The following is a 57671-nucleotide window of genomic DNA, read 5'->3' on the forward strand; positions in this document are numbered from 1 at the left end:
TCCTAAGAAACACCCTCGATTGCCTGTAGGGTAAAACCAAATTCGGCGGCCCGACGGTGCAATCCCTTGACCACCCGATCGCGGTACTGCTGCTCGTAGTGATCGGCGCCAGGATCCTGATATTCCATACCAAAACGCATGGCGTTATAGAACAAGACCGCAATCTTGCGGGCCGTGGCGGTGACCGCCTTCGCTTTGCTGATGCGCGCTGACAACCGTCGGTAGAATGCCCCCAGCGCTGTATTTGTTCTGCCGATGGTCACCGCTGCCAGTCGTAGGTGGGCGGTGACTCGATTCTTGGTCTTGCGAGTATGAGCTGACAGTACCTTGCCACCACTGATCCGGCAGCCCGGAGCCAGTGTCAGCCATGAGGTGAAGTGTTGGGCCGTTCGCCAGCGACTCAGATCCGTTCCACACTCGGCCACCAGACGCAGTGCCAGGTAAGGGCCAATGCCATGGATCTGGGTCAGATCGATACCGACCAGTTGATAGAGCAAGGTGCGGACATCAAAGTTGAGTGCGTTCGGCTGCCGGGTACGGTGGCGAGGCTTGGGTAGCGCTTCGCTGGGACGGGGCTTACCACGAGAGAGTTGTTGCAAGCTTTGGGCAATCTGCTCATCACAGAGAGAAATCTGGGCCTGGTAGGCGTCATACATGGCCAGTGCCTGACTCAAGGCAAACACATGCTCGGGCTGGTAATTGCCAACCAGCGCACGTTGGATGGTTTCGACGCTCGACTGACAGCGCAAGTCGCGCATGGCGGCGAGCATCGTGGCATTTCGCTCTCCTGCGACAATGGCACGGATGATCCGCATACCGGTGGCGCCGGTGATGTCACTCACCACATGCTGCAATTGCAGGTTCATGTGAGTTAGCGCCTTCTGCATGTGCTGGATATGGGCCGCAGCGTAATCGAGGTGACGTTCACGTAGCCGCAGATAACTGCGCAGCGCGGCGATCTCCCGCTCAGGATGGAAGCTGGCGCGCAGTAGACCGCAAGCATGCAGGCGCTGGATCCATTGCGCATCGTTGACGTCAGTTTTGCGCCCAGGTACGGCCCGGGCATCCCGGGCGTTAGCCAAGATGACCTGTAAGCCATGGGTCTCCAGGATCTCGTACACGGGTATCCAATACACACCCGTTGATTCCATTGCCACGGTAGTGATCCCAAGCTCGACCAACCAAGCAGCCATACGCTCCAGGTCTGCCGTGAAAGCCTGAAAGGTTTGCACTGGTTCTTCGGCGAGCGCGGTGGGCACCGCAACCACATGGAACCGTGAACCGATATCAATGCCCGCGGCGCGGGCATGGATGATCGGCAAACCGTGTTCTGTGTTGTGCTTTTTCATGAATACCCCTCCATCACAAATAGTGCCGGACGGGGACTCGGATTCGATCACATTCCTAAACGGGGTCACCAAGGTGCCACCACTCACGGGTCCGCAGCTTCCCCTGGGTCAGGTTTTTTGACGGGGACTAAGCCTCCAAAAAGCAAACGACCACTGTCCGGTGAGATCAGTGTAGTGGACGTGTTTCTAATTCCATGGGCCACGGAGTGCCGGGGAGGCGGTTTTTTAGAATGTCCTTTTCACGTTCGAGCCGGTTGATACGGGCTTCCAGCTCCTGAATTTTTTGCTGCTCCGGAGTCAGTGCTTTGCCGATTGGGGTTGTGCCAGTTCGTTCGGATTGCAGTTGCTGAACCCAGCGGTGAAGTACGGTTTCACCGACATCCAGTGAACGGCTGGCTTCAGGGACAGAATATCCCTGGTCGAGCACCAGGGATGCGGCTTCGAGTTTGAATTCGGCAGTAAATGAGCGACGTAATCTTGTCATTGAACACCTCAGGTCATGGTGGCGACTGTACCACCTAAAAAGGTGTCCGGGATGATTAGACCACTACACAGCCTTCAAGGCTACGGTTGGAGCTCTGTCACACCATTAGATCCGAGCATTAGTAAAATAGGGGGCGAATCAAGTGCAGAATTTGACATTGTTAGTAATGGCGATCAACTGCTCTTCTCTGGCTTTTATTCATTACGGTTGAGTGCTGCTTGTATATAGCGATATTAGCGGTGTAGTTGCCCAAATAAGCCATCAAAGAATTTATTTCCCAGCCTCTAGTAATTGCTTAACTTGGGGCTTTATGATAGGTATGTCAAGAGTATTCAGCTTGTTTATAGCGCTTATATACGCCATAATTTCTCCCACTTGGTCGTTGTAGCTACGCAGACTGATATCCCGCTAGCAGTTTCATGAACCGATACATCGCCATTTCAGCCAGCGAGTGACTGTGATATACGATATCTTTTTCTAGGCTGTGTTCTAAATATGCTGGTTTTCAGTCCGCCAATAGCTACCGTAAGTAACGAGGGCAGAAAGCCAGCTTGATAAAAGCAGCAAAACTTCCCGCCAGCTTTTCATATTTCGTTGAGAGTCGGCCAAACTTCTTCAACCATCCGAAGCACCGTTCGACCACATTTCTACTACGATAACGAGCTTTGTCTAACACCAGTGGACGTCCCTTATGCAGCCGTTGCTGGCCGCAGAGCCGGAGAAAAGGTACGACACGTATAGTGCTTTATCTTGCTTTCATTATAAGCCAAAAAGAAAAGCTCAAATTAAAATATCTCAACTATGCTTCTTCTTTTAAATTAACCCTATTTTTATAGTTACTTACTGGTGCTTATTGGTTGATGGTATGCTCCAAGGTTATTTATTTATTTATTTATTTATTTATTTATTTATTTATTTATTTATTTATCGCGTTTTGGTGTTTTCCTTTTGGCTGGGCTGGGGTACCTTGTTGGAGTTCTTGTGTGTTTCCTTTTTGCGTGTTCCCCCCCCCCCGCACAAAATGCGTTTGTGGGGTGTGGGGGGGGCTTTCTTTAAATAATTTTATGTGGTCCCTTATATGGGGCTCCCGTTCTTAATTACCTGATAAATTCAGGTCTTTCTTTCATGTAAAGTTATTTTCCTGTGGTGACTGTGTAGCAAATATCTCTCATTGCCATGTTGACTTCATGGTGTTGCATCTTTCATTCTGATTGTTAAATTTTCCGGTTCCTAGGGAAAGCGAGTGGGGCAATAATTATCATGATATAGCTAGTGTAAAGAAAAGTAATAGGTTTAATATAGCAAATTTGATTTTCTGTTTTCCGCTTGCAGTTTGTTGTGTTGTGTTGTGTTGTGTTGTGTTGATTTCAATGCTATCTTTTCACCATACACTTACGCATTAACAATAACAATGTGCACGTATTTAGGCTCACTGAGATAGCATTTTTGGGGTGGCATTGTCCTAAAGTAGGTGCGTAGCGTAGAACGTATATTGAAAGAGTCAGTTGTAGTTTTTTCTATTACTGCTTTGGGGTGAAAGGGGGGGGGGGCTGTTAATTTGTACATACTGAATTTAAATGTCATTTGTGTGTCAGGGGTTTTGCTTGGCTAAAATTCTTTTAGTAAGCCCGCTGTAATGTGTCATCGGTGGTTCCCAAGTTTGTCAGACTAAACGGTTCATTTCATGATGCAATAAGCATCACAATCCCGCAGTTTTAGTATTATTTTGATGTATGTAGTATAATATTAATAGGTTGGGTTTTAGTTTTCCGTTTGATTGGTGAGTCAGATTTATGAGAAAAATAAAATTAGACATTAGGACAGGTATATTATTTGATGATGGCGCAAAGTATGGCTCCTTAAACTCCAGCGAGCGAAACATACTTAATGAGTTAATATCTGCTCAAGGCGACGTATGTGCTAAAGATAAGTTGTTGGAGGTCGGCTGGCCGGGGCGAGTTGTTGTTCCGGCCGCACTAAACATATCGATAAAGAATATTAGAAGTGCTTTGAAAAATGCTGACTTAGATAGAGCATTGGTCACCATACCTCGCAAGGGATATATGCTTGAGCCGGACATTATTTCTATTTATGAAGATAGATATAATCTGTCTACTTCATCTTTATCTTTAGATAGCGAGTCGGTCACGCATGAAGAAAATATTGAATTAGCGAAGACCTTATCGGGTGACATGCCAAACGATAATGTAGAGACAGAACTGATAAATAGTACGCCACCAGTATTTAATTTTAGATTTTTGTGTTTTATTGTGAGGAGGCTATCATTTTATATTTTATTGCTGTGGGCTTGCGGATCAGTCTTTTTGAGTATTTACATGTATGTTTTGACTCCTAAATTTGAGTGTTTTACCGTTGAAAAAGCTCTGTTTTGTGGTCGAGAACGCCTATCTATCGATGATATAACTGTACCAGTTTCTGGTGATAGTATCTATTGGTTTACTAGTGAGGTTGACGAAGATGAAATCGTTTTCCATAAAATTCGCTAAAATAGCTATTGTTTTTTGTTTGTTTTTTTCATCTTTAATGCCATTTTTAAATGGCTTGGGGTGTGATTTTTCATTTTACTATGAAGATGGGAAAATAATTAATCACGGGGTTTGTAGAGCTGGTGTTTTGGATGTGGTAATAAGTAATAAAGAATCCGGCTCTGTGGTTACTCAGAGAATGTTGTGGGGCGTGTTAGGTGAAGCCTTTTTTGGCTATATAATAAGTCGTGAAGTAGTTAAGCCACCGATAATTCCGGATAGCAGGACTGTACTTTTTGATGGTACTGGATTCATTGCAGGTAGGTATTATCTGGTTGGCGGTAATTTATTGGCTACATATATAAAGCACCCCGTTGAAATGGTAAGGTTAAATTATTTAAACGGTAATTTAGCCTTTAAAGTGGCTAAGTAATAACTTTTGGAAAATATTTTAAATTGTGTGTAAGATTTAGTGGCGACATTTCTATTTACTAAGTCAAAAATCCAATTTTTAATTTGGCACTTGAATTCGTTCTTTTCTGGGAGCAAGGACTATCCGTACTGGCGGCATGGTAATGGGGGGACAAAATCAATACCAGCCTAATTTACACAATTAGTTATCAGTAGGTCGACTCGTAGTAATTCTGAAGAGGTGTCATCCACCGGCACGTCATTTTCGAAATGTTTGTGTTTCAGAAACCATTCGTGATGCCCCATTACATATTCACGGATGTCAGCCAAGCCGCGACCTCCGGCCATGATGGCGATGGCGCACAAACTGCCGAACAAGATATCAAATAGCGGATAGACTACTTTGGCGCTTTGCTTATGATCGTGGATCTCGATGAAATGTTCTTTGATGCTGTCGATATCCATGCTTATGCCCTCAAAAAGAGAGCATAATAAAACACCACGATCTTCGGGGTCAACAACTTGATAAATTAGGAAAATGTTCATATTATTGCCCTGAGGTTAGGGTATAATTCAAATTTACATTGAATTGAAAGGAAATCATTTTGAAACCAAAGGCTGAACATATAAAAGGCTTCTGCGTGGCAGGGCTTCGTGTACGAACGAAAAACCTTGATGAGTTAAATTCTGAAAGTGCAAAAATCCCTGGGCTATGGACACGGTTCTATTCAGAGAAGGTGACAGAGCAGATCTCAACACGGTTACCAGATACTCCAATTTTTGGCGTTTACTCAGGTTATGAAACTGACTCTGCCGGCTTCTATAATTTAACCGTTGGTGTATCTGTTGATAAGTCAAACAGTGATTTTGAAAATATTTTTATTGAAGCTGGGGAATATCTCGTTTTTGAAGCAAGAGGGGCTATGCCCGATGCGATGATTCAAACCTGGTCTTATATCTGGTCTTATTTTGATCAGCATTCTGAGATATGTCGAAATTTTCTTACTGATTTTGAAGAGTATAGAGGACCAGAAGGAGCTCATATCTATATAGGAATTAGCGCTACATAATTTTTCCAAATTCCATTCCCATTAGTCTACGTTGTGGTTCAGCCCCAACATATACAAGGAATATGTCCAAAATTCATCAATATGCATATAACATATGTGCATATTAAGCTGTTCTAAAAATGTACTTAACGTGCATTTCAGCACGGTTGGGCTTCAGACCCCACATACGGTGAAATGTTGCGCCTCGGTCAGGGGGCAAAGAAGATTACGCGCTGGCTCTCAAGCTGTATCACCTGGCCGCTCAGTAAGGAGACCGCCAAGCTCAATACGGCATGGGGACACTGCTTGAGGAAGGCCTGTGGGCCCCGCGCAATCGAGTACATGCCTATGCCTGGTTCTCACTGGCGGCAACAGAGGAGATACCTGAGGCTGTTAAGGCCCGTGACTAGTTCGAAGCCACGATGACCAAGCCGGAAGCCAAACAAGCGTTAAAACTCTCTGAGCACTGGTTTGGCAAGATGTCCTCGCCCGCCAAGAAAAGCTAAAATAAGAACATTGAAAGAAGCGGCCCAACAAGGCAGCTTCTTTCCTATTTAGTTGGTGAATTACCGGATACAAACTCAGCCCAGGCATCCATCATGGGCCGACGTTGGTCCAGCAAGTCCGTGCGGTGGTAAGCTGCTTCCACTTTGTTCTGCACTGTATGGGCTAGCGCCCGTTCAGCCAGGTCCCTGGGGTAGCCCTGCTCACTGCACCAGTCTCGAAAGCTGGAACGAAAGCCATGAGCAGTAGCCATTCGGCCAGGAGTACAACTCTCAGCTTTGGCTCTTCTCAGAAACATCGTCAACACTGTGTCTGAGAGCGGCACCTGGTCTCTGGGAGAAGGGAATACCAACTCGTCATGTAATCCCCTTAACCCCAGCAGGATCTCGACGGAACGAAGAGATAACGGAACACGATGCTGTTGCTTGGCCTTCATACGCTCGGCAGGCAAGGTCCAGACCCTTGCCTCCAGATCCACCTCGGACCATTTCATTGAGCGGATTTCACCAGAACGGCAAGCGGTTAGGATCAAGAACTCCAGCATTGAGCGGGTTACATCGTCCTGTTGCGCAATTCTCAGGTGTTTGTGCACAAATGCTGGGATATCACGCCAAGGCATTGCAGGCTGGTGTTCTACTCTCATGGATTTTCTGGGTTGGGCCGGTAGTAAGTGGCCCACCACATCCACCGGGTTTGCGGAGGTATAGCCGTGAGCCCATGCCCAAGCCATGACGGCATGTAGTCGTTGCTTAACACGACTTGCCGTTTCCGGGATCGTCAGCCAGATAGGCTGTAATACGCTAGCGATATGAGCTGGAGTGATAGAATTAATGGATATAGTGCCAATAGTAGGAAAAGCATACTGCTCCAAGGTAGTGATCCATTGTTTACCGTGTTTGGTGTTCTTCCAACCTGGTAGCAAGCTTTTGTAGACTAATCTGGCTGATGCTTCCAACGTCGGGATCTTCGGCTTGTTCTGCTCTAGCAGCCGGGTCTCTAGCGGATCCAGATTTTTCGCCAGCTGTTCCCGCATTACCTGTGCGTTTCGAGCTGCATCAGCGATGGTGATCTCGGGGTAAGTCCCGAGGCCAGCATTACGCCGTTTCTTTGTCAGTGGGCTGACATAGCGAAATACCCACTTGCCTCTGCCCTTGGCGGTAGAAGGGTGTAGCGTCAAGCCTGTAACGCCACCGTGAGCAAGGGGTTTATCTTCCGGCTTGATGTTACGAGCTTTAGTATCGGTGAGGATTGCCATCAGGGAACCTCCTTGAGAATTGAATATGCCACGCAGTATGCCACCAAGCATGCGCAGTGGTAATATGTGATTGGGATGGATTGGACAATGCTTGGCTCTAACTTACTGATAGTAAATGGTGTGTTGGGTTTGTGTGGAGTTGATTGGACTTGATTGCGGCGGGCACCTCCTCCGCCATATTCAAAGAGAAAGCCCAAGCGGTCACCCGCTTGGGCTTTTTTGTATCTGGCATTTCAACTGACACGTCACATGGACGATGAAAATGGCTCGGGTTGTCCCTGAGCCATTTTCACCTTGAATGATGGCTTAGATCCGCCCCTGATAGCGAAGGGGGAAGCGGCCCTGACTGTCGGGCTGGCCGAGGAGGGGGAGCCCTTGCTGCATCTGCGGTGGCAGTGCCGGGCCCGGTTTCAGGGTGCCCTGGAACAGGTATTGGCCGTTGGGTTGCAGCTCGAGGCGACCCATGGTCTGCACCGCATCGGAGCCCTGCTTGAGTTCGGCCACCAGTTTGGAGTCGAGGCAGGTGAGTTTCAGCTCGGGGTCAGCCAGATCCAGCTTGCCCGCCGGGGTATCGGCGCTGGCGTTGTACCAGTCGAGGTTGCCGTAGAGGTTGTCACACCAGGGGTTGCCCTGGGCAAATTGCTCCACTTTGAGCTGCAGCTGGCCGGTGACGGAGATCGGGATTGGCAGGCGCATCGGCACCCGGCTCAGCAACCAGGGGGCGGGGGCGTTGAGGGTCAGATCCCGGCCGAAGGCGGCGCCATTCCAGCCGGCAACGCCCTGACCGTTCAGCCCGTTGCGATCGCCAAAGCGTATGGCTACTTCGGGGGCGAAGCGCAGCAGCGACCAGCCGTTGAGATCCCAGCGCAGCTGGTTCACCGATTCGCTGGCATATTGCAGTCGGGCAATCTGGCCACTCCAGAGGGTGCCGCTCACCCCTTCAAGTTTCAGCAGGTTGGCAACATTGGCAGGCAGCGGCAGATGGCGAGCCACCAGTGCCGCGGGCAGGGTGGCCAGCAGGAAGAGCAGATAGGCGGCCAGAAACAGGCTGGCAATCAGGATGCGTTTTTTCATTGTGGACGACTCAACTGCAAACGTCTGACCTTGACCAGACCCGGGGCCAGATCCTCGCGGGCGATCTCGATGATTTGAACCTGAATGCCGTGCTGCTCCACCAGCGTGGAGAGCCAGAGCAGCAAGTCATCGAACTGGACAGTGTCGATCCACACTTGCAGCTCCTGCGCCTGGGGTTGCAGCCGGGCAATCTTGATCTTGTGGTTGAAGGCGGTGCGGTTGACCACCCCTTCTAGGGTGCCGCTGGTGTCGATCTGGCGCCCCTGACCCCCCTGCATGGCCAGCACCTCTTCACCTTTCTCCTTGAGCCAGGCGAGGGTCTGCTGCTGGTTCTGCACCTGCCGCTCCCGCTCTGCGATGCGGTTGGCGATGGGCTGCCAGATGCTCCAGTAGAAGAGACCGACCAGCAGCAGAACGCCGCCTGCGACCACCAGCCGCTGTTCCCGTGCTGTGATGCCGTGCCACCAGCTCTGCAATTTTTCCATCATGATGATTTACCCTTGAGCACCAGTGCGCCCTCTACCTTGCCCTCGGTGCTGCGCACCTCGCCTTGCTGTACCTCGAATTGCTTGCCAGCCAGCTCACGGAACCGCTCGATCTCGGCGAAGCCGGGAGCGGTCACCTGCAGCCGCAGCTCGCGGCGACTGGCATCAAAGCGCATCACCTGTGGTTTCAGGCCGGGGACTTCGGCAAAGGTGGGGGCCAGCTCGGTGAGCATCAGCAGCACGCCGTTTTGCGGGGCCTGTCCCATCTGTTGCAGATGCTGGTTCATCTGGCTGCGCACGTTCACGATGCGGCTCTCCCCCGGGAAGATGCGGGTATAGACGGCACGGATCTCCGCTTTCAGCGCCTTGTCCTGCTCGGTGAGCTGATAGAGCTGTACCCCGCGCTGGCCGAGGGCCACCAGCAGCAACAGACCCGCGGTGATGGCTACCTTGCGCCACTGCAACCAGTAGCGGGCATATTCGGTCTGCGGCCGGTAGGAGCCGGTCAGCAGGTTGGCGCGGCAGGTGAGGGCCCCTTTGGCCAGCAGCAGCATGGGCAGCTCGGGCTCCGCCGCCTGCCAGTTGGCGGCGGCAATGGCGGGCACCGGTGTGTGGCTGTGGATGGTGACCGGCTCCGCTTCGGTGGCCAGCAACATGGCCAGCAGCGGCTCGTCGGCGACGATCCCCTGACAGGGGCCCTGGCGTACCAGCCACTCATTGCCGAGTTGCAGCGCAGACCAGCCATCCGCGGCCTGTGGTAGCGCCAGCACATCGGGCAGCAGTTGCAGGCTCTTGAGGCCAGCGGCATCGAGCCAGCCGAGCCACTCGCCCATCTTCTGCCGATCCACCGCCATCAGGTCGACCTGTTGCCCTTCGTGGGCCAGCACCACCAGATGGAGCTCGTCCACGTCGGAGGCGATCTGCTCCTCCAGCAGGTAGGGGAGGGCCGCCGCCGACTGGCGGTTGTAGCGACCCGGCAGGGTGACGCGCCGGAAGATCAGATCGCTGCCCGGCACCAGGGTGACCACGGGGCGGCCACCGGCCCGCTCCTGCAGCTCGCCCAGGGCATCGGCCGAAGGCAGGGTGCCGGAGGCGATGATCTCCTGCTCCTGACCGGACCAGACCAGCCAGGCCACGGGTTGTTGTTTATTGGTCCCCAGTCGGATGACCAGACTTTCGCTCACGCATCTCTCTCCTGCGATACCGGTTTGCAAAGGGCGTTGTGCGCCCTTGCAACCGGTGCGCAGCCCGCAGGCTGCATCCAACATCTCTCGTACCCGCAGGCGAGGGCCCGCAGGTGCGCTGTTTATTCGGCGCCGCTACTGAGGCGGCGCAGCATCACCAGTTTATTGTCCTTGCCCCGCTGGAACAGGGTTTCGAGCCAGGCCCGGTTGTCGCCGACCTCGGCCACGACTCGGGCTTCGAAGAAGTCGCTTTTCACCACCAGCGCATCTTTCAGCCCTTTCACCGAATCGACCGGAGCGAGCATGTCCGTCATCAGCTTGCTCTCTTTCCACCCCTTCTGTGGCCGCTCGTTCAGCACCCGCTTGGCGTCATCCAGCCCGATAGTGCCCAGATAGAGGGCAACCAGCAGCTCGGGGCGCTGGGGGGCAAGGGTATTGATATTGATCTTCAACTTGTCGTTGGGCAGGGTGCAGACATAGGGAGCCAGTTTGGCATAGACCCTTGCCGTCACCCCGCGCACCGCCCGCAGCTCATCCTTGCCCAGCATCCACTGGTTGGCGGTGAGGTAGGGTGGCTTGAGCCCCTCGTAATAGGCGTCCTCTGCACCAAGGCTGGAGACCAGCACAGTATCCTTGTCGGTCCAGTCACGGATGGCATCGGTGAGCTGGGCCGCCTCGTAATCATCCATCGCCAGCTGTTTGAGCAGTTCGCGAAACACTTGCACCGGATAGGGCTGCTGCGCCAGCTCCTCGCCGCTCCCCGCCTTGGAGGCCACGCTCAGGCTGTTGAGGTTGAAGCAGGATTGCAGGTCGGTCACCTCGCCCTTGAGCTTGCCATCGTCCACCGGAAATACAGTGTTCTTGCGGGCCCAGTTCTGGCTGAGGTTGACCACCTCGGGATTGTCCTTGAAATCCTGCGTCAGCACCTTTCTCACCAGCGCCTCTGCCGAGAGGGCATACCACCACGCCTGTTTGCCTGTGGTGATGTTGGCGGTGCGGCGCAGCTCAAGCTGCAGGCGGCCGCTCATATTGCTGGCGATGATCACCATCACCGAGAGGATCAGCAGCACCACCAGCAGCGCCATGCCGCGCTGGCGACCGGGAGCGGCGAGATTAGCCCGCATTGGCGCCCCCTCCGTTCTGGCTGTCACCATTACCGCCATTGGTATTGCCGTTGCCGCCGTTGTTCCCGTTGTTCCCGTTGTTGTTGCCACCTTGGTCGGGGTTGCTGCTCTGGCTGTTCTCTGCGGCGCGCTGGCCACCGGCACCAATCAGGAACTGGCGGCGAATGGTGCCGTAATCTTCCAGATCCAGCTCCACTGCCAGCCCGTGTGGCAGCACGCTGCGCTGGCTCCACTCCTCTTTCCAGTTGCCCTTGTCGAAGAAGTAGAGGCGAAACGCCGTGACTCCCGCCAGCACCGGCTGGATGCGTGGCTCGGTGCCGATCACCGGATCCGGATAGAGGTAGCTCAGGCGCTCCAGCTTCTGATCCTTGAGTCGCCAGCCGACCCGTTGCAGATGGGAGCGGGGCAGCATGCCGTCCGGGTTGAGCCAGCCGCTGCGCATAAAGGCCATGCCCCAGTCATCGCTCTGCTGGCCGAAGCGGGAGGCCGCCAGCAGCACCTTGTTGTTCTCCCCCTCGATGCGACCGCTGCGCGGCACCATCTGGGTGATGTCTCGCTCCAGCAGGGTGAAGGCGAGCTGCAATTCGTTGAGGCGGACCTCCTTGCGCTTGGCTACCTCGTCGCTGGTGAGCACCCCTTGCAGCACCTGATAGGCGCCCATGCTGAGAGTGGCGAAGATGGCGATCGCCACTAGCATTTCGAGCAGGGTGAAACCGGCGTGACGGACGGTACGAGGCGTGCGGGCGGATAGCTGAGTCATCGGCTGATATAGGTCCGCATCATGGCGACCGGGTTCTCGGCCTTGGCCTCGGTGCGCACTTCCATATCGAGCGCCCGGAAGTTGTTGTCGGCGGTGGCGACGCCGCGATAGCGCCAGTACCAAGTCTGCCCGGCCATCTGCTCATCCCCTTCCACCCAGCTGTCGCCGGGCCACTTGTTTTCGAGCTTCTGTTGCACCAGCTGGTTCTCTACCACCCAGGTGGCGAGTGTCTTCTGCTCCAGATAGTTGAGGGCCGAGAGGTGTTCGCTGGCGGTTTTCATTACCGCGAGACCCGCGATGGCAAAGACTGCCAGCGCCACCATCACTTCGAGTAAGGTCATGCCCCGGGCGTTCATCGTGCCACCTGTTGAGGGTGTGGTTGGCACAGCAGTAGCGCCACCATGACTCCTTTCTCAAACAACGTCATGCCGCGAGCGTTCATTCGCTCACCTCTTCATCTTCATCGCCGGTGAGCAGGGTGAGGCGGCCGAACTCGTCCCCCTTGACGATGCGGGTGTAGCGGGCATCGTCATCCTGCTGGGTGAAGGTGAGCACGAACGGGCTCAGCTCGCCGCCCGGGAAGATGAGCAACTGCGGCGTGCGCTCCTTCTCGTCGCGCTTCTGTTCGGTTTTCTCATCGGGATCCGGCTGCCAGCCAAAGCCTTCCAGCTCAAGTGCCAGCGTCATGTTCTCGGCCAGTTGCACCGGCCCCAGCTGCTTGTCGCCAGTCAGGGCCAGCCACTTGCGATCCTTGGCCTGACGCTGCATAAACTGCCAGCCGTTATCCTCGATGCGAATGCCTACCAGCCGACCATCCATCACCGCATACTCCTGCGCCAGCTGCAGCGTCGCCATCAGGCGACGCGCCTGCTTGTCCAGCTCCCGATCCCCTCTGGCGCCTCCCATGCTGAGGGTGACAGCGGTGGCCACCAGTCCCATCAGCATGGCGACCAGCAACACTTCCAGCAGAGTAAAGCCGGATTGGCGATAAAAGGAGAGAGATCGCTTCATGCAGTCAGCTCACAAGGAGTGCGGTGGCGACATATCACTTATTGGAAATCCTTCAGGTTCCAGTTGCCGATGTCATCATCGGTACCGGCTTCACCATCCAGACCCATGGAGAAGATGTCGATCTTGCCGAACTGGCCCGGGCTCAGCAGCTGGTACGGGTTGCCCCAGGGATCTTGCGGCAGGCGCTTGATGTAGCCGCCATCGCGGTAGCTGCGCGGCGCCGGATCGATGGAAGGCTTGGTCACCAGTGCATCCAGCCCCTGTTCGGTGGTCGGGTAGCGGTTGTTGTCCAGCTTGTACATGTCGAGGGCGTTTTCCAGCGCCACGATATCGGAGACCGCTTTCTGCTGGTCAGCCTTCTCCTTGTTGCCCATCAGGTTGGGCACCACCAGACTGGCCAGAATGCCGAGGATCACGATGACCACCATGACTTCCAGCAGGGTAAAACCGGATTGACGACGTTTGTTCATGAGTTGCTCCGTAACGAATGAGATGGGATGGCCCATCAGAGAGTGATCACTGGGTGGGTTCGACGGGCCGCCAGCGGCGCCACCGAACACCGGAAACTTACATATTCACCATATTGTTGAGCTCGAGGATCGGCTGCAGGATCGACATCACGATAAACAGCACCACCCCGGCCATGGAGACCACCAGCATGGGTTCGAACACCCCGAGGGCGATATTGACCTGGGATTCAAACTCCCGATCCTGGTTGTCTGCTGCCCGCTCTAGCATGCTGTCGAGCTCGCCGCTCTGCTCGCCGGAGGCGATCATGTGCAGCATCATGGGCGGGAAAATCTTGGTCTCGGTCAGCGACTTGCGCAGACTGGTCCCCTCGCGTACCCGTTCGGCGGCCTCTAGAATGCGCATTCTGGCAAAGTCGTTGGAGAGCACTTCGCCGGAGATTTTCATCCCCTCCAGCAGCGGCACCGCACTGGCGTTGAGGATGCTTAACGTGCGAGCGAAGCGGGCGGTGTTGAGACCGCGACTGACCCGGCCAATCACCGGCAGACCGAGCAGCACCTGATGCCAGCGTCGGCGGCGCTTTTCATCGGTGAGCCACCAGCGCCAGACAAAGCTGCCAAGGAAGATCAGCAGCAGGAACCAGAGGCCGTAGGCCTGCATCAGTTCGCTGGTGCCGATGAGAAAACGGGTGGTGCCCGGCAACTGCTGACCCATGTGTTCAAACTGGGCCACCACCTTGGGCACCACGGCGGTAAGCAGGATCGAGATAACCCCGATGGCGACGCAGGTGAGCACGATGGGGTAGATCATCGCCTGCAGCAGCTTGGTGCGCATATGCTGGCGTTGTTCGGTGTAGTCGGCAAGGCGGTTGAGCACCTTCTCCAGATGACCCGACTTTTCACCGGCCGCCACCATGGAGCGAAACAGCTGGTCGAACACATGTGGAAAGGCCCCCAGCGAGTCGGCCAGCGAATAACCTTCCACCACCTTGCTGCGCACGGTCGCCACCAGAGAGCGCAAGTGGGCTTTTTCGCACTGCTCGGCCACCGCTTTGAGCGCCTCTTCGATGGTGAGACCGGCCCCGACCAGGGTCGCCAGCTGGCGAGTGATGAGGGCCAGCTCAGCGGTGCTGGCACCGCGCCGAAACAGGGCGAAGCGGGTCGCCTCCCGTTTCGCCTTCTCGGTAGTCTCGTTCACCTCGAGGGGGGTGAGCCCCTGTTCGCGCAGCAGCTGCCGCACTTGGCGGGCCGAGTCGCCCTCCATCACGCCGCTCTTGCTGCGCCCCTTGTTGTCGAGGGCCTTGTATTCGAATGCCGCCATCTCAATCTTCCCGGGTCACGCGCAGTACCTCTTCGAGGCTGGTCTGCCCCTTGAGGACCTTGTCGATGCCGTCACGGCGGATGCTGGGGGTGTGGCCGCGGATCAGCCGCTCGATAGCGAGCTCGCCGCTGGCGCTGTGAATGGCTTCACGCACCGCTTCGTCGATCACCACCAGCTCGTGGATGCCGGTCCGGCCACGGTAGCCGGTGTGGTTGCACAGCTCGCAGCCGACCGGGCGCCACACCTGCTGATCGGGAGCCAGCTCGATGCCCATGGCGAGGCGCTCCTGCTCGGTGATGGGACGCGGGGCGCGGCAATCGGGGCAGAGGGTGCGCACCAGCCGTTGGGCCAGCACCGCCAAGAGCGACGAGGAGAGCAGGAAGGGCTCGATCCCCATGTCACGCATACGGGTGATGGCGCCGATGGCGGTGTTGGTGTGCAGGGTCGACATCACCAGGTGACCGGTCAGCGACGCCTGTACCGCGATCTGGGCGGTCTCGAGGTCACGAATTTCCCCCACCATCACCACATCCGGATCCTGACGCAGGATGGCGCGCAGGCCGCGGGCGAAGGTCATGTCCACCTTGGTGTTGACCTGGGTCTGGCCCACCCCTTCGAGGTCATATTCGATGGGATCTTCGACGGTCAGAATGTTGCGATCCCGCGAGTTGATTTCAGACAGCGCCGCATAGAGGGTGGTGGATTTACCGGAACCGGTCGGACCGGTGACCAGAATAATGCCGTGGGGCTTGCGAATAAGCTCGCTGATGATGGTGCGGTTGGCCGCGGTCATCCCCAGCTGCTTGAGCTCGAGGCGCACGTTGTTCTTGTCGAGCAGACGCAATACCACCCGCTCGCCGTAGCTGGACGGCATGGTGGAGACCCGCACGTCGACGGCGCGGCCGCCGATACGCAACGAGATACGGCCATCCTGCGGCACTCGCTTCTCGGCGATATCCATCCGCGACATCACCTTGATCCGGGAGACCAGGAGTGAGGCTAGCTTGCGATGGGGGCGCAGGATCTCCCGCAGTACCCCATCGATGCGAAAACGGATCACCAGTGCCCGCTCGAAGGTCTCGATATGGATATCGGAGGCCTCCTCCTTGATCGCCTCGCTCAACATGGCGTTGATGAGGCGAATGATGGGGGCGTCGTCATCGGCATCCAGCAGATCTTCGCTCTGGGGCAGCTCTTCGGCCAGGGCGAAGAAGTCCATCTCGTTGCCGAGATCTTCCATCAGCTGGCGCGCTTCGGAGGAGTCTCGCTGGTAGTGAGCCATCAGCAGCTCTTCGAAGGCCTCGTTGTCGAGTTGCTCCACCGCGAAGCTGCAACCCGCTACCCGCCGCACTTCCAGCAGGGCTTGCGGGGTGACGCCGGGGCGGCACTGCAGCACGGGGGCGCCGTCCCGCTCAATCAGGATCACCCCGAAATTGCGGGCAAAGACAAAGGGGAGCTCGGGCAGTGGCGCAGGCCCGACGCTTCCATCCAGATGGTAGGCACTCATCAGGGCTTACTCTGCACAAACGGGGTGGTGGTCTCGACAGTGTTCTGCTGTCTGCTCCGCATCTCGTTGATCTGCTTCTGGATCTCTTTTTGCAGCTCGGGCGACACCATCACATCCTGGCCATAGGCAGGCAATACCTGACGGGCGGGGGAGGTGAGATACCCCTCCTGCGAGGCGGCATTGAGCTGCTCGGCGCGGAACAGGCTGTATTTGTTGCTGGAGACACCGGTATAGACGTCCGCATCACGCAAGATGGTTGGCCGGATAAAGACCATCAGGTTGCGCTTGGAGGTGGTGTTGGAGGTGGAGCGGAACAGATAGCCCAGCACCGGGATATCGCCAAGCAAGGGCACCTTGGAGACCTGCTCCTTGGTCTGTTCGTCCATCAAACCGCCCAGCACCACAGTTTCGCCGCTTTTGACCAGCACCGCGTTCTTGACGGTACGGGTATCGAAAGTGGGGCCAAGGTTGGCAGTACCGGTCGCCTGGGTCTGGGCGACGCTGGAGACCTCCTGCTCGATATTGAGCAGCACCGAATCCCCTTCGTTGATCTGCGGGGTTACCACCAGCTTGGTGCCCACCGTCTTGCGCTCGATGGTGTTGAACACCTGATCGCTGGTGGTAGAGCTTTGCGAACCGCTCTGGACCGGGACCTCCTGACCGACGTTGAAGGAGGCCTCCTTGTTGTCCATGGTGACGATACTCGGGGTGGAGAGAATATCGTTCTTGGTATTGGAGGCCAGCGCCGTGGCCAGCATGGCCCAGTCGCCGTGATAGAAACCGGCGGCCATGCCGTTGAACTCTTTCAGCAGACCGGCAGCGGTGTCGGTCTTGCCATTCTGGTAATCCTTGCCCGCCGCAATGGCACTGCCGAGGGGCAGACCGGAGTTGGTGAACTGGGTGCCACCGCCGTTGGCATTGCCCCACTGGACGCCGAGGGTGAGGCCGTCGCCATCCTGCATCTCGACGATGATCGCCTCCACCAGCACCTGGGCGCGGCGGATATCGAGCTTGGCCACCACCTGCTCCAGTTCGGACATCACGTCCGGCTGGGCGGTGATGACCAGCGCATTGGTGGTCTCGTCAGCGGAGATGGCCAGCTTGCCACCGCCGATGCTGGCGCCACCTGTGGTTGCGCCGCCGCCCTTCTTATCGGCCTCGATGCTGGAGCTGACCCCCTTGAGCACCTCGACCATATCTTTGGCCTTGCCATATTTGAGGTAGAAGACCCGGGTGTTGCCCTGGCTTTGCAGGTCGCGGTCGAGCTGGCGCACCATCTGGATGATGCGGGCGCGCGCTTTCGGCTCACCACTCACCACCACAGAGTTGGTGCGCTCGTCGGCCACCACCTTGGGGGAGAGCAGCAGGGAGGCGGTGCCGCCCTGGGGGTTGCCATCCTTGTTGAGGTTGGTTACCAGCCGCACCATTTCACCCGCCGAGGCAAACTTGAGCTTGATGATGTCCACATCCTGATCGCCTGCGCGGTCGACCCGGTTCACCACCTCCACCAGACGGTTGACCACGGCGGCGCGGCCGGTGATCAGCAGCACGTTGGAGGGCTCGTAGTGCACCACGTTGCCACCACCGGCGTTGTCGTTGAGCTGGCGCAGCAGCGGTGCCAGTTCGCGGACCGAGACGTTGCGCACCGGCACGACTCTGGTCACCATCTCGTCGCCCATGCCCGGGTTGCTGCCATCCACCACCGGAATGGCGGAGGTCTTGGCATCCCGCGAGCGCAGCACCTTGAGCACCCCGTTGTCCATCGGCACCACGGCAAAGCCGTAGACGTCGAGCACGCTCAGGAAGAACTGGTAGTACTGCTCCTCATTGAGCAGGTCGTAGCTGCGCACGTTGATCTTGCCGCGCACCGAGGGCTCTATGATGATGGTTTTATTGAGGTTCTTGCCCACCGTATTGATGAACTCTTCAATGTCGGCGTTCTTGAAACTGGCAGAGTATTCGGTGGCCCAAGCTGAGCCCGCCATCATCAGTGCCGCTGCGATAGTGGCCAGACGCCAGCTTTTCCCTTTAGTGGTCATTATTGGTACGACTCCAAATCATTATTCTGACAAGCGCACATAGATGTCGAACTGTTCGCCCTGTCGCTCGACGGTCACTGTCATTTCCGTTGCGCCAGCCATCTGCTGCATTGCCTGCATGGCTTGCATGTTGTCCCGTAAATCCAGCCCGTTGATGCTGATGGCCAGGTCATTGGCCTGCAGCCCGCTCTGGTTGAAAAACTCAGGATTGCTGCCCGGGTTGAGGCGATAGCCGGTCATGCGGCCATCCACCTGAACCGGTGAAATATTGAGGTAATCGGTGATCTTGCCCGGATCGGCCATCAGCTCGCTGCGCAGGGAGCCAAGGGGGGCTGTGTTGGTCTGCGGCAGCGGCTTGCCATACTCCTCGCCATCCAGCATCAGGGTCTCGTCGCGGCCATCCCGCTCGATGATCACCCGATCCGGATAGACCTGCCGGATCCGCGCCTGGGTGCCGTCAATCATGTCACCGACCCCGTAGGAGTTCTGGATGCCGGACATGGCGATGATGGCGATGGATTTGGCGGGATCAGAGCTGGCCAATACCCCGTTGAGCTGGGCATTGAGCTGGGTACGCGGCGCATTGGCGGCCACGGCGGCTTTGGCTTGTGCCTTGGGGATCGCCTTGCCAAACAGTGCCAGTCGGCTTACCTCGCCCAGTTCAAGGCGCGGGTTGCTCTGGCCGTTGACCGCCACGGCGGAGGGTTGCCACGGTTGGCTGGTTTGCGGGCTTGCCAGGGTGAGCAGACGCCAGGTGAGGGCGGCGCTCTGCTGGGCCAGCATGATCAGCAGCGCCAGAAAGGCCACCTGGGTGACTCTGGTCATGGGAAGCTGCCGGCACTGGGCCAGCAGCATGGTCAAGATGTCATCCCTGAATCGTAGCGTCATATTAATCAACAAATTCCAGGCTCTGGGGCGGCTGCGTATTGTGTACGGCGGAGTGCTGTGACACAACGGGTCGGGGCGCGCCAAACCGTAAAAATGGATATTTCATCACACCGTAAACCTTTGAATGCTCACAAAAGTGGCACTCAGGTGAGGTGCATCCTGCTTGCCAGCAAACATCAGGGTACGGTGCGTACTCATCCTCGCCAATCCTGCAGCGCCTTGAGGGTCACGCTCTGTCCGGCGACCTGCAGCACTATGTATTGCTGGTCGATGGTAGCGAGCACGACCCCCGGGGCGATTTCGCTCCCCTCCCGGTATTCCCGGCCATTGAGCACTACGGCCCGCTTGGCGGGGTTGGAGGAGAACACATGAGAGCCATAGCTCAATTGCGGTACCTGCTGGCGCACCGACTGGGGTGCCGAGCCCAGCGCCATCAACTGGGCTGGTTGCACGTTGTTCTGGCCGGTGGCGTGTGGCGTCTCCTGCAATGGGGTTTCATTGAGGGCTTTCATCAGCTGCTCGGCCAGACTCAGCGCGGGGGTATTCCCCTGACTGGTCCCTTCGTTTTTGGCCACTGCTCTGGGTTGGGCCACCGGCTCCGGCAGGGGCGGGGGCAGTGGACGGGTCACCATTGCCTTGGGTTCGACCCGCACGAAGGGTGGAGTGATCACCTCTTTCACCTCCACCTTCTCCTCGATGGGGCGCAGGTGGATCAGATGCCAGCCATAGTTGGCGCCCGCCCCCAGCAGCAAGGCCAGGGGAGCCAGCAGCCAGCCGATACGGCGTGGGCTGCGCTCCTCTTCCCGGGGCATGGGCAAGCCCATGGCCGGAATATGGGCGGAGAGTTGCGGTTGCTGCGCTCGGTGCAGCGCTTTTAGCAGGGTAGACATCAGGAGGCCTCCTCCAGTCTGGGCATGGGTTCACCGGAGAGGGCGTTGAGACGCAGCAGGGTGTTGCTGCCAGCGATGCCATCAGGGGTGAGCCCCTGATCCCGCTGGAACTGCTGCAGCTTGTTCTTGAGCTCGCCATCGAAACGGCGCACCTTGCGTTCGGGTTGTTGCAGCGCACGGCTGAGGGCATTGTCGAGCCACTGAATCTGGGTCTGACCGGCATTGCTGGCGATCAGGCTGACGCCCCCTTTCGGCATGCGCCAGAGCAGGGTGTAGCTGCCGCCCCAGTTGTCGCTGAGCCACTGGCGATCCACCTGCCAGCTCTGGTCACCGATCATCAGGCTGGCCTTGTTCGGCCCCAGATTGACCAGGGTCGCGTAGTAGAGGCCGCCAGTCTGGTCAGTGAGCGTGATCATGGCGGGATACTGCAGGGCGCGCAGCTCGTCGAGGCTTGCCTCTCCCTCCTGACATCGCAGACCGGCACGGGGCGCATTGTCACAGGTTGCCTCGAACGGTTCCGGTTCATATCCCCAGACCCGATAGAGATTCTGCATGGCGCTGTCGGGGTCGATGGCCTGATTGATCGCCTCGGTCAGCTGCTCCTGCTGCTCGGCGGTCTCATCGATGGTGACCGGCACCTCGACCTTGACTACCGGACGGGTGGGGAACACGCCGAAAAATTGCCAGCCCCACCAGCCTGCGGCCACCAGCAGGGCGCCCGCCAGCGTCACCATCAGACCGGAGGCCCAGCTCCCTTCGTCCCGAACGCCATTGACCTCGAAGGCGGCCTGGCTGATATCGCTGTGGACAATCTTGTAGCTGCCACGGGCGAAAGCGGCGATCAGGGCGCGGTCACAGATGAGGTTGATGAAACGGGGGATGCCGCCACTCAGGCGATGAAGCGTCTTGATGGCGCGCGGGGTGAAGATGGGTTGTACGCAGCCTGCAACTTGCAGCCGGAAGCGGACGTAGGCATCCACATCGCTGTGAGAGAGCGGCAGCAGGTGATAGCGGGCGGTAATGCGCTGGGCCAGCTGGCGCAGCAGGGGTTGGCGCAGCATCTGTTGCAGCTCGGGCTGACCGATCAGCACCACCTGCAGCAGTTTTCGTTCGTCGGTTTCGAGGTTGGTGAGCAGACGCAGCTGCTCCAGTACGCCGGGCAGCAGGTGCTGCGCCTCATCCACCAGTACCACGCTGCGCTTGCCTGCCGCCAGGTTGGCCAGCAGGTGATCGCGAATAAGGTCGAACAGCCGCTTGATCCCGGCATCTTCGGGATAGGGGAGTTGAAACTCGTCACAGATGGCGGCCAGCAGATCCCGTTCGGTCAGAGAGGGATTGAGGATATAGGCGATCTCGGTCTCGGCGGGCAGCTGTTGCAGCAGGCAGCGGGAGACGGTGGTTTTGCCAGTGCCCACTTCGCCGGTCAGCAGCACAAAGCCGCCGCCATCCTGCAATCCATAGTTGAGATGAGCAAGGGCTTCGCCGTGGCGCTCGCTCATATAGAGGTACTTGGGATTGGGCGAGATGGAAAACGGGTGTTCCGAGAGGCCGAAGAACTGTGTGTACATGAGGGTATTCTTTTGTAGCCGGCGACAGATGAAAAATGTCTCCTGATGATAGCAAACCTCGCTTTCATTGGAAGCCATCATTGGCGCCGAAGGGCAAATTGCGGCCTTTTCCTGCCATCTTGTGATCCCGGTTGCGTCATTGGCACGAATCCAGGTCACAAAATGACAAAAAATAGCTGTAAATAAAGGGAAATATCAATATGGGCGCGGCGTGGCAAAGGCCGTCAGCATGTCGCTGAATCGGCGATCGCCAGACCTGTTTGTGTACAATTCATGACACCGGTCGCCCTGTCAGCCATCAGGGCAAGCTGGTCGGCATGTACTTGCTCAGTGGTGATCCTGAAACTGCGCGGCAATCTCCCTGAACTGCGCTTCGCAGGCGAGAAACGCCGCGACAATGCCGGGATCAAAATGGCTGCCGCTCCCCTTCACGATGATCTCCTTCGCTTCTTCATGGCTGAAAGCAGGTTTGTAGACCCGTTTCGAGATGAGGGCATCGTAGACATCCGCTACCGCCATCAAACGCCCGGAGAGGGGAATGTCCTCACCCGCCAGCCCAGCCGGATAGCCGCTGCCATCCCACTTTTCGTGGTGGGTGAGGGAGATCTCCCGGGCCAGCCGCAAGAAGGAGTTGGAGCCCAGCTGCGCCTCGGCACTCGCCAGCGCATCGGCGCCGATCTGCGGGTGGCGCTTCATGATGGCGAACTCTTCGTCGGTCAGCTTGCCCGGTTTGAGCAGGATTGCATCGGGAATGCCCACCTTGCCCACATCGTGCAGCGGGGCCGACTTGAACAGCAGGTCGATGGTGGCGTCATCGAGCGGATAGCGATCCCAATCGCTGCGACTGAGGTATTGCGCCAGCGCCTTCACATAGTGCTGGGTGCGGATGATATGGGCGCCGGTCTCGTTGTCACGGGTCTCTGCCAGCGAGGCGAGGCCGAGGATGGCCACGTCGCGGGTCAGGTTGAGCTCGTCACTGCGGGATTTCAGCTCGCCGATCATCTGATTGGTGCTGGCGGCGATAAGGCCAAACTCGTCATCCCGGGTGACCGGCACCCGGGCGTCGAAGTCACCACACTGTACTCTGGCCATTGTGCGGGTCTGCTGGCGCAGGGATAGGCCGAGATTGCGACCATAACCGTGGATGATGAGGGCGAGATAACAGAAGGTCACCGTCATTACGAAGGCGATCTCCCACAGGATGTAGTGCTGGGCATCGACCCTCGGCAGGCTGCGCTCCACCGTCACCAGCCACTCCAGATCCTTGTTGAACAGCAAGAAGAAGACGCCCCCCAGCAGGGTGAGGGTCGCCAGGGTAAAGAGGGTGAACTTGCGTGGCAGCGGCATGGCCAGCGGGTGGCTCAGTGCCAGGCTCTGCTCGGCTTGCCGTGCTCTGGCCCGATGCAAGTCTCGCTCCAGAGTCAGGTCGGCCGCTACCAGAAAGCCGAGGGTGGTCATCCCCAGCAGCACCTTGAGGTGACTCTCCAGCGGGAAGTTATGGGTCAGGGCGTTGTAGCCCGACAGCAGCAGTGCTCCCAGCAGGTAGAAACCCACCTCCAGTCCAAACCCGTCCAGCCCGTTGCGCGGCAGGGGCCGCCTTGAGAGCAGCCAATTGCGTACGGCGAACATGATGGCGAACGTCATCAGGGTCGGCCCCAGCAACTGGGGCAGGGTGAGACTCTCGAGAAACGGGCAAACCTGCCAGCCATAGAGACAAAATAGTGACAGGGTTACCCCGTAGTGCAGGGCGCAGCGCCCCGTGATCCTCTGCATATTCCCACCCATGTTGCTGGTTATTGTTATGTCGGCGGGAGGCCCGCCATTACAGGCGTCGCAGCAGCAAGCTACCGATGGAGTAGCCAGCGCCAAATGAGCAAAGTACGCCGCGAGCCCCCGCAGGAAGGTCGCGATTGTACAGATGAAACGCGATGATGGAACCCGCCGAGCTGGTATTACCATAGCTATCAAGAATGACCGGCGCTTCCTGCTGGCTGGCATCGTGGCCGAGCAGCTTGCGACCGATGAACTGGTTCATGGTGAGGTTGGCCTGATGGAGCCAGAGCCGGCTCAGGCTCTCGGCGGGCCAGCCCTGCTCGTCGAGCTTGCCGGCAATCTGGTCGCACACCAGCGGCAACACCTCCTTGAACACCTTGCGCCCCTGCTGGCGAAACAGCTTGTCGTCGCCGTAGCGGGTGCGCGGGCTTAGCCGGTTCAAAAAGCCGAAGTTGTTGCGGATGTTGTTGGAGTATTGAGTCACCAGCTTGCTGGCTACCAGTTGCCACGGACTGGCCACCTTGCAATCGGCCTCCCGCTCCAGCAGCACCGCGGTGCAGGCATCGCCGAAGATAAAGTGACTGTCTCTGTCCCGGAAATTGAGGTGCCCCGAGCAGATCTCCGGATTGACCACCAGCGCCACGTTGGCTGTGCCTGCCGCCAGCATGTCTGCGGCTGTCTTGATGCCGAAGGTGGCAGACGAGCAGGCCACGTTCATATCAAAGGCCATGCCGCTCGCCCCCAGATAGTGCTGCAGCTCGATGGCCAGCGCCGGGTAGGGGCGCGGCATGTTGGAGGCGGCCACGATCACCAGGTCGATCTCGCCGGGCTCGCGGCCGGCGGCGATCAGTGCCTGCTCGGCGGCGGCTACTGCCATCTCCACCATGATGGAGGGCATCTCATCGGGCCGCTCCGCCAGCAGCGGTTGCATGATGTCGGGGTTGAGTACCCCTTCGCGGCTCACCAGATAACGGCTCTTGATGCCGGACGCCTTCTCGATGAACTCGCAGCTGGAGTGCTGCTTGGCGGGGAGCTGGCCGGCGTCGATGGCGGAGGCGTTCTCCTCGTTGTAGAGATCCACATACTGGTTGAAGGCGGCCACCAGCTCTTCATTGCTGACGGCAAAGGGTGGGGTATAGAGGCCTGAGCCACTGATCACGATAGAGGTCATCTTTGCTCCTCGCCGGGTGCGTTCCCGGCTTGTCGGTTTATAGGGTAGAGAGGGTTACAGCTGGTCGATCGCTGCAGCGAGACCCGCCAGGGTCAGCGGATGCATCCGTCCGCCAACCACGTCATTCATCAGTTTGATGGAGGGATGCCAGAGCCACTCCCGGCGCGGGGTGGGATTGATCCACACCAGTTTGGGAAAGTGCTGCTGCAATCGGGTGAGCCACACCTGACCCGACTCCTCGTTCCACTGCTCGACGCTGCCGCCGGGCCAGGTGATCTCGTAGGGGCCCATGGTGGCATCCCCCACCAGGATCACCCGGTAGTCGCTGCCATAGGTGCGCAGCAGGCGCAGGGTATCGAACCGCTCCTCAAAGCGGCGGGCGTTATCCTTCCAGACGAAGTCGTAGAGGCAGTTGTGAAAATAGAAGTACTCCAGATGCTTGAACTCGTGGCGCAACGCAGAGAAGAGACGCTGCACCTCGGCCACGTGGGCATCCATGGAGCCTCCGACATCGAAGAAAACCAACAGCTTCACCCCGTTGTGGCGCTCGGGCCGCAGCTTCACATCGAGCCAGCCCTGGCGGGCCGAACTTTTTATGGTGTCGTCGAGATCCAGCTCGTCGGGATTGCCTCTGCGCACCCAGCGTCTGAGCTTGCGCAGTGCCAGCTGGATGGCGCGCTGGCCAAGCGGTGAGTCGTCGCTGAAGTTGCGATAGTGACGGGCCTCCCACACCTTGGCCGCCTTGCCGTGCTGCCCCTCTCCACCCATGCGCACCCCCTCTGGGTGAAAACCGCCATGGCCAAACGGGCTGCTGCCACCGGTCCCTACCCACTTGTTGCCACCGGCGTGGCGCTCTTTCTGCTCGCGTAATCGCTGGTTAAGGGTTTCAATCAGCTTGTCGAGTCCGCCAAGGGATTTGAGCAGCGCCTTCTCCTCTGGGCTCAACAGCCGTTCGAACTCCTTGCGCAGCCACTCCTCGGGCAGGCTCTCCGGCAGCAGGGGAATCGCTTCCAGCCCTTCGTAGTATTCGGCGAAGGCGCGATCGAAGCGATCGTAGTGGGCCTCGTCTTTTACCAGCAGGCAGCGGGAGAGTTGGTAGAACTCGTCCATATCGACAGCGACCAGCCAGGCTGCCAGCGCGGCGTGCAAGTCCAGCAGCTCACGTAGGCTGCACGGCAGCTTGTGGCGGCGCAGGTGGGTAAAAAAGTCGATCAGCATGGGTCAGCTGCCGCGTCGGGCCAGAAAGGCGAGCTTCTCGAAGAGATGCAGATCCTGCTCGGTCTTGAGCAGGGCGCCATATAGCGCGGGCACCAGCTTGCCGGGCTCGCGGGCGCGCATCGCCTCGGGGGCGATATCGTCGGCCAGCAGCAGGCGGATCCAGTCCAGCAGCTCCGAGGTGGAGGGTTTCTTGCGCAGCCCCTCTACCTCGCGCAGCTCGAAGAAGAGATCCATTGCCTCGCCAAGCAGGCTCTCCTTGAGGTCGGGGTAGTGGAGTTTGACGATGGCCTGCATCTCGGCCTTGTCGGGGAAGCGGATGTAGTGGAAGAAACAGCGGCGCAGGAAGGCATCCGGCAGCTCTTTTTCGTTGTTGGAGGTGATGATGACCACCGGACGCTGGCGCGCCTTGACTCGCTCGCCGGTCTCGTAGACGTCGAACTCCATCCGGTCCAGCTCCAGCAGCAGATCGTTGGGGAATTCGATGTCGGCCTTGTCGATCTCGTCGATCAGCAGCACAGGTCGCTGCTCGGCGCTGAAGGCCTGCCACAACTTGCCTTTACGAATGTAGTGGCTGATATCGGCCACTCTGGGGTCGCCGAGCTGGGAGTCCCGCAGCCGGGCCACCGCATCATATTCGTAGAGTCCCTGTTGGGCCTTGGTGGTGGACTTGATATGCCAGGCAATGAGGTCTGTGCCGAGATGGTCGGCGACCGCTTCCGCCAGCACCGTCTTGCCGGTGCCCGGCTCCCCCTTGATCAGCAGCGGTTTTTCGAGGGTGATGGCGGCATTGACAGCCATCTTCAATGCATCGGAGGCGAGATACTGGCTGCTTCCTGAAAATCCCATAACGTCGGTTCCTTTGACGATTGGCGCCCGGAGTCAGGGGCCAGAGAGAATAAGCTCTATATGTTGTAATACCATATGGTTATAACGAATAGTCACTTCTCATTCAGAAACCACAGGGTAATCTTGTTTCATCGTCGTAACAAACACAGGGATAGCGCCATGAGCAAAATTTTTGAGGACAACAGCCAGACTATCGGTCACACCCCGCTGGTTCGTCTCAACCGTGTAACCAAAGGTCGCGTGCTGGCCAAGATCGAGAGCCGCAACCCCAGCTTCAGCGTCAAGTGCCGTATCGGTGCCAACCTGATCTGGGATGCCGAGAAGCGCGGCATCCTGACCAAGGGTAAGGAGATCATCGAGCCCACCAGCGGCAACACGGGTATTGCTCTGGCCTTTGTCGCGGCAGCTCGCGGCTATCCCATCACCCTGACCATGCCGGCCACCATGAGCCTAGAGCGCCGCAAGCTGCTCAAGGCGCTCGGTGCCAATCTGGTGCTGACCGAAGGGCCCCTCGGCATGAAGGGGGCCATTGCCAAGGCCAACGAGATCCTCGAGTCCGAGCCGGGCAAGTATGTGTTGCTGCAACAGTTTGAAAACCCGGCCAACCCGGAGATCCACGAAAAGACCACCGGCCCCGAGATTTGGGATGCCACTGACGGCGAAGTGGATGTGTTCGTGGCCGGGGTCGGTACCGGTGGCACCATTACCGGTGTCTCCCGCTATCTGAAGCAGACTAAAGGCAAGGCGGTGGTCTCTGTCGCGGTCGAACCGGCCGAGTCGCCGGTCATCAGCCAGAAGCTGGCCGGGGAAGAGATTAAACCCGGCCCCCACAAGATCCAGGGGATCGGCGCCGGCTTTATCCCTGGCAACCTGGACCTCTCCCTTATCGATCGGGTGGAGAAGGTGACCAGCGATGAAGCCATCGAGATGGCCCGTCGCCTGATGGAGGAGGAGGGGATCCTGGCTGGTATCAGCTCCGGTGCTGCGGTGGTGGCAGCCAGCCGTCTGGCCGAGCTGCCGGAATTTGCAGGCAAAACCATAGTCGTCATCCTGCCGAGCGCGGCAGAGCGTTACCTCTCCAGCGCCCTGTTTGCCGGGGTGTTCAGCGAGCAGGAACTGCAGCAGTAACTGATCGGAATCTTTCAAAACAGCGGCGCTCCCAGGAGCGCCGCTTCTTTATGGGCTAGACTCAACCCCTGTTAGTGTCACTTGATCCTTATTTTTTGGGGTAAAATAACAAGTTCCGGAGTGAGAAAAAAAGCAGACATTCCGCTCTAAATCTCATATCCTGTGCGGCGTCACGCGGTGTTTGCTGGCTGGGTATCACAAAGTAACAAAGTGTTATTTTTCGTTATAAAATAATTTCAGACCAGTCCTGATGCGGCTTGTAGCCCAATAACTGAAAATTGCCAACCAGCGCGCCGATTACTGCACAGAAACTTGACCTGGATTAAACCATTGCGGGTCTGCTTTCGTTACTTTACAACATATCCATACTGACACGGTGGGTCAGGTTGCTTCAAAAACGACCAACCCACCAAAAAATATCAATAATATGGGGTGAAACCATGTACGAGAAGTCTGTTGTTATTACTGCTGAAAACGGCCTGCACACCCGTCCGGCAGCTCAGTTCGTGAAAGAAGCCAAAGAATTCCAAAGCGAGATCACTGTGGTCTCCGGTGGCAAGTCCGCCAGCGCCAAGAGCCTGTTCAAGCTGCAGACCCTGGGCCTGACCAAGGGTACCAACGTAACTATCCAGGCTGATGGCCCGGATGCTCAGCAAGCTGTTGAGAAGCTGGTTGCCCTGATGGACGAGCTGGAGTAATCCAGCTTTAGATTCCTCCCCCACAGTCGTTTTAATAGGAAGGATTATGATATCTGGCATTCTTGCGTCCCCCGGTATCGCATTCGGTAAGGCGCTTCTTCTGAAAGAAGATGAAATCGTTATCAATCAGGGCAAAATCTCTGCTGACCAGATTGATGCCGAGATCAACCGTTTCCTCGAAGCTCGTACCAAGTCAGCTACCCAGCTGGAAGCCATCAAAGAGATGGCCGGTCGCACCTTCGGTGAGGAAAAAGAGGCCATCTTCGAAGGCCACATCATGCTGCTCGAAGATGAGGAGCTGGAAGGGGATATCAAATCCTTCATCAAAGAGAACAAGGCTTCCGCTGACAAAGCCATCTATGAGGTGATCGAACAGTACGCCAAGATGATGGCCGAGCTGGATGACCCTTATCTGCGCGAACGCGCTACCGACTTCCGTGACATCGGTACCCGTCTGGTCAAGAACGTACTGGGCATCGCCGTTGTCAACCTGAGCACCATCGACGAAGAGGTGATCCTGGTCGCCAAAGACCTGACCCCGTCTGAAACCGCTCAGATCAACCTGAAATATGTGCTGGGTTTCGTTACCGACATCGGTGGCCGTACCTCTCACACCTCCATCATGGCCCGCTCTCTGGAGCTGCCGGCCGTGGTAGGCACCAACGACATCACCGAGCGCGTCAAGAACGATGACATGCTGGTGCTGGATGCGATCAACAACCAGATCATCATCAATCCGACCGCTGAACAGCTGACCGAAGCCAAGAAGTTCCAGGCTCAGTTCCAGGCCGAGAAAGATGAGCTGGCCAAGCTGAAAGATCTGCCTGCCATCACGCTGGATGGTCACCAGGTCGAAGTGTGCGCCAACATCGGTACCGTCAAGGATACCGAAGGTGCCATCCGCAATGGCGCCGAAGGCGTGGGTCTGTACCGTACCGAGTTCCTGTTCATGGACCGTGACGCGCTGCCGACCGAAGAAGAGCAGTTCAAAGCCTACAAAGAAGTGGCCGAAGCGATGCCGGATCAGCCGATCATCGTGCGTACCATGGACATTGGCGGCGACAAAGAGCTGCCGTACATGAATTTCCCGAAAGAGATGAACCCCTTCCTGGGCTGGCGTGCCGTGCGTATTTTCTTCGACCGCGAAGACATCATGCACGCTCAGCTGCGGGCCATCCTGCGCGCCTCTGCCTTCGGCAAACTGCGCATCATGTTCCCGATGATCATCTCTGTCGAAGAGTTCCGTAGCCTGAAAGCCACCGTAGAGACGCTGAAAGCCGAACTGCGTGCCGAAGGCAAAGCCTTTGATGAATCCATCGAAGTGGGTATCATGATCGAGACCCCGGCTGCTGCCGTGATGGCTCATCATCTGGCCAAGGAAGTGGATTTCTTCAGTATCGGTACCAACGACCTGACCCAGTACACTCTGGCTGTCGATCGTGGTAACGAGATGATCTCCGCCATGTACAACCCGCTGTCACCCTCCGTCCTGACCCTGATCAAGATGGTTATCGATGCGTCCCACGCCGAAGGCAAGTGGACCGGTATGTGTGGTGAACTGGCTGGTGACGAGCGCGCTACCCTGCTGCTGCTGGGTATGGGTCTGGATGAGTTCTCCATGAGCGCCATCTCTGTACCGCGTATCAAGAAGCTTATCCGCAACACCAACTTCGAAGATGTGAAGGCAATGGCTGATCAAGCACTGAGCTTTGCCACCGCCGCTGAAATCGAAGCATGCGTAGATAACTTTATTAAGCAGAAAGCAGTCTGCTAAGATCGGCTGCAAACAGCGACAAATCATCTCTAGGAGCTTTATATGGGTCTGTTTGATAAACTGAAGAAACTGGTTTCCGACGATAGCTCTGACACCGGCGGCATCGAAATCTTTGCTCCGCTGTCTGGCGAAATCGTGCCGATCGAAGATGTGCCTGACGTTGTCTTCGCCGAGAAGATCGTTGGTGACGGTATCGCCATCAAGCCGGCTGGCAACAAGATGGTTGCGCCGTGCGATGGTACCATCGGCAAGATTTTCGAGACCAACCACGCGTTCTCTCTGGAATCCGACTCCGGTATCGAGCTGTTCGTTCACTTCGGTATCGACACCGTTGAACTGAAAGGCGAAGGCTTTAAGCGTATCGCTCAGGAAGGCCAGCAGGTCAAGCGCGGCGACACCATCATCGAGTTCGATCTGGCCGTTCTGGAAGCGAAAGCCAAGTCTACCCTGACTCCGGTTGTCATCTCCAACATGGACGAGATCAAAGAGCTGATCAAAATGACTGGTGCCGTGACTGTGGGCGAGACCCCGGTTATCCGTATCAAGAAGTAATGCCCGGCTGGCTCACGCCAGTTGCGCAGTAAAAAACCGAAGCCTTGTGCTTCGGTTTTTTTATGGCCGCGAGTCGGCTTCCCTTTCTGGTGATCACTCTATTCCGTCGAGATGACAACCCGGTTACGGCCCTGATCCTTGGCCTGATAAAGGGCCCGGTCGGCCATCATCAGCAGATAGTCGATGCCCTCCTGCCCCTTCATGCTGGCACACCCCAGACTGATGGTGAGGGATAGCTGCTTCCCCTGCCATGGCAAGCGGGTGGTACTGACATGCTGGCGCAGCTGTTCGGCGCGCCGTGCCGCTTGCTCAATATCGCAACCAGGCAGGATCAGCAGGAACTCCTCCCCGCCCCAACGGGCCAGACTCTCCCCCGGCAACAGCTGACTCGCCATGGCGTGGGCGACGGCGCAGAGCGCGGCATCGCCAGCAGGGTGGCCGTAGCGGTCATTGACCTGCTTGAAATGGTCGATATCTCCCAACACCACCGAGAGGGGCTCACCCTGCAACCAAAGGGCTTGCAACTGTTGCTGGGCGCCACGCCGGTTGGTCAGTTCGGTGAGCTGATCGGTGCAGGAGAGGCGGCTCACCTCTTCCACCATGCACTGCAGGTCGTGGATATCGCGAAAGGTGACGATATGGCCATCCGGGATGGCATCGGCACCCAGCTGGGCAGTGACGATAAACCAGCGCGACTGACCGCTCTTGCAGCGGATCAGCGCAGGCATTTCGGCGACCTCCAGCCCTTGAGACAAGCTCTGTTCCACCTGGGAGTGCCAGGAGTCGATGATGGTGCGGCGATACCCTTCATCCGGGTAGGCGACCTGAAACCAGGAGGCCATGTCCGGCAGATCGTCAAGGTTGTAGCCCAGCTGCTCAATAAAGGCTTTATTCAGGAAGCGGTGGCGCCGCTGCGGGATCATGTCGGGTGAGCAGCCATCGTGACGGGCAATGGATTCGGACACCAGAATAGGCAGCGGGATCACATCGAAGGAGCGAAACAGGATCTGTTGCAGTTCTCGGTCATTCATAGGAAAAGCGGCTCCACGATGCATCTTTTACATGCTTTACCATAGGTCAGACCTGTTTGGTGGTAAACCGATTTATGGTGGTTCCGCCGCCGGTTTTTCAGCCAATGGCAAAGGCGAGAAAACGGCGGAGTTGTTTGCCGTGGCCGTATCGGGTGAAAGCTGGGCAGGCTGAGGAGAAGGGGTAGAGCAAAAGGGTCAAAAAAACCCACATGGTCAGGCACATGTGGGTCGGGAAAAACCAGGCAGGGTAAAACAGACACTCCCTGTGTCGGTCATCTTCAGCTCAGGTGGAGGTGGTCCATCTGCTGGAGCTTTTCGGGCCAGGGCCCCTGCTGGTGGTCACCAAATCTTCACACGCTCGGAAGGTGGCAGATAGAGCTTGTCTCCCGGCTTGATGGCAAAGGCGAGATAGAAGGCCGGCATATTCGCGACGACGCCATTGACCCGGTACTCCAGCGGCGAGTGGGGATCTGTCTTGAGCAGAACGGCAGCGAGCTCGGGCCGGTACTTCCCTTTCCACACCTGCGCCCAGCCGATAAAGAAGCGCTGCTCGCCGGTGAAGCCATCGAGCACCGCTGGCTGGCGGTTGCCCAGGGCGAGCTGGTACGCCTTGTGGGCGATGGTCAAGCCGCCGAGATCGCCGATGTTCTCGCCAAGGGTCAGCTGGCCGTTGACATGCTCCCCCTTGATGGGCTCGAAACGGTCGTACTGTTTCGCCAGTTTTTGCGCTCTGGCGGTGAACTCCTTGAGATCGGCCGGAGCCCACCAGTTGTGCAAGGCACCGTTGCCATCGAATTTGGCCCCCTGATCATCGAAACCATGGCTCAGCTCGTGACCGATGACCGCGCCGATGGCGCCATAGTTGACCGCATCATCCGCCTTCAGATCGAAGTAGGGTGGTTGCAGTATGGCTGCCGGGAAGACGATCTCGTTGTTGTTCGGGTTGTAGTAGGCGTTCACCGTCTGCGGATTGTCGAACCACTCCTCCCGATCCACCGGTTGATGGAGGCGGGCAAGGTGCTCGTTGTAACGCACCGTGGCCGCGCGCTGGGCATTGCCGACCAGATCATCGGGACGGATCTCGATTGCGCTGTAATCCTGCCACTGGTCGGGATAGCCGATCTTGACCCGTACCTTCTCCAGTTTCGCCAGCGCCTGCTGTTTGGTCGGGGTAGACATCCAGTCGAGCCCGCCGATCTCCTGGCGATAGGCGGCGATCAGATTGCGCACCATGGTCGCCATCTGCGCCTTGGCTTCGGCCGGGAAGTAGCGCTCCACGTAGAGTTTGCCCACCGCCTGACCCAGATAGTCGTCCAGCACCTCCATGGCCTGCTTCCAGGGCTCCCGCTGACGGGGGATGCCGCTCAGGGTCGTGCCGTAGAAAGCGAAGTGCAGGGCATTGCTCTGGCTGTCGAGATAGGGCGCATAAGTGCGTAGCAGATGGAACAGGCAGTAGGATTGCCACTGCGCGATGCTGGTCTCCTGCATCACGGCGGTCAGCTTCTCCAGATAGTCCGGCTCACTGACGATGATCTCGGTTTCCCCGGCGATACCGGCCTCTGCCAGGTAGCGTTGCCAATCCAGTGTGGGCAGCAACTGACTTAGGCGGGCGATGGGCAGTTTGTTGTAGGTGAGGTTGTCATCCCGCCGCTTGACTCTGCCCCACTGCAGGCTGGCCAGCCGGGTCTCCAGCGCCAAAATGCGATGAGCCTGTTCGCTCGCCCCCTTGATGCCTGCATGGTTGAGCAGGGCTCTAATGAATTGCTCGTAGCTGGCCCGCAGAGCCTTGCTGGCGGCATCTTCTTTCAGGTAGTAGTCCCGATCCGGCAGACCGAGACCGGATTGCTGCAGATAGATCCCGTAGCTGTCAGGCTGCTTCTTGTCGGCCATGAACCCGATACCAAAGGGAGCGCCGCCGCCCAGCTTGTTAACACGGGCAAAGTAGGTGGCTAGCGAGGCGCCGTCATGGATGGCCATGATCTCGTCGCGCAGTGGCTGAATGGGGGTCAGCCCTTTGGCATCCCGTCCTGCCTGATCCAGATAGCTGGCGTAGAGATCGGCGATCTGCTGGCGAGGGGTTCCGGCCTGTTGCGGGCGCTTGAGCAGCTCCTCCAGCAACACCTTGCGATCCTCCAGCGACTTGTCCGCCAGCAGATTGCCGATGGTCTGTCCCGGCAGGTCATCCGGTATTTGGGTCCGGGCCAGCCAGTTGCCGTTGACGTGGCGAAACAGATCGTCCGCCGCTCGCACGCTGTTATCCATACTGGCCAGATCCACCCCGGAGTGGCTGCCAGTGGCACCGGCGCATGGGACGAGGCCAAGCAGGGCCAGCGCAATGAGGCTGGCGATCATGCTGCGTTGCTGTTTCATCGTGTGTGTCCTGTATGGGGTGAATTGGCTGTACCCGATGCTCAATCAGCTGCGAACGACCGAGAGGAAGCGACCGTCGTGATTGAAGGTGCAGGTAAAGTCGACCGCATCATCGTCGGTCTCGTACTGGCCATAGACCTTGTATCTGTGGCCACTCTCTTCTGCCGACTCGGTGGTGATATCGCGCGGGGAGACATGGAATTTGCTGGCCGCTTCCCCCGAGCAGTAACGGGGCATCTTGCTGGTGGCCATATGCTGGTCATCGCTATCGTCATGCTGGCCATCATGCTCGTGTTTGTTATCGCTGTGCTTTTTCCCGGCGTAATAGCCAGCGGCGCCGATGGCCCCCAGCGCAGCTGCACCTATCAGGACTTTCTTGGTGTCCATATTCTGGCAGCCGCTTAATGCCAGACAGGCGGCTATTCCCATTACCATCAAGGGGTGTTTCATCTCTCGGATCCTTTCAATTATCAAATGAGCAAGTCGGTGTCAGCCGGGCGGTGGTCACAGTGCCCGGCGCTGGAATGGCGCCACTTTGCAATGGACAGGATGAAGAGGACACTCAAATAAAATTAAAAAAAGTTATAAAAATCCGGGAGCCGGAGCGAGCGCGGTATGGGGTAAGCGGTGAGGGGAGAAGGGCGCAGGTTTAATCCATGCGGTAAGTAGTGGTGTGGGGCAAGTGTTTGTTTTTAGACTTTTATTTCTCTTTATATTTTATCAAGGGTGATGGCTGCCTGTTGTGCGGCGGCCAGCCATGTTGGCAATGGATAACTGTCGCTATCTTCATAAACTGGGCATAAAAAAGCCGCTCACCTGGGTGAGCGGCTGTTGTCATCAGATCAATGCAGTTCGCTATTCAGGCTGGCTGCTTGCCATCTTCTGCGGGCGGCGGCAGGGCGGCGGAGTTGGACTCCACCTTCTGCTCTTCGCCCTGCATGTTCTTGATGTAGACATCCATCTGGTTGAAGGCGATCTCGATGCCGTTCTCGCGGAACAGCTGGTCGATCTTGCGGTTCAACTCGTCCACCGCCGGGTTGCGATCCCCCAGTTCGCTCACGAAGAAGCGCAGCTCGTGATCCAGGGTGCTGGCGCCAAAGGTGAGGAAGTAGACGATGGGGGCCGGGTCTTTCAGCACGCGGCTGTTTTCGTCGGCCGCCTGTTTGAGCAGGGTACGGGTCAGTTCCAGATCCGAGCCATACGCCACGCCCACCCGCACGATCACCCGGGTGACGGTGTCACTCAGCGACCAGTTGATGAGCCGTTCTGTCATCAGCTGCTGGTTGGGGATGATCACCTCTTTGCGGTCGAAGTCGGTCAGGGTGGTGGCGCGAATGCGGATCCGCGAGACGGTACCGGAGAAGGAGCCGATGGTGACGGTGTCACCGATCCGCACCGGACGCTCGAACAGGATGATGATGCCGGAGACGAAGTTGGAGAGGATCTCCTTCATGCCGAAACCGATACCGACTGACAGACCACCCGCTACCCACTGCAGCTTGTCCCACTGCACGCCCATCATGGAGAGAGCGGTGAGGGAGCCAAAGCCGATCAGCACGTAGTTGAGCATGGTGGTGATGGCGTAGGCGGTACCCTGAGCCAGGTTGAGCTTGGAGAGCACCAGCACCTCCAGCAAGCCCGGCAGGTTGCGCGCCAGTGACCAGGCACCGCCGAGCAGCAGGAAGCCGATCAGCACGTCACTCAGGCTGATGGGGAACAGCACGGCGTTGGCGCCGGTGCCTTCACTGCGGTGCCACAGCACCATGCTGTCGAGGTAAGAGAATACCGCGACCAGATCGGACCAGAGCCAGTAGAAGGCGACGCCGAAGATCAGCATCAGCACGGTACGGGTCAGACGCAGGGACTGCTGGCTGACATCCTCCAGATCCATGGGCTGCTCTTCGATGGACTCGCCACCTTCCGCATCTTCCGAAGATTTGTGCTCACGCTTGGCCACCGCACGGCGGTAGGCCAGACGACGGGCAGCCAGCTCCAGACCACGCAGGGCGGTGCGGTAGACCAGGCTCCAGATGATGATGAGGTAGAAGGATTCGATCAGGCGACCGGTCAGCTTCAGCGCGGTGTAGTAGTAACCGAGCACCGCCAGCACGATCAGCGCCACCGGCGCCAGCGCCAGTGCGATGGCGATCAGCGACTTCTGCATGCTCGCCTCGCCCTTGATGCGGGCGCGGGAGATGGGGAACACCAGATAGGCGGCCAGCCCCAGCAGGGTCAGGGTCATGGCCTGGCCGATCACGTCGTTGCCCAGGGTGGAGGGTTCAACCACTGCCTTGGTTGCGAGCATGATGAGCGGCAGCAGTGGCAACCAGATGTAGCGCATGCTGTTGCGCTTGGCTTGCAGCTCCGCTTTCGGGATCCGGAAGTGGGTTTCGGCGATGCCGCCCGGGCGCATCACCGCCAGATAGACGCTGAACACCAGATAGCCGAGGGCGAGGTTCAGGGTGATCTGGAACATCAGCTTGGGACTGAGCAGACCGCAGTAGGTGAGCAGCAGACCGCCAGCCAGAATGAACATGCTGCCCGGCAGGCGTTGCAGCACTGTATAGAGCAGGGCGCGCGGGGTGTGCCACTGGCTGTCCTGACGGAAACGGCCAAGGTCCTTGGTGATCTTCTTCTCGCGCTCAACCAGCGCCGGACGTTTCCAGACCAGCAGGCCGCCGATCAGCAGCAGCGGGAAGGCGAGCAGGGAGATCCCCAGCAGCTCTTCGCGCCAACGTTTCCAGTCCGGTTTCAATACCCAGTCGGAGGCCTGTTTGTAGGCCTGGGCGGGCCAGCTGATAAACCACTTGCTGTCGATGGGCTTGTTGCTGCTTACCCAGAAGATGTGTTGCTGCAGGGTAAATTCGATAGAGGCATAGACCCTCGCCAGTTGCTGCTGGGTCAGCTGCAGGCTGATGGCGTTGGTGAGCTGGCTGTCGAGTTGGCGGTTGAGCTGATCGAGCAGATTGATACGGGTATCGAGCAGCTTGGCAAGGCTCTCCTTGTCCTCCTCGCTGACCGGATCCTTGCTGCCGGCGATCAGATTGTCCAGATAGAGGTTCTTCTGGAACAGCTGGTCACGCTGCTGGCTCAGTTCAAACTGGGCCAGATGGAGATCGGCGATCTGCTCTTCCAGGTTTTTGACGGCGATGGTGGGCGCCGCTTCCAGCTGCTGGTAGAGCTGATAGAGGATGCGTGACAGCAGCAGATTGCCCTTGAGCATCTGCACCTGTTCATTGAGGTTGCGCTCGGTCTGGATGCCGCGCTCCAGCCAGCTCTTGGCTTGCAGGTTTTTCTGGACCAGCGAGTTGAGGCTGGTGGTGGCACCGATCAGCTGCTGGCTGAGCTGGTGGTTGAGCTCCTGCTCTTTTTGCACCAGCGGGCTGTCTTCGGTCGCCACCAGTTCACCGGTCTGCTCGGCGGTTTTTTCTGTGTCGCCGAGGCGCTTGGCGCTGCTCTGATCCTGCAACAGCTGCAGTTTCTGCTCTTCGCTGGCGAGACGGGCACTCTGGTAGTCGCGCTGCTTGATCGCCAGATCCTGCATGCTGGTTCGGTTATCCAGCTCCTTTTGCAGGTGGGCCAGTTGCAGGTCGAGCAGGGCCAGCTCGGCACCGAGCTTCATCTTCTCGGCGCTGGAGACGCTTTCACCGGCGTTGAGGCGGGTACGGATCTCCTGACTGCGCTGGTAGGCGCGGCTCATGCTGGCCTGGGCCCGCTCCGGCAGGGTCTGCAAGCTGGTGAGCTGGCTGCCGATGGCGCCGAGGGCCTCCTGGGCCGCCTGCATGTTGGCCAGCACTTCCGGCTGACGGCTGTCGAGCTCTGCCAGACTCATGCTGGCGTATTCGCTCTTGATCTGCTCGGCACTCTTGCCCTTGGTCAGAGCATCGAGCTTGGCGCTGATCTCTCTGAGTTCGGTGGGCAGGTTGCGGATCCGCTGGGCCTGGGTCTTGGCCTTTGCCTCTTCCTTGTCGATGCTGTCGAGCAGGGCGAGGGTTTCGGTCAGCAACTTCTGATCCGCTTGCTGACTGACGGTCAGGGTCTCTGATTTACCCAGACCATCCAGCGCTCGCTGAACTGCGTTGCGAGAGGGGACATCTTGCGCCATGGCTTGCGGGACGCAGAGGCTGGCGAGGAGACAGAGCAGCGGCAACAAGGTAGCCGAGACTCTTTTAAAACGTATTGAGGGCATATAACTTCCGGGTTATTACGCGATATTCGGGAGATTTCCCGCATAGATTAAATTCGCGTGGATTCTAACACCGGGCTTGTCAGGTAAGCAGGGGGGAGGGACAAAAAAAACGGCGCCCGCAGGCGCCGTTTTCAACTCGTTCAGCTCTGATTAAAGAACGTGAACAGAAGCGGTGTTGGTGGTGCCGCTCGGTACCAGAGCACCGGAGACCATCACAACCACGTCACCTTTCAGACCCATGCCGATTTCCAGCGCGGCTTCTTTACCGATGCGATAGAAATCGTCGGTAGAGGCGATGCTGTCAACCACGTGGGCAACCACACCCTTGGTCAGAACCAGCTGGGCAGCAGTTTTCTTGTTGGTGGTGATAGCCAGGATCCAGGCTTTCGGGAAGTACTTGCGAATGGCCTTGGCAGACTTGCCGCCTTCGGTAGCAACCACGATCAGCGGGGCGTCCAGCTTCTCGGAGGTCTCTACGGCGCCTTTACATACGGCTTCGGTGATGCGCAGCTTGTTGCTGTCGTTGGCAGCAGACAGGTTGGACGGCATCACGGCATCGGTACGCTCGCAGATGGTGGCCATGATGGTCACGGCTTCCAGCGGGTACTTACCCTTGGCGGATTCACCGGACAGCATCACTGCGTCGGTACCGTCCAGGATGGCGTTGGCCACGTCACCAGCTTCGGCGCGGGTCGGACGCGGGTTCTTGATCATGGAGTCCAGCATCTGGGTGGCAGTGATAACCACTTTGCGGGCTTTGTTGCACTTGGCGATGATCATCTTCTGGGCGAAGATAACTTCTTCAACCGGGATCTCTACACCCATGTCGCCACGAGCAACCATGATGCCGTCGGAAACAGCCAGGATCTCGTCGAAGTTGTCCAGACCTTCCTGGTTTTCGATCTTGGAGATGATCTGGATGTTCTCGCCACCGTGGGCTTTCAGGTGCTCACGGATTTCCAGAACGTCTTCTTTCTTGCGGATGAAAGAAGCAGCAACGAAATCAACGCCTTGCTCGCAACCAAAGATCAGGTCGCGCTTGTCTTTCTCGGCCAGGGCCGGCAGCTTGATGGAGACGCCCGGCAGGTTAACGCCTTTGTTTTCGCCCAGGTCACCGTTGTTCAGCACTTTACAGATAACTTCGCGCTCGGTGATTTCGATAACGTCCAGACCGATCAGGCCGTCATCAACCAGAATGCGGTTGCCGACGCGCAGATCGTTGGCGAAACCTGCATAGGTCACGGCCACTTTGTCTTTGTTGCCAACCACGGTCTGGTCGGTGGTGAAGGTGAAAGTCTGGCCAGCGACCAGCGCGACGTCGTTGCCGCCTTCCAGCTTCATGGTACGGATTTCCGGACCCTTGGTGTCCAGCAGGATAGCTGCGTGCTTGCCGGTCTCGGCCATTACAGCGCGCAGGTTGCTGATGCGGCTGCCGTGCTCGGCGTAGTCACCGTGGGAGAAGTTCAGGCGCATGACGTTCATGCCGGCGTCCAGCATTTTGGCCAGCATTTCTTTGGATTCGGTCTTCGGACCGATGGTGCAGACAATTTTGGTCTTTTTCATGTCAATCTTCATGGTTAAGGAATTTCCGCCGAGCAATATACACCAGTTTTTGGAATCTTTTTATGATCCAGAAACAACGTTTTGACCAGATAACGTTTTCTTTTCAGGGATAACGTTTTCCTGTGAGTCACATTTTAGAGCATACGGCCACAGGTTCGGGCTGAAGGGATACAAATGTTGCCATCTGTGGTTGTTTGGCCGGGTTGAGGTTCAGATGTTGTAAAATGACCACCCATCCGCTGTCACCGTCTTGTCACCGGCTTGCGCAAAAATGTTAGTTCATTGGCGCAAGGGTGAAGGAGGTCGGGATGAAAAACAGCCATGAAACCGGATGGGCTCTGCTCTTGCTGGGCGCCGCCCTGCTACTGGTTCAGACACTGCCAGCCCGCTACTGGCCTGATAATGCCAGTCTGCTGGCGATCTTCTCCCATCCAGTGAAAGGGGAGGCGGCCGCCGAGGGATTGGCGTGGCGAGAGTGGCAGGATCACAGTGCAGCGACCCGGATGGCGCTTCGTGTAGCCCGACCGCTGCCGGATGCTCCTCAGCCTTGATATCTATTGCTGTTTACCGGTCGTGAAGGCGTGGGATTATCAACCATTGATTGATAGTTCTTATCTATCTTGCTGGATTGTTCACCTTTAATGGTGGGAGGATAATCGATTCCAACAGCGATATCCCCTCCGGTATCGCCCCCTGATACCTTGTTGGAGTCTGCTTTATGTCCCTCGCCCCCGTCTGGTTTATCTCTCACGGCGCACCGGATCTGGTGCTGCGTGAGCAACCCGCCACTCGCTTTCTGCGAACCTTGCGTCTGGGTGAGCTCAAGGGGCTGGTGGTCATCTCTGCCCACTGGTTCAGCCGCGAGCTGCAGATCAACGTCGAGCCCAAACCGGCCTTGATGTACGACTTTTACGGCTTCCCCGAGCCCCTCTACCGGATGCGCTGGCCTGCCAGCAGCCCCGAGTGGCTGCAACAAGGGGTGAGCGACCAGCTGGCACTGGCCGGACTGACCGCCACCCCGGTGCGGCGCGAGCTGGATCACGGGGTCTGGTCGCCCCTATCCCTGATCGACCCAAACAGCGAGATCCCGCTGGTGCAGATCTCCATTCCCGCGAGCTTCACCCTGGCCCAGTTGTGGCAGTTGGGAGAGGTATTGGGGGAGCTGCGCAGTCAGGGGATTGGCATCCTCGCCTCCGGTGCCATCACCCACAACCTGCGGGCGCTGGCGCCGGAAGGCTCGCCAGTGCCGGAGTGGGCCAGCCAGTTTGTCGACTGGCTGGAGCAGAAGATGGCCGACGAGGATCGTCTGGCGTTGCTCGACTATCGCCAGCAGGCTCCCGGAGCGGTGGAGTCCCATCCCCACGATGACCACCTGCGCCCGCTCTTTGTGGCGTTGGGGGCGGCCGATGGTGTGGCGCCCACCCGGCTGCACGAGAGCTGGGATGGCGGCAGCCTCTATATGGGCGCCTACCGCTTCGGTTGATAGCCTCTCAGCAAGACCCCGCCAATTGGCGGGGTCTTGTTATTTACAGCGTGGTGGACCGATGGTAGTGGTGATTGAGCCGAAGGCTCTCAGGGAACCACTACCCGGCTCTCGCCGCCGCCGAGGGCTTCGACCCTGATCTGCACGCCGATCCGCTCCACCAGGGTCTGGACGTGGGAGATGACCCCGATCTGGCGACCGGCGGCCTGCAGGGAGTCGAGGCTGGCGAGCGCCAGATCCAGACTGTCCGGATCCAGGGTGCCGAACCCTTCGTCAATAAACAGCGACTCGACCTGGGTCTGGCGTGACGAGAGGCTGGAGAGGGCCAGCGCCAGCGCCAGCGACACCAGAAAACTCTCGCCACCGGAGAGGGAGTCCACCGAGCGCACCTCGTCCCCCATGTCGAGATCCACCACTTGCAGCGCCAGATCGGTGCCGGGTACTCGCTCCAGCCGGTAGCGCGGTGATAGCTCGGCGAGCTGGGCGTTGGCCTCCAGCAGCAGGCGTTCGAGGGTGAGGCTCTGGGCGAAGGTGCGGAACTTGGCGCCGTTGGCCTGCCCGATCAGATCGCACAGCTGCTGCCAGTGGTCGGCCACCGCCTGCTGGGCGGCCAGCTCCTGTTGCAGGCTACCCGCCTTGAGAGCGGCGGCTTCGGCCTGTGCCAGCTTGCTCTTGCACTCGAACAGCTGCTCTTCAAGGGCGCGACAACGGGCATCGAGTGCCGCCAGTTGATCGCTCAGCTCTGCATCCGGCAGGGCGGCCAGCTCGGGGTGGTGCTCGCGATAGCGATCCCGCTTGCTCTCCTCCAGTGCCAGCGCCCGTTGCCGCTCGGCAAGGCGGGTGCGCGCCTCGCCAAGGGCATCTTCCAACCCTTGCAGGGCAGAGCGGCGCGCCTTGAGTTCATCGGGGCTGATGGCGAGCAGACGGCGCAGGTCGTATTCGGCGATGCCGAGGGTGCTGGCGTGGGCTGCCCAGCGCCCCAGCACCTCCCGCTTGCGGCGACTGCTGGTCTGCTTTTCCTGCTCCACATGAGTGAGGCGGGTCTTGAGTTCGGTCTGTCGCTCCCGCAGAACGCGGGCGCCGCTTTGCATCAACTCCAGTTCGCTGGCGAGTTGTTGCAGACGCTGTTGCCAGCGGCTCTCGACCAGCGGGATCTCCTCGCCACCGAGACAACCGCTGCGGCTGGTGAGCAGCCCCTGCCGCTGCTGCTCGTGCTCCTTGTAGTCCCGCTCGAGTTTGTGCAGTAGCTCGCGCTGGGTCTGCAGGCGCGCCTCCTGCGCACTTAGTGCTGGGGTGAGGCTGGCGATCTCGCTGGCCAGCCGCTCCCACTCGCTCTGGCCGTGCAGCCAGGCTTCGCAGGCACGCTGCCACTCGTGCCACTGCTGGCTGCCGAGCCATTGGCGCCACGGTTGGCCACCCATCTGCTCATCGAGGCGGTGGGCGCCTTGTTCCAGACGCTGGCGCAGGGTCGCCTCCTGCTCGCCCATCCCCTTCACTTCCCCTTCCAGCGCGATGCGCTGGCGATCGGCCTCCTGCCACTGCTGGTCAAACTGCTGGTGCTGGGCAGCCAACTGGCTCAGTTGCTGACGCACTCCCTGCAGCTGTTGCTGACCAAGCTGGGCCTGACGCAGCTGCTGTTGGCTCTGGGCCAACCCCTGCTCTAGCGCCTGGCCACGGCCAAGCAGGGTGCTCATCAGCTCGTTCCACTCAATGGGGCTTTGGCGCAGCGGCAGCGGATGGCCGAGCAGGGTATCGCCCCCCAGCTGTTGCCAGCGCTGGGTCAGCTGCTCGGCGCGGTTTTCCAGCTCTGGCAGGTGCTGCTGGCGTACCGCCAGCTGGCGGGCCAGCTCCTGACGCTCGCTCTCGCACTGGATGTATTGATGATTGAGGCGATCCCATTCGAGTTCGAGGCTTCTGACCCGCTCCGCCAGCTGACCCAGGATCCCCGCCACCTGTGGCTGGCTCTGGCTGTAGGGGTGCTCCCCGGAACCGCACAGCGGGCAAGGTTCGCCATCGCTCAGGATATGGCGATACTGCTCGAAGCTGGCGATGGCACGGGACTGCTCCAGCGCGTGGCGCGCCTCATCCCGCTGCAGGGCGAGCCGCTCGCGGGCGGGGGCCAGCTCTTCGCTTAGGGTGGCGAGCTTGCCGAGCGCCTGCTCCAGCTGGGCAATCTCCTGCTGCAGGCGGCCATGCTGTTCGCCGTGGTTGCGGCCATAGTCGGCCAGCTCCAGCAACTGGCGCAGCTGACCCAGCTGTTCGGTTTGCTGCTGCCACTGCTCCTGCGCCTTGGCGAGGCGGCTCTCCCACTGCTGCTCCTGCAGCTCGTTCTGTTGCTGTTGCAGCCGAGCTTGTTCATGTTGCCAGTAGTCGCGCTCCTGCTGGCCTTGCTCCAGCTGGCGCTGCAACTGTTGCAGGGCGCGCAGCTTGTGATCCCGCAGGGTGAGCAGCTGTTGTAACTTGTCGGCATCCTCGGCCCAATCTTGCATGGCGGTGAGCAGGGGCTGCCACTGGCGGGCAACCGGTGCCAGCTCCTTGTGTTCTTCGAGCCAGAGCCCCCACTGCTGGTGCTGCTGCTTGAGCAGTTCCACCTGTCGGCTCTGTTCGCGCCACCCCTGCTCGAGGGTGAGCTGCACTTCCCGCTCCTGAGTCCCCTCCTGCTGGATCTTCTGCAACTGCTGCTGCTTTTCCCGAATGCGGGTGTCCAGCTCTTGTGCCCGCTTGAGTTCGGGTTGCAGGGCGCCCCATTCCCGCTCGGCGGCGATCTTCTCCGCCAGCAACTGCTGTTCGGTCAGCGCGCTCTGCTGGGTCTGCTCCTCGAGTTTGGCCAGCTCTGGTACCAGCTCGGCGATCAGCTTCTCCTGCTGCTGTACCTCAAGGGTGAGGCGGGCCAGCTCGTCGTGATCGGCGCGGGCTACTTGGGCCTGTTCGGCACGCGCAAACTCCTCGCGCTCGGGGGCGGCGGCGCCGTGGGCCTGCAGGGCGGCATCGAGCACCGCCTGTCCCTCGGCGCAGCCCTGCAACTGGGCAGCAATGCGGCTGTTGAGGTCGCGCAAGTCCTGCATCAGCTGCTGCTGTTGCTGTTCATGTTTGAGGGTGGTGGAGAGGCTTACCTGCTGACTTACCCAATGCTCGCGGGTGGCCTCGTCCATCAGCGCCACGTCGCCGAGGCGCTGGGCGATGATGGCCAGCTTCTGCTGCTCTTCCCGCGCCCGTTCATAGGTCTGAATGGAGATGGCGGAGTAGAGCTCGGTGCCGGTCATCCGTTCGAGCAGGGCGGAGCGCTCGTTGGCATCCGATTTGAGAAAGGCGGCAAATTCCCCCTGTGGCAGGATCACCGCGCGGCGGAACTGCTCCCAGGAGAGACCCACCAGCTCGTCGATGCGATCCTGCAGCTCCCGCTTGCTGCCGGAGAAGACCTGCCCTGACTCCACATCGGTCAGGGTTCTCTCCTGCGCCTGAAAGCGCCCCTCCGAGCGGTTGCGTGCCCGGCGCACCGCCCAGCGGGCCAGCCAGATGCGGCCATCGCAGCCACGAAACTGCACCTCGGCAAAGCCGCTGGCGTGGCCGCGACTGAGGATGCCACGCACGTCGTTGGCCTTGAGCTTCTCTTCGTCATCCATGCGGCCCACTTCGGCCACGTTCTTGCGATTGGCGATAAAGCGCGGCATCTCGTCGTATAAGGCCAGACAAATGGCGTCGAGCAATGTGCTCTTGCCCGCGCCGGTATTGCCGGTGATGGCAAACAGACCGGCGGCGCCGAGCGCCCCCCTGGTAAAGTCGATGGTGAAGGGGCCGGTCAGACTGGCCAGATTCTCACCTGACAGAGACAAGATTTTCATTGGTTTGACTCCTTCACCTGCTCCAGGATCTCTTCAAACGAGGCAACTAGCCCAGCCTCGGGCTCCCCTTCAAACTGGCGCTGATAGCAGAGGCGAAACACCTCGGTGGGTGAGAGCTCATCGAGCCTGCGCCGCTCGCGACCATCGGCCAGCCCTTCCCCCGAGCCTTGATATTGGGTGCTGATGCGGGCCAGACGCACCGGTTTGTCTGCGATGGCCGCCAGAATGCGCTCGCGGATGCGGGCCTCGGGCTTGGGCAGCAGCAGCCGCACTTCGAGGAAGGGTTGTGCCTCTTGTGGACAATCAGGCAGTTCGAGCGATGCGATGGCGTTCAGCGCGTCGTCGAGGGTGCTCTGGGGCAGGCGGATCATCTCCACCGCGCGGGGCACCGGGATCCGCTCCAATCCGGTCAGTTTGCCTTCTGCAAAGGTCACCTCCAGCACCTGATGGTTGTAGTTGGCTTCGGCAAGCGAGAGCGGCAGCGGTGAGCCGCTGTAGTGCACCCCCTCGGCCGGGCTCTGGGCCAGATGGAGGTGACCGAGCGCCGTGTAGTTGGCTGCGGCAAAGAGATCGGCAGGCAGGGCGTGCTGGTTGCCACCGAGCACCCGCCGCTCTGAAAGCTCGGAGAGCTGGCCCGCCGCCAGATAGGCGTGGCCCATGGCGATGAGCGGCAGATCCTCGCCGCAGCGGGCGCGCCCTTCGGCCAACACCTCGGCATAGACCTGTCGTACCCCTTCGATCAGCCTGTCCTGCCCCTCAGCCAGCTGTTCCACCCGCAGATCGCTGCTGCGCAGGAACGGCACGGCAGCGCACCAGGCGGCAATCTTGCCCTCCTTGTCTTGCAGCGGTACCAGCAGACGGTCGGTGTCGAGCTTGCCCCCATTGTCGCGGCTGATGCTGCCCACCAGATGCAGGTCAAAGGCGCGCAGCAGCTCGTGGGGGGCATCCAGCTTGGAGGGGGAGTCGTGATTGCCGCCAATCAGCACCATGTTGAGGCAGGGCATCTCGGCGCGCAGCCGCGCCAGAAAACGGTAGAGTTGCTGCCAGGCGCTGGCGGGGGGATTGGCGGTATCAAACAGATCGCCCGCTACCAGCAGGGCGTCGATCTCGCGCGCCTTGAGGGTGTCGCTCAGCCAGTCGAGAAAGGCATCGTGTTCAAAACGGCGGTCATGACCATGAAGTTGATGGCCAAGGTGCCAGTCGGCGGTATGGAGGATTTTCATTGGAAAGCAGCCCGGTTGCAGGGACGGTGCCTGTGGCACCCGATGAGGACAAGATGAGGATGCCCCGTGCTTTTTTCAAGTAAAACAGGGGGCTGGCATCGATTCAGGCGGGTTCGCAGCACATCCGGTATTGGGGGTGGCCGGTAAGGGGATCGGACTCCTCGGCCTCAATGACGAAGCCGTGGCGGCGGTAGAAGCGCACCGCCTGATCATTCTCGACAAAGACCCGGGCGTGGAGCGACGCCCCCTGACGCTTGGCCTCCTTCAGCAGGGCGTGGCCAACGCCGCGGCCCTGACGGTCGGGGCGCACGAAGAGTGCGGCGAGATAGTTGTCCACCAGTGCCATGAAACCGAGCAGATCGCCACGCTCCTCGAACACCCAGATGGCGGCGCGATCGAGATAGCGGGTACGCAGATCCTCTTGGGCCTGCCACCAGCAGGAGGCATCGACGAAATCGTGGGCCTGCAGGGAGGCCAGCAACCAGATTTCGACGATCTCTTCCATGTCTTCCGGGCGACTGGGCCGCAACATACCTTCATCCTTATTAACAATTTACTTTCGCAGTCTAGGAGAACTTGATGAACAAACTGGTGACATAAATGAGACCCTGTGAGGTCGATCGCCCTTTATTTAGCGAGAATGATTGGCTGATCACAAAGCGCCTCTCTAGTACAATGCACGCCGGACAATCTAGAGACCGAGGACGCCATGTGGTTTAAAAACCTGCAGATTTATCGCTTTACCCGCCCCTTTGACCTGACCGTGGATCAGCTGGAAACCCAGCTGGAAGCCTGTGCCTTCACCCCTTGCGGCAGTCAGGACATCTCCCGTTTCGGGTGGGTCAAGCCCCTTGGCAAATTCGGCTCAACCCTGACCCACTCTGCCTCCGGCCACATCCTCATCTGCGCCCGCAAAGAGGAGAAGATGCTGCCCGGTACCGTGGTCAAGGAGATGCTGGCCGAGAAGGTAGAGGCGATCGAGTTCGAACAGGGACGCGCCCTCAAGAAGAAAGAGAAGGAGGCGCTGAAAGAGGAGATCCTCCACACCCTGCTGCCCCGTGCCTTCAGTCGTACCAGCCAGACCTTCGCCTGGATCAATCCGGCCGACAATTTGATGGTGGTGGACGCAGGTTCTGCCAAGAAGGCAGACGATCTGCTGGCGCTGCTGCGCAAATCCATCGGCTCCCTGCCGGTGGTGCCGGTGGCTCTCAAGAACCCGCCGGAGATCACCATGACCGAGTGGTTGAACGAGGGCAATCTGCCAGCCTCCTTCACTCTGGAAGATGAAGCCGAGCTGCGCAGTGCCATGGAGCACGGCGGCATCATCCGCTGCAAGCAGCAGGATCTGATGACGGATGAAATCAAGAACCACCTGGCCAATGACAAGCTGGTGACCAAGCTGGCCCTCAACTGGGGCGAGACTGTCAGCTTCGTGCTGGGGGATGATCTCTCCATCAAGCGTCTGAAATTCAGCGAAGAGCTGCGCGAGCAGAACGATGACGTCACCAGCGAAGATCCGGCTGCCCGTCTGGATGCCGATTTCGCGCTGGTCACCGCCGAGCTGTCCCAGTTTATCCCGGCGCTGTTTGCCGCCCTGGGTGGCGAAGAGCAGTCCATCTAACCGGACATGCGCCTGTTTGGCCTCTGCCATCCCATCGTAAAAGCCGCCTTCGGGCGGTTTTTTTATACCTATTGCGGATAGCCATTATTGATAGATGAGTAAGATATTGATCTTGCTCAATAACTTGAGCTGTCAGCGCCAATCGTGACATAGTCCCTCTTCATGGTCATAAAACAGACAAGGAGAGTGTCATGTTGCGCAAACCTCTGGGGCTGGCAGGGCCATGACTTCATGGTGGCGGCCGCCAACCCGCTGGCGGTGGATGCGGGCTACCAGATCATCAAGGCCGGTGGCAGTGCCGTCGATGCCGCCATTGCGGTGCAGTTGGTGTTGACGCTGGTGGAGCCGCAATCCTCCGGGATCGGTGGCGGGACGCTGCTGCTGGTGTGGGATGGCCGCAAGGTGAGTGCGGTGGATGGCCGCGAGACGGCGCCGGCTGCCGCCACCGACCAGCTGTTTATGCAAGATGGCAAGCCGCTGGCGTTTTATGACGGGGTGGTTGGGGGCCGCTCGGTCGGCGTTCCCGGTACCCTGCGCGCGCTGGCACTGGCCCATCAGCGTTATGGCAAGCTGCCCTGGGCTGTGCTGTTCCAGCCCGCCATCACGCTGGCAGAACAAGGATTCGTGATAAGTCCACGGCTGGCCACATTGCTGGCCAAGGATCCCTATCTGGCACGGGATCCGCAGGCGCGAGCCTACTTCTATCAGGCGGATGGCAGTCCTAAAATGGCAGGCACCCGGCTGACCAACCCGGCGCTGGCCAAGGTGCTGCGCACTCTGGCCACAGAGGGGGCGGATGCCATGGTGGCCAAAGTACGCCAACATCCCACCAACCCCGGGGTACTGGCGGCCACCGATCTGGCCAGCTATCAGGCCAAACTGCGTGATGGCCTCTGCTTTGACTATCGCCAGAGCAAGATCTGCGGCTTTCCCACTCCCTCGTCCGGTACCCTGGCGCTCGGCCAGATCTTCGGCATGCTGGAGAGCCGCGATATGGCAGCCCTCAAGCCGATCACCACGAAAGAGGGGGGACTGGCTGCTTCCAGCGAGGCTATCCACCTCTACAGCGAAGCGGCGCGTCTGGCCTTCGCCGATCGCAACCAGTACGTCGCCGACAGCGATTTTGTCAGCGTGCCGGTGAAGGGGCTGCTGGACAAGGGCTATCTGGCCGAGCGAGGCAAGCTTGTCGGTCAGCTCTCCATGGGGATTGCCAAGCCTGGCACGCCGCCACTGGCGCTGGCGCGGGGCAAGGATGCGACTCCGGAACTCCCCTCCACCAGCCATGTCTCGATCGTCGACAAGGCGGGGATGGCCATCTCCATGACCAGCTCCATCGAGGATGGTTTCGGATCGCGTCAGATGGTCAACGGCTACCTGCTCAACAACCAGCTCACCGATTTCTCCTTCACCTCGGTGGATGCTGCCGGTCTGCCGGTGGCAAACCGGGTGGAGCCGGGCAAGCGGCCCCGCTCCTCCATGTCACCCCTGCTGGTGTTTGACAAGCCAAGCGGCGAGCTGACCATGACGCTGGGCTCGCCGGGGGGCTCCGCCATCATCAACTACGTGGGCAAGACCCTGCTCGGCACCCAGGATTGGGGCCTGAACCTGCAACAGGCCATCAACCTGCCCAACTTTGGCAGCCGCAACGGCCCCACCGAGCTGGAAGCGGGACGCACCCCCATGTCGGTGGTCGAGGGATTGAAGGCGAGGGGACACGAGGTGGTATTGAACGAGCAGACCTCCGGCCTGCAGGGGGTTGAGCGCAACACTGGCGGCTGGTTTGGTGCAGCGGATCCGCGCCGGGAAGGGATCGCCAAGGGGGAGTGAGGTTCCCATAGCAACAAGGCCAGCATGATGCTGGCCTTGTTGTTGATGGAGCGTGACGGAGCACTTACTGGATACCCAACAGCTCCACGTCAAAGATCGGCACGGGCGCGCAGTGGGATATTGCCACTGGAGCATCCTGCGCAGTTACTGGATACCCAGCAGCTCTACGTCAAAAATCAGCACGGATCCCGGCGGGATTTTGCCAGCGGCGCGGTCGCCGTAGGCGAGGTTGGCAGGGATGTAGAAACGGGTCTTCTCACCTTCCACCATCAGCTGCACCCCTTCGGTCCAGCCAGCGATCACCTGATTGAGGCCAAACTCGATGGGCTCGCCACGGGCGACCGAGCTGTCAAAGACGGTGCCATCCAGCAGCTTGCCCTCGTAGTGCACCTTCACCTTGCTGGTGGCGGTGGGGTGAACGGTGCCGGTGCCCGGGGCCAGCACTTCGTACTGCAGGCCGGAGGCGGTGGTGGTCACCAGCGGTTTCTCCTTGTTGCTGGCGAGGAACTCGGCGCCAATCCGCACGTTGTCGGCCGCCAGCTTCTTGTTGTTGCTGCTGGAGTAGAAGTAGTAGGCCACACCGGCGATGAGCAGCGCGATCAGTATGAATTTCATCGGTTTTTCCTGTTCCATGAAATGTAAAAAGTGCAATGAGGACGCCATCTTATCGCGCACCGCCCCTGATGGCGAGCCACAGGGCGGGAGGATGTGAGCGGTCAGGCAAAGCCCGGCGAGCTGGACGCAAAAAGGGGCGAGTCGGTGACTCGCCCCTCGTCATGGCTGCGGCGCTTACTTGGCGGCCACCATCATCAGGGCGGGCAGGGCGAAGAAGAGACCTGTCACATAACCCAGAGCCAGCAGCTTGTTCTCGCTGCCGACCCGGGCCAGCCCCTCGGCGGCGCGCACCGGCAGGTCGCGCAGGAAGGGGATGCCATAGATGATGACCACGGCAAAGAGGTTGAACAGCACGTGGACCAGCGCGATGGTCAGGGCCAGCTGGGCACCGGCTCCGCTGATGGCGGTGGCAGCCAGCAGGGCGGTAATGGTGGTACCGATATTGGCCCCCAGAGTGAAGGGGTAGAGCTGACGGGTGCTGAACACGCCGCCGCCGGCCAGCGGGATCATCAGGCTGGTGGTGGTGGAGGAGGACTGCACCATGATGGTCACCAGCGCACCGGAGGTAATGCCGGTCAACGGGCCACGGCCCAACGCCTTGTGCAGCACCTCTTTGGCACGGCCAACCAGTACCTGTTGCAGCACTTTGCCGAGATAAGTGACGCAGGCGAGGATCAGCAGGATACCGATGACGATAGTGGCGATGGCGGCACCCTTGCCCGGCAGGAAGGCAACGGCGCTGTCAATCAGCTGCTGGGCCGGTGCGGTCAGCGGCTTCATGAAATCCATGCCCTTCATCGACATGTTGGCGGAGCCTACCAGCAGGTTGGCCAGCCATTCGGCGCTGTGTTGCAGCAGGCCGAACATCAGCTCCAGCGGCAGGAAGATGAACACCGCCAGCAGGTTGAAGAAGTCGTGCACGGTAGCGGCAGCGAAGGCGCGGCGGAACTCGGCGCGATCCCGCACATGGCCCATGGAGACGATGGTGTTGGTGATGGTGGTTCCGAGGTTGGCACCCATCACCATGGGGATGGCCATGCTGATGGGCAGGCCGCCAGCCACCAGACCGACGATCACCGAGGTGACGGTGCTGGAGGATTGCACCAGCGCGGTAGCGAGAATACCCAGCAGCAGGGCGACAAAGGGGTTGTTGGCAAAGGCGAAGATCTGGGCTGCGCCCTCGGCGCCGCCGGAGAAATCTTTGAAGCCGTGGGAGATGGCGCCCACGGCAACCAGGATCAGGTAGACCAGTACGATGACACTCATCCAGTTGAACAGGGCGCGGGTCGCGGGCGGCTGTGACAAGGAGTGATGGTGTTGCATAAAGCCTCTTGAGACGGTCGTTCCGTCTTGGGTTGTTGATGACCCGCGCATTTAATCAATGGTTAATGACAGAAATATGACAACGTGACATTTCGATGATGTTTTTATGACGACGAACTGCGGCGACAAGCGCTGACCGAGCCGGTTGGCTCTGGGGTGGCAAAAGGGGGGACGAAAGCACTGCCGCCTTGTCAACCGGAATGTGATCGTTACACTGCGCCCCTTTATTGGCAAGCAGGAATAAACAAGATGATGCGTGCATGGATCCTCTCTCTGTCGCTGGGGCTGCTCTCGGCAGGGGCACAGGCCAGCCTGTTGAAAACCGACTGCAACCTCGACAAGGCCCTCAAAAACGAAGCGGTGAATGCGACTCTGGGAGTCAAGGGCAACTGTGATACCAGCAAGCTGGTGAAGCAGGAGAAAGAGAAGGTGAAAGCTGAGGTGCAAAAAGGCCGCAACGACCTGCTGGGCGAGAAGCGTGCCGACCTCAAGGAGAGCGGCAACGGTATGCAGCAGAAGATGGACAAGGCAAACCAGCAGCTGCACAAGGCGGAGCAGGATGCCAAGACCATCGCTCGCGATCCGCTCAAGGCTGCGGCGACCGCCGTACTGGATAAGCAGTAAGCAGACCGGGCCCAAGCCCGTGTGACCGGCAACAGACCGGCAGCAAAAAGGGGAGCCATGGCTCCCCTTCTGTCTATCCGTTATCCGCAAAGGATCAGGCGTCAGCCGCTTCCTCGTATTGACGGAACGGGATGCGGAACACCGCCAGACGCAGGAACAGATAGGTTGCGCCGAGGCCAGCCCAGATCAGGCCCAGCTCCAGCGAGCTCTGCTCCAGGTTGATCCACAGAGCACCGATGGTGGCGGCGCCGAGCAGCGGCATCAACAGGTAGATGACGTGATCCTTGAGGGTCTTGTTGCGCTTCTCGCGCACCCAGAACTGACCGATCACCGACAGGTTGACGAAGCTGAACGCCACCAGTGCGCCGAAGTTGACCAGCGCCAGTGCGGTATCCAGATCAAACGACACGGCGGAGAGGGCCAGACCGCCCACCATCAGCACGTTGATGGCCGGAGTGCGGTATTTCGGGTGGATGTAGCCAAACACCCGCTCCGGGATCATGCGATCACGCCCCATCACGTAGAGGATGCGCGACACACCGGCGTGAGCCGCCATGCCGGAGGCCAGTACCGCGACCGTGGTGCAGACCAGAACCACGGACTGGAAGAAGGTGCCGCCAACGTAGAGGGCGATCTCCGGCAGTACCGCATCCGGATGCTGGAAGCGGGCGAGGCTCGGGAAGTAGAGCTGCAGGCAGTAGGAGACCACCACGAAGATGATGCCGCCGATAAGGGCCGTCAGCACGATCGCCTTGGGGATCACCTTGCCGGCGTTCGGAGTCTCTTCGGAGAGGGAACTCAGACCGTCAAAGCCCAGGAACGAGAAGCAGAGGATGGTCGCACCGGTAAAGAGCGGTACCAGCTGTGCTGACTCGAAGTAGAACGGACGGCTGCTCATCAGGGTGCCAGCCCCTTCGCCGTGGTAGATGCCCCACGCCATCAGGCCGATAAAGAGGGTGATGATGGCCAGCTGGATCACCACGATCAGACCGTTGAAGTTGGCTACCAGATTGATGCCGCGCAGGTTCAGGAAGGTCATCACGGTCACCAGACCGAAGATGAACACCCAGGGCTCGACACCCGGGAACATGGCGGTCAGGTAGATCTTGGCCAGCAGAATGTTGATCATCGGCATGAACATGTAATCGAGCAGGGATGACCAGCCGACCATGAAACCGACGTAGGGGTTGAACACCTTCTGGGCATAGGTATAGGCAGAGCCCGCAGAGGGGAACTTGCGTACCAGATGTCCGTAGCTGAAAGCGGTGAGCAGGATGCCACCCAGAGCCAGCAGATAGGCGGTGGCGACCCGGCCATCGGTGATGTCACCGACGATAGCGAAGGTGTCGAAGACAGCCATGGGGGTCAGATAGGCCAGACCCATCACAATCACTTGTGTCAGGGTAAGGGTCTTGAGCAGCTTGGCGTTTTGCGATGCCATTACGCTTTCTCCTCAATCAGTGCCGCAGCACGTGCTTGCAACGAGCGCAGGGATACGATGGATTCGCAAGCCTGTACATCAAGGGCGCCGGGGAGGCGCATACCGGGCTGTACCGGCAGGAAAGCATTAAAACGCCCCATTGTTATCCTCTCAACGTCGGGAGATTGTTTGGCAATCTCGAATATCACTTCCGGAAACGTTCCGGCCTCTTGTGGTGGGTTTGTACTGCACTTCAAAAATACAAAAACCGATGTCGCAGTGAACATCGGTCCTTTATTGGCGGCGTATTGTGCATTCGGTCAGCCCCCTTGACAAGCAAAAAAGGGCTGGTTAACGCATTTTTTTGCATACGCACGGGGCAGGTAAGTGGTCACTCGCCCCCTGCAGCCGTCCCCGAGGCGCTCCCCCTTTTTCGGGGGGGAATAGAACCCTGTCATGGCGTATGAAAAATCGGCAAATCGGGGCTGCAGGGTGCATAGCGCCTCAACATTGATCCTGATCATATTTGGCGGCGTTCCCCCGGGCTCGAGTCCTGCGAGCTTATCGGCTGGCGGGGGATGGGAGGGGGTGAAGTGGAAAAAGATCTATTGCATATTCATTCACATTAATGACTAAGGATAGGGGGCGACGCGGCTCGGGTCATGGCACGGCGAGCGGCCCGGCTGGGTAGTTATTTGAAATCAGTCACACTTCCTGCAGAAACCGCATTTCTGGCAACCCGTGCTGCTGGCCACCAGAGCACCGCAAAAACAACAAGGAGCCCGCAGGCTCCTTGTTCTCTATCTGTGGGAGGGGGCCAGCGGTTACTGGGCGATCTCCACCTTGTCGGCGGTATGCAGCGGGATGCGGAACACGGTGAGGCGCAGGAACAGGTAGATGGCCCCCAGCGCCGCCCAGATCAGACCCAGCTCGAAGGAGGAGGGCTCGAGGTTGAGCCACAGTACCCCGATGCAGGCGGCGCCACAGAGCGGCAGCAGCAGGTACATCAGGTGATCCTTGAGACACTTGTTGCGGCCCAGCTTCACATAGAAGTGGGCAATCACCGCCAGATTGACGAAGGTGAAGGCCACCAGGGCGCCAAAGTTGATCAGCGCCAGCGCCATCTCCAGATCCAGCGACACCGCAGAGAGGGCCAGCAGGCCGACCAGCAGCACGTTGAACGCCGGGGTCTGCCACTTCGGATGGATGTAGCCGAAGAAGCGGGCGGGCAGGGCGCGATCACGACCCATCACGTAGAGCAGGCGCGATACACCGGCGTGGGAGGCGAGCCCCGAGGCCAGCACCGCTACTGTGGTGCAGACCAGCACCACCGCCTGGAACAGCTTGCCGCCGACATAGAGGGCGATCTCCGGCAGTACCGCATCCGGATGCTGGAAGCGGGAGATGTCCGGGAAGTAGAGCTGCAGGAAGTAGGAGGTGGTGACGAACAGCACACCGCCGATCAGCGCCGTCAGCACGATGGCGCGGGGGATCACCCGATCCGCGTCCGGGGTCTCTTCCGACAGGGTACTGATGGCGTCAAAACCGAGGAACGACAGACAGAGGATTGAGGCCCCCATCAACAGCGGCGATACCTGGATCTGTTCGGAGAAGAAGGGACGGCTGCTGGCCACGGTCCCCAGCCCTTCACCATTGTGAACGCCCCAGGCGATCAGGCCGATGAAGATGGCGATGATGCTGAACTGCATCACCACGATCAGGCTGTTGAAGTTGGCCACCAGCTTGATGCCGCGCAGGTTGAGGGCGGTCATCACCGCCGCCAGACCGAAGATATAGGTCCAGGGCTCTACATTCGGGAAGAGGGCTTCCAGATAGATCTTGGCCAGCAGCATGTTGATCATCGGCATGAACATGTAGTCGAGCAGGGAGGTCCAGCCCACCATAAAGCCGACATAGGGGTGAAACACCTTCTGGGCATAGGTATAGGCGGAGCCGGCTGACGGGAACTTGCGCACCAGATGGCCGTAGCTCAGGGCAGTGAACAGCATGCCGATGAGAGCAAACAGGTAGGCGGTCGGGACATGGCCTTCGGTGATCTCGGTGACGATGCCGAAGGTGTCGAACACCGCCATGGGGGTGAGGTACGCCAGTCCCATAACCACGACCTGCCACAGCTTGAGGGTCTTTTTCAGACCAACCTGCTGGGCCGCCATTATGCATGTTCCTCATGCAGTGCCAGAGTGGCACGGTCCATCAACGAAACCGGGAGAGAGGCCCGGGAATCAAGGGCGCCAGGGCGGCGCACACCGGCCATGGCCGGTTGGAAAGCATTGAGATGCCCCATGTTGTTCCTCACTAGACTTGGTGTCGGGAGACTGCTGCCAATCTCGCTATCTTTTCCGGGGGTGATCCGGCCTCGTTTATGGGTGTGTTCACTGTCTAAAAAAGAACCGATGCCATTGTTTTACATCGGTTCTTTCAGTGGCGGCGCATTGTGCATTTGCAGGGCCCCCTTGACAAGAAAAAAAGGGGGCAAAATTGCATTTATTTGCACAGGTAAGTGGTCACTTTCCTGCTGGTCAGGCCAGCACGGCCTCCAGTGATTTTTCAAGGAGTTGCAGCCCCTCGTCAATCACTGCCGCAGGGGCTGTCAGGGGGGCGAGAAAACGGATGACATTTGCACGCACCCCGCATGAGAGCAGGACCAGACCGCGTTTGCCCGCCTCGGCCACCAGACGTTTGGTGAGGTCGGGATCGGGCTGGCTGGCATCACGCCGTTTCACCAGCTCCATGGCTACCATGGCACCGGGGCCGCGAATTTGACCTATGCAGTCAAAACGCTCGGCTATGCGTTCCAGCCCCGCCTTGATCTGCTCCCCCTGATCCAGCGCTTTCTGGTTGAGTTTCTCCTCGTCGATCACCTGCAAGACCGCCAGCGCGGCGGCGCAGGCGATGGGGGAACCGGCATAGGTACCACCCAGGCCCCCCGGCTTGGCCGAGTTCATGATCTCCGCCTTGCCCACCACCGCCGAGAGAGGGAAGCCCCCCGCCAGACTCTTGGCCAACGTCATGATGTCCGGCTCGATGCCGGCATACTCGGTGGCGAAGGTCTTGCCGGTGCGGCAAAAACCGCTCTGGATCTCGTCACAAATCAGCAGAATGCCGTGCTGATCGCAGACGCTGCGCAGCTTTTGCATAAAGCTCGGGGAGGCGGGATAGAAGCCACCTTCCCCTTGCACCGGTTCGATGATGATGGCAGCGACGCGATTCGGCTCGATATCGGCACTGAAGCAGAGCTCGAGGGCGTGCAGGGCATCCTCTTCACTCACCCCGAGATAATCGGCGGGGAAGGGGATGTGGTAGACCTCCCCCGGGAAGGGGCCAAAGCCGGTCTTGTAGGGCACCACCTTGCCGGTGAGCGCCATCCCCATCATGGTGCGACCGTGAAAGCCCCCCTTGAAGGCGATGGTGCCGCTGCGACCGGTGTGGGCGCGGGCAATCTTGATGGCGTTCTCGACCGCCTCGGCGCCGGTGGAGAGAAATAGGGTGCGCTTCGGCGTCGG

44 protein-coding genes and 7 pseudogenes (1 of these 51 running past the window's edge) are annotated in these 57671 nt (G+C 58.9%); 13 read left to right on the top strand and 38 right to left on the bottom strand.

Annotated features, from left to right (window positions below; translation table 11 throughout):
- Nucleotides 1–2: 2 nt before the first annotated feature.
- From AB5Y71_RS14170 to AB5Y71_RS14185, 4 genes and pseudogenes are all read right to left on the bottom strand, one after another.
- A complete protein-coding gene (locus AB5Y71_RS14170) occupies nucleotides 3–1349 on the bottom strand; it encodes an IS110 family transposase (protein ID WP_368171845.1) in 1347 nt (448 codons plus the stop codon).
- 223 nt (nucleotides 1350–1572) lie between these two features.
- Nucleotides 1573–1833 (bottom strand): annotated as a pseudogene (locus AB5Y71_RS14175) (transposase); the annotation flags it as partial.
- Nucleotides 1834–2103: 270 nt separating this feature from the next.
- Nucleotides 2104–2296 (bottom strand): annotated as a pseudogene (locus AB5Y71_RS14180) (hypothetical protein); the annotation flags it as partial.
- A gap of 57 nt (nucleotides 2297–2353) precedes the next feature.
- Nucleotides 2354–2572 (bottom strand): annotated as a pseudogene (locus tag AB5Y71_RS14185) (transposase); the annotation flags it as partial.
- 1054 nt (nucleotides 2573–3626) lie between these two features.
- Here AB5Y71_RS14185 and AB5Y71_RS14190 point away from each other — a divergent pair.
- Nucleotides 3627–4340 (top strand): transcriptional regulator, encoded by a 714-nt coding sequence (locus AB5Y71_RS14190; RefSeq protein ID WP_368171846.1) that lies wholly within the window; start codon nucleotides 3627–3629, stop codon nucleotides 4338–4340.
- Nucleotides 4312–4752, top strand: coding sequence for a hypothetical protein (locus AB5Y71_RS14195; protein WP_201909930.1), 441 nt, complete (start codon nucleotides 4312–4314; stop codon nucleotides 4750–4752). Before AB5Y71_RS14190 ends, AB5Y71_RS14195 begins: the two co-directional genes overlap by 29 nt.
- Before the next feature lie 203 nt (nucleotides 4753–4955).
- Here the strand turns inward: AB5Y71_RS14195 and AB5Y71_RS14200 are convergent.
- Nucleotides 4956–5195 (bottom strand): annotated as a pseudogene (locus AB5Y71_RS14200) (transposase family protein); the annotation flags it as partial.
- A gap of 140 nt (nucleotides 5196–5335) precedes the next feature.
- Here AB5Y71_RS14200 and AB5Y71_RS14205 point away from each other — a divergent pair.
- Both AB5Y71_RS14205 and AB5Y71_RS14210 read left to right on the top strand, forming a co-directional pair.
- Nucleotides 5336–5800 (top strand): GyrI-like domain-containing protein, encoded by a 465-nt coding sequence (locus AB5Y71_RS14205; RefSeq protein WP_368171847.1) that lies wholly within the window; start codon nucleotides 5336–5338, stop codon nucleotides 5798–5800.
- Nucleotides 5801–5962: 162 nt separating this feature from the next.
- Nucleotides 5963–6285 (top strand): annotated as a pseudogene (locus tag AB5Y71_RS14210) (hypothetical protein); the annotation flags it as partial.
- A 44-nt stretch (nucleotides 6286–6329) separates the two neighbouring features.
- On the opposite strand, the gene AB5Y71_RS14215 reads toward AB5Y71_RS14210, so the two are convergent.
- The 19 genes and pseudogenes from AB5Y71_RS14215 to AB5Y71_RS14305 form a co-directional block, all read right to left on the bottom strand.
- The gene (locus AB5Y71_RS14215; protein ID WP_368171848.1) at nucleotides 6330–7538 is read right to left on the bottom strand and encodes a tyrosine-type recombinase/integrase; all 1209 of its coding nucleotides are present in this window, start codon (nucleotides 7536–7538) and stop codon (nucleotides 6330–6332) included.
- A 306-nt stretch (nucleotides 7539–7844) separates the two neighbouring features.
- Nucleotides 7845–8612, bottom strand: coding sequence for a GspN family type II secretion system protein ExeN (exeN, locus tag AB5Y71_RS14220; protein ID WP_368171849.1), 768 nt, complete (start codon nucleotides 8610–8612; stop codon nucleotides 7845–7847).
- Nucleotides 8609–9100, bottom strand: a complete 492-nt coding sequence (gene exeM, locus AB5Y71_RS14225; RefSeq protein ID WP_204479835.1) for a GspM family type II secretion system protein ExeM — start codon at nucleotides 9098–9100, stop codon at nucleotides 8609–8611. The genes exeN and exeM overlap by 4 nt, the downstream gene beginning before the upstream one ends.
- Nucleotides 9097–10281 carry a GspL family type II secretion system protein ExeL gene (gene exeL / locus AB5Y71_RS14230; RefSeq protein WP_368171850.1) on the bottom strand — a complete coding sequence of 395 codons (1185 nt, stop codon included), beginning with the start codon at nucleotides 10279–10281 and terminating at the stop codon, nucleotides 9097–9099. Before exeL ends, exeM begins: the two co-directional genes overlap by 4 nt.
- A 122-nt stretch (nucleotides 10282–10403) precedes the next feature.
- Nucleotides 10404–11405: a GspK family T2SS minor pseudopilin variant ExeK gene (gene exeK / locus AB5Y71_RS14235; RefSeq protein WP_368171851.1), complete on the bottom strand. Its 1002-nt coding sequence runs from the start codon at nucleotides 11403–11405 to the stop codon at nucleotides 10404–10406.
- Between the two features lie 115 nt (nucleotides 11406–11520).
- Nucleotides 11521–12165: pseudogene (gspJ, locus tag AB5Y71_RS14240) on the bottom strand (type II secretion system minor pseudopilin GspJ); the annotation flags it as partial.
- Entirely contained in the window at nucleotides 12162–12521 is a 360-nt protein-coding gene (gene exeI / locus AB5Y71_RS14245; RefSeq protein WP_058057786.1) for a GspI family T2SS minor pseudopilin variant ExeI, read from the bottom strand. The gene exeI and the pseudogene gspJ, both read right to left, overlap by 4 nt.
- 82 nt (nucleotides 12522–12603) lie before the next feature.
- Complete coding sequence (gene exeH / locus AB5Y71_RS14250; protein ID WP_368171852.1) at nucleotides 12604–13176, bottom strand: GspH family T2SS minor pseudopilin variant ExeH; 573 nt, start codon at nucleotides 13174–13176, stop codon at nucleotides 12604–12606.
- A 38-nt stretch (nucleotides 13177–13214) separates the two neighbouring features.
- Entirely contained in the window at nucleotides 13215–13646 is a 432-nt protein-coding gene (gene exeG, locus AB5Y71_RS14255; protein ID WP_005338297.1) for a GspG family T2SS major pseudopilin variant ExeG, read from the bottom strand.
- A gap of 97 nt (nucleotides 13647–13743) precedes the next feature.
- Nucleotides 13744–14964: a GspF family T2SS innner membrane protein variant ExeF gene (gene exeF / locus AB5Y71_RS14260; RefSeq protein ID WP_005338296.1), complete on the bottom strand. Its 1221-nt coding sequence runs from the start codon at nucleotides 14962–14964 to the stop codon at nucleotides 13744–13746.
- A 1-nt stretch (nucleotide 14965) separates the two neighbouring features.
- Complete coding sequence (gene exeE / locus AB5Y71_RS14265) at nucleotides 14966–16471, bottom strand: GspE family T2SS ATPase variant ExeE (RefSeq protein ID WP_005338295.1); 1506 nt, start codon at nucleotides 16469–16471, stop codon at nucleotides 14966–14968.
- Nucleotides 16471–18510, bottom strand: coding sequence for a GspD family T2SS secretin variant ExeD (exeD, locus tag AB5Y71_RS14270; RefSeq protein ID WP_005338294.1), 2040 nt, complete (start codon nucleotides 18508–18510; stop codon nucleotides 16471–16473). The genes exeE and exeD overlap by 1 nt, the downstream gene beginning before the upstream one ends.
- A gap of 21 nt (nucleotides 18511–18531) precedes the next feature.
- Nucleotides 18532–19365 carry a GspC family type II secretion system variant ExeC gene (gene exeC / locus AB5Y71_RS14275; RefSeq protein WP_368171967.1) on the bottom strand — a complete coding sequence of 278 codons (834 nt, stop codon included), beginning with the start codon at nucleotides 19363–19365 and terminating at the stop codon, nucleotides 18532–18534.
- A 227-nt stretch (nucleotides 19366–19592) separates the two neighbouring features.
- A complete protein-coding gene (gene exeB, locus AB5Y71_RS14280; RefSeq protein WP_216948209.1) occupies nucleotides 19593–20288 on the bottom strand; it encodes a GspB family T2SS assembly factor variant ExeB in 696 nt (231 codons plus the stop codon).
- On the bottom strand, nucleotides 20288–21856 hold the full coding sequence (locus tag AB5Y71_RS14285) for an ExeA family protein (protein WP_040065846.1): 1569 nt from the start codon (nucleotides 21854–21856) through the stop codon (nucleotides 20288–20290). Before AB5Y71_RS14285 ends, exeB begins: the two co-directional genes overlap by 1 nt.
- A gap of 327 nt (nucleotides 21857–22183) precedes the next feature.
- Nucleotides 22184–23629 carry an HD domain-containing phosphohydrolase gene (locus AB5Y71_RS14290; protein WP_368171853.1) on the bottom strand — a complete coding sequence of 482 codons (1446 nt, stop codon included), beginning with the start codon at nucleotides 23627–23629 and terminating at the stop codon, nucleotides 22184–22186.
- A gap of 49 nt (nucleotides 23630–23678) precedes the next feature.
- A complete protein-coding gene (locus AB5Y71_RS14295) occupies nucleotides 23679–24800 on the bottom strand; it encodes a beta-ketoacyl-ACP synthase III (protein ID WP_368171854.1) in 1122 nt (373 codons plus the stop codon).
- Nucleotides 24801–24854: 54 nt separating this feature from the next.
- On the bottom strand, nucleotides 24855–26018 hold the full coding sequence (locus tag AB5Y71_RS14300; protein WP_368171855.1) for a VWA domain-containing protein: 1164 nt from the start codon (nucleotides 26016–26018) through the stop codon (nucleotides 24855–24857).
- Nucleotides 26019–26021: 3 nt separating this feature from the next.
- Nucleotides 26022–26864 carry a MoxR family ATPase gene (locus AB5Y71_RS14305; protein ID WP_013723987.1) on the bottom strand — a complete coding sequence of 281 codons (843 nt, stop codon included), beginning with the start codon at nucleotides 26862–26864 and terminating at the stop codon, nucleotides 26022–26024.
- A gap of 159 nt (nucleotides 26865–27023) precedes the next feature.
- On the opposite strand from AB5Y71_RS14305, the gene cysK reads away from it, so the two are divergent.
- The 4 genes from cysK (at nucleotide 27024) to crr (ending at nucleotide 31016) form a co-directional block, all read left to right on the top strand.
- Nucleotides 27024–27992, top strand: a complete 969-nt coding sequence (gene cysK, locus AB5Y71_RS14310; protein ID WP_005338267.1) for a cysteine synthase A — start codon at nucleotides 27024–27026, stop codon at nucleotides 27990–27992.
- 440 nt (nucleotides 27993–28432) lie between these two features.
- The gene (locus AB5Y71_RS14315) at nucleotides 28433–28690 is read left to right on the top strand and encodes an HPr family phosphocarrier protein (protein ID WP_005338266.1); all 258 of its coding nucleotides are present in this window, start codon (nucleotides 28433–28435) and stop codon (nucleotides 28688–28690) included.
- Between the two features lie 46 nt (nucleotides 28691–28736).
- Nucleotides 28737–30464, top strand: coding sequence for a phosphoenolpyruvate-protein phosphotransferase PtsI (ptsI, locus tag AB5Y71_RS14320; RefSeq protein ID WP_368171856.1), 1728 nt, complete (start codon nucleotides 28737–28739; stop codon nucleotides 30462–30464).
- Between the two features lie 42 nt (nucleotides 30465–30506).
- Nucleotides 30507–31016 (top strand): PTS glucose transporter subunit IIA, encoded by a 510-nt coding sequence (crr, locus tag AB5Y71_RS14325; protein WP_005338264.1) that lies wholly within the window; start codon nucleotides 30507–30509, stop codon nucleotides 31014–31016.
- Between the two features lie 98 nt (nucleotides 31017–31114).
- Here crr and AB5Y71_RS14330 read toward each other — a convergent pair whose 3' ends face one another.
- The 5 genes from AB5Y71_RS14330 to pykF all read right to left on the bottom strand — a co-directional run bounded on the left by AB5Y71_RS14330 (nucleotide 31115) and on the right by pykF (nucleotide 40169).
- Entirely contained in the window at nucleotides 31115–32047 is a 933-nt protein-coding gene (locus AB5Y71_RS14330) for a GGDEF domain-containing protein (RefSeq protein WP_368171857.1), read from the bottom strand.
- 339 nt (nucleotides 32048–32386) lie between these two features.
- A complete protein-coding gene (locus AB5Y71_RS14335) occupies nucleotides 32387–34417 on the bottom strand; it encodes a M13 family metallopeptidase (RefSeq protein ID WP_368171858.1) in 2031 nt (676 codons plus the stop codon).
- 45 nt (nucleotides 34418–34462) lie between these two features.
- The gene (locus AB5Y71_RS14340) at nucleotides 34463–34867 is read right to left on the bottom strand and encodes a hypothetical protein (protein ID WP_106842474.1); all 405 of its coding nucleotides are present in this window, start codon (nucleotides 34865–34867) and stop codon (nucleotides 34463–34465) included.
- Between the two features lie 409 nt (nucleotides 34868–35276).
- Complete coding sequence (mscK, locus tag AB5Y71_RS14345) at nucleotides 35277–38606, bottom strand: mechanosensitive channel MscK (RefSeq protein ID WP_058057772.1); 3330 nt, start codon at nucleotides 38604–38606, stop codon at nucleotides 35277–35279.
- 150 nt (nucleotides 38607–38756) lie between these two features.
- Entirely contained in the window at nucleotides 38757–40169 is a 1413-nt protein-coding gene (gene pykF, locus AB5Y71_RS14350; protein ID WP_031227651.1) for a pyruvate kinase PykF, read from the bottom strand.
- A gap of 308 nt (nucleotides 40170–40477) precedes the next feature.
- Here pykF and AB5Y71_RS14355 point away from each other — a divergent pair, with 308 nt between their 5' ends.
- Both AB5Y71_RS14355 and AB5Y71_RS14360 read left to right on the top strand, forming a co-directional pair.
- On the top strand, nucleotides 40478–40720 hold the full coding sequence (locus tag AB5Y71_RS14355; protein WP_058057771.1) for a hypothetical protein: 243 nt from the start codon (nucleotides 40478–40480) through the stop codon (nucleotides 40718–40720).
- A 167-nt stretch (nucleotides 40721–40887) separates the two neighbouring features.
- Nucleotides 40888–41652: a class III extradiol ring-cleavage dioxygenase gene (locus AB5Y71_RS14360; RefSeq protein WP_368171859.1), complete on the top strand. Its 765-nt coding sequence runs from the start codon at nucleotides 40888–40890 to the stop codon at nucleotides 41650–41652.
- An 89-nt stretch (nucleotides 41653–41741) separates the two neighbouring features.
- Here the strand turns inward: AB5Y71_RS14360 and AB5Y71_RS14365 are convergent, their stop codons facing one another.
- The 3 genes from AB5Y71_RS14365 to AB5Y71_RS14375 form a co-directional block, all read right to left on the bottom strand.
- The gene (locus tag AB5Y71_RS14365) at nucleotides 41742–45494 is read right to left on the bottom strand and encodes an AAA family ATPase (RefSeq protein WP_368171860.1); all 3753 of its coding nucleotides are present in this window, start codon (nucleotides 45492–45494) and stop codon (nucleotides 41742–41744) included.
- Nucleotides 45491–46717: an exonuclease SbcCD subunit D C-terminal domain-containing protein gene (locus AB5Y71_RS14370; protein ID WP_064338450.1), complete on the bottom strand. Its 1227-nt coding sequence runs from the start codon at nucleotides 46715–46717 to the stop codon at nucleotides 45491–45493. The genes AB5Y71_RS14365 and AB5Y71_RS14370 overlap by 4 nt, the downstream gene beginning before the upstream one ends.
- Before the next feature lie 103 nt (nucleotides 46718–46820).
- Nucleotides 46821–47249, bottom strand: coding sequence for a GNAT family N-acetyltransferase (locus AB5Y71_RS14375; RefSeq protein WP_368171861.1), 429 nt, complete (start codon nucleotides 47247–47249; stop codon nucleotides 46821–46823).
- A gap of 177 nt (nucleotides 47250–47426) precedes the next feature.
- Here AB5Y71_RS14375 and rdgC point away from each other — a divergent pair, with 177 nt between their 5' ends.
- Nucleotides 47427–48338: a recombination-associated protein RdgC gene (gene rdgC, locus AB5Y71_RS14380; RefSeq protein WP_005347467.1), complete on the top strand. Its 912-nt coding sequence runs from the start codon at nucleotides 47427–47429 to the stop codon at nucleotides 48336–48338.
- A 210-nt stretch (nucleotides 48339–48548) separates the two neighbouring features.
- Nucleotides 48549–50165 (top strand): annotated as a pseudogene (locus AB5Y71_RS14385) (gamma-glutamyltransferase family protein); the annotation flags it as partial.
- 144 nt (nucleotides 50166–50309) lie between these two features.
- On the opposite strand, the gene AB5Y71_RS14390 reads toward AB5Y71_RS14385, so the two are convergent.
- Both AB5Y71_RS14390 and AB5Y71_RS14395 read right to left on the bottom strand, forming a co-directional pair.
- Entirely contained in the window at nucleotides 50310–50780 is a 471-nt protein-coding gene (locus AB5Y71_RS14390) for an FKBP-type peptidyl-prolyl cis-trans isomerase (RefSeq protein WP_139746427.1), read from the bottom strand.
- Nucleotides 50781–50954: 174 nt separating this feature from the next.
- Nucleotides 50955–52103 (bottom strand): sodium:phosphate symporter, encoded by a 1149-nt coding sequence (locus tag AB5Y71_RS14395; RefSeq protein ID WP_005359054.1) that lies wholly within the window; start codon nucleotides 52101–52103, stop codon nucleotides 50955–50957.
- Between the two features lie 249 nt (nucleotides 52104–52352).
- Between AB5Y71_RS14395 and AB5Y71_RS14400 the strand changes: the two genes are divergently transcribed.
- Nucleotides 52353–52727 (top strand): hypothetical protein, encoded by a 375-nt coding sequence (locus AB5Y71_RS14400; RefSeq protein ID WP_005359057.1) that lies wholly within the window; start codon nucleotides 52353–52355, stop codon nucleotides 52725–52727.
- Nucleotides 52728–52821: 94 nt separating this feature from the next.
- Here AB5Y71_RS14400 and AB5Y71_RS14405 read toward each other — a convergent pair whose 3' ends face one another.
- The 4 genes from AB5Y71_RS14405 to gabT all read right to left on the bottom strand — a co-directional run.
- Nucleotides 52822–54168 carry an APC family permease gene (locus AB5Y71_RS14405; protein WP_368171862.1) on the bottom strand — a complete coding sequence of 449 codons (1347 nt, stop codon included), beginning with the start codon at nucleotides 54166–54168 and terminating at the stop codon, nucleotides 52822–52824.
- Nucleotides 54168–54434 (bottom strand): hypothetical protein, encoded by a 267-nt coding sequence (locus tag AB5Y71_RS14410; protein ID WP_021230505.1) that lies wholly within the window; start codon nucleotides 54432–54434, stop codon nucleotides 54168–54170. The genes AB5Y71_RS14405 and AB5Y71_RS14410 overlap by 1 nt, the downstream gene beginning before the upstream one ends.
- 537 nt (nucleotides 54435–54971) lie before the next feature.
- A complete protein-coding gene (locus AB5Y71_RS14415; RefSeq protein ID WP_005359067.1) occupies nucleotides 54972–56321 on the bottom strand; it encodes an APC family permease in 1350 nt (449 codons plus the stop codon).
- 366 nt (nucleotides 56322–56687) lie between these two features.
- A protein-coding gene (gabT, locus tag AB5Y71_RS14420; RefSeq protein WP_199416669.1) for a 4-aminobutyrate--2-oxoglutarate transaminase crosses the window boundary here: on the bottom strand, nucleotides 56688–57671 show its 3' portion. It continues 306 nt past the right edge of the window; 984 of the gene's 1290 nt are visible here — the last part of the coding sequence; the start codon falls outside the window, past its right edge; its stop codon occupies nucleotides 56688–56690.

Origin of the sequence: Aeromonas sp. R9-2, assembly GCF_040908025.1 — a bacterium.
GTDB lineage: Bacteria > Pseudomonadota > Gammaproteobacteria > Enterobacterales > Aeromonadaceae > Aeromonas > Aeromonas veronii.

What these genes read in the sequence shown, in the direction of transcription:
- AB5Y71_RS14170 (WP_368171845.1), bottom strand. Translation starts at nt 1,349, where the DNA reads ATGAAAAAGCACAACACAGAACACGGTTTGCCGATCATCCATGCCCGC.
- AB5Y71_RS14190 (WP_368171846.1), top strand. Translation starts at nt 3,627, where the DNA reads ATGAGAAAAATAAAATTAGACATTAGGACAGGTATATTATTTGATGAT.
- AB5Y71_RS14195 (WP_201909930.1), top strand. Translation starts at nt 4,312, where the DNA reads ATGAAATCGTTTTCCATAAAATTCGCTAAAATAGCTATTGTTTTTTGT.
- AB5Y71_RS14215 (WP_368171848.1), bottom strand. Translation starts at nt 7,538, where the DNA reads ATGGCAATCCTCACCGATACTAAAGCTCGTAACATCAAGCCGGAAGAT.
- exeN (WP_368171849.1), bottom strand. Translation starts at nt 8,612, where the DNA reads ATGAAAAAACGCATCCTGATTGCCAGCCTGTTTCTGGCCGCCTATCTG.
- exeM (WP_204479835.1), bottom strand. Translation starts at nt 9,100, where the DNA reads ATGATGGAAAAATTGCAGAGCTGGTGGCACGGCATCACAGCACGGGAA.
- exeK (WP_368171851.1), bottom strand. Translation starts at nt 11,405, where the DNA reads ATGCGGGCTAATCTCGCCGCTCCCGGTCGCCAGCGCGGCATGGCGCTG.
- exeI (WP_058057786.1), bottom strand. Translation starts at nt 12,521, where the DNA reads ATGAACGCCCGGGGCATGACCTTACTCGAAGTGATGGTGGCGCTGGCA.
- exeH (WP_368171852.1), bottom strand. Translation starts at nt 13,176, where the DNA reads ATGAAGCGATCTCTCTCCTTTTATCGCCAATCCGGCTTTACTCTGCTG.
- exeG (WP_005338297.1), bottom strand. Translation starts at nt 13,646, where the DNA reads ATGAACAAACGTCGTCAATCCGGTTTTACCCTGCTGGAAGTCATGGTG.
- exeF (WP_005338296.1), bottom strand. Translation starts at nt 14,964, where the DNA reads ATGGCGGCATTCGAATACAAGGCCCTCGACAACAAGGGGCGCAGCAAG.
- exeE (WP_005338295.1), bottom strand. Translation starts at nt 16,471, where the DNA reads ATGAGTGCCTACCATCTGGATGGAAGCGTCGGGCCTGCGCCACTGCCC.
- exeD (WP_005338294.1), bottom strand. Translation starts at nt 18,510, where the DNA reads ATGACCACTAAAGGGAAAAGCTGGCGTCTGGCCACTATCGCAGCGGCA.
- exeC (WP_368171967.1), bottom strand. Translation starts at nt 19,365, where the DNA reads ATGCTGCTGGCCCAGTGCCGGCAGCTTCCCATGACCAGAGTCACCCAG.
- exeB (WP_216948209.1), bottom strand. Translation starts at nt 20,288, where the DNA reads ATGTCTACCCTGCTAAAAGCGCTGCACCGAGCGCAGCAACCGCAACTC.
- AB5Y71_RS14285 (WP_040065846.1), bottom strand. Translation starts at nt 21,856, where the DNA reads ATGTACACACAGTTCTTCGGCCTCTCGGAACACCCGTTTTCCATCTCG.
- AB5Y71_RS14290 (WP_368171853.1), bottom strand. Translation starts at nt 23,629, where the DNA reads ATGCAGAGGATCACGGGGCGCTGCGCCCTGCACTACGGGGTAACCCTG.
- AB5Y71_RS14295 (WP_368171854.1), bottom strand. Translation starts at nt 24,800, where the DNA reads ATGACCTCTATCGTGATCAGTGGCTCAGGCCTCTATACCCCACCCTTT.
- AB5Y71_RS14300 (WP_368171855.1), bottom strand. Translation starts at nt 26,018, where the DNA reads ATGCTGATCGACTTTTTTACCCACCTGCGCCGCCACAAGCTGCCGTGC.
- AB5Y71_RS14305 (WP_013723987.1), bottom strand. Translation starts at nt 26,864, where the DNA reads ATGGGATTTTCAGGAAGCAGCCAGTATCTCGCCTCCGATGCATTGAAG.
- cysK (WP_005338267.1), top strand. Translation starts at nt 27,024, where the DNA reads ATGAGCAAAATTTTTGAGGACAACAGCCAGACTATCGGTCACACCCCG.
- AB5Y71_RS14315 (WP_005338266.1), top strand. Translation starts at nt 28,433, where the DNA reads ATGTACGAGAAGTCTGTTGTTATTACTGCTGAAAACGGCCTGCACACC.
- ptsI (WP_368171856.1), top strand. Translation starts at nt 28,737, where the DNA reads ATGATATCTGGCATTCTTGCGTCCCCCGGTATCGCATTCGGTAAGGCG.
- crr (WP_005338264.1), top strand. Translation starts at nt 30,507, where the DNA reads ATGGGTCTGTTTGATAAACTGAAGAAACTGGTTTCCGACGATAGCTCT.
- AB5Y71_RS14330 (WP_368171857.1), bottom strand. Translation starts at nt 32,047, where the DNA reads ATGAATGACCGAGAACTGCAACAGATCCTGTTTCGCTCCTTCGATGTG.
- AB5Y71_RS14335 (WP_368171858.1), bottom strand. Translation starts at nt 34,417, where the DNA reads ATGAAACAGCAACGCAGCATGATCGCCAGCCTCATTGCGCTGGCCCTG.
- AB5Y71_RS14340 (WP_106842474.1), bottom strand. Translation starts at nt 34,867, where the DNA reads ATGAAACACCCCTTGATGGTAATGGGAATAGCCGCCTGTCTGGCATTA.
- mscK (WP_058057772.1), bottom strand. Translation starts at nt 38,606, where the DNA reads ATGCCCTCAATACGTTTTAAAAGAGTCTCGGCTACCTTGTTGCCGCTG.
- pykF (WP_031227651.1), bottom strand. Translation starts at nt 40,169, where the DNA reads ATGAAAAAGACCAAAATTGTCTGCACCATCGGTCCGAAGACCGAATCC.
- AB5Y71_RS14355 (WP_058057771.1), top strand. Translation starts at nt 40,478, where the DNA reads ATGAAAAACAGCCATGAAACCGGATGGGCTCTGCTCTTGCTGGGCGCC.
- AB5Y71_RS14360 (WP_368171859.1), top strand. Translation starts at nt 40,888, where the DNA reads ATGTCCCTCGCCCCCGTCTGGTTTATCTCTCACGGCGCACCGGATCTG.
- AB5Y71_RS14365 (WP_368171860.1), bottom strand. Translation starts at nt 45,494, where the DNA reads ATGAAAATCTTGTCTCTGTCAGGTGAGAATCTGGCCAGTCTGACCGGC.
- AB5Y71_RS14370 (WP_064338450.1), bottom strand. Translation starts at nt 46,717, where the DNA reads ATGAAAATCCTCCATACCGCCGACTGGCACCTTGGCCATCAACTTCAT.
- AB5Y71_RS14375 (WP_368171861.1), bottom strand. Translation starts at nt 47,249, where the DNA reads ATGTTGCGGCCCAGTCGCCCGGAAGACATGGAAGAGATCGTCGAAATC.
- rdgC (WP_005347467.1), top strand. Translation starts at nt 47,427, where the DNA reads ATGTGGTTTAAAAACCTGCAGATTTATCGCTTTACCCGCCCCTTTGAC.
- AB5Y71_RS14390 (WP_139746427.1), bottom strand. Translation starts at nt 50,780, where the DNA reads ATGAAATTCATACTGATCGCGCTGCTCATCGCCGGTGTGGCCTACTAC.
- AB5Y71_RS14395 (WP_005359054.1), bottom strand. Translation starts at nt 52,103, where the DNA reads ATGCAACACCATCACTCCTTGTCACAGCCGCCCGCGACCCGCGCCCTG.
- AB5Y71_RS14400 (WP_005359057.1), top strand. Translation starts at nt 52,353, where the DNA reads ATGATGCGTGCATGGATCCTCTCTCTGTCGCTGGGGCTGCTCTCGGCA.
- AB5Y71_RS14405 (WP_368171862.1), bottom strand. Translation starts at nt 54,168, where the DNA reads ATGGCATCGCAAAACGCCAAGCTGCTCAAGACCCTTACCCTGACACAA.
- AB5Y71_RS14410 (WP_021230505.1), bottom strand. Translation starts at nt 54,434, where the DNA reads ATGTTCACTGCGACATCGGTTTTTGTATTTTTGAAGTGCAGTACAAAC.
- AB5Y71_RS14415 (WP_005359067.1), bottom strand. Translation starts at nt 56,321, where the DNA reads ATGGCGGCCCAGCAGGTTGGTCTGAAAAAGACCCTCAAGCTGTGGCAG.